We start from the raw sequence: 54,971 nt of genomic DNA, 5'->3' as shown, positions 1-54,971 counted from the left end.
TGTACGGTCCTGCAGAATCTGGTTGCCGACCAGGGGCAGGGCCAGCAGCGGCTGTTGACGGTGATGATCCAGCCGGGCGCCGACGCCCAGCCGGCGCTGCTCCTGGCGCTGCCGCACGGCCTGTTCCTGCCGGCCGGAGTTCAGTTGCAGATCGACGAGGGGGAGGCCCAGAAGCTGGTCATCCAGACCGCCGATCAGAACGGCAGCTACGCCGGCACGGCCCTCGACACGGGCCTCATCGACCGGTTGAAACGCGGCAGCGCGCTCGCCGTCACCTTCCAGTCGGCGCAGCAGCAGCCGGTCACCGTTCCGGTGACGCTGGCCGGCTTCTCGGCCGCCTTCGAGGATTACACGGCCGGCCGGGCCACCGCGACGCCGTAGGCGGCGGCGCGACAGCGGGCTCTCGTATCAGCCAGGCGAGCCGGGGCTCGCGGGGAGCCGGCGCGCCAGATCGCCCCAGCCGGGCAACGAGGCGATCTGGGCAAAGACCAGCGGCAGCGCGCCGTTGTGGCGCAGTTCCGCGAACCCGTCGTCGGAGAGCTTGTCGACCGCCGCCGTGTCGATGACCATGAAATCCTTCAGCGCCACCTTCGAGCCGCTCGGCAGCGTCAGCGTCGCCTGGTTCTCGGTCAGGAGATCGTGCTTGCGCAGCAGCTCGACGATCTTGCGCGTCGCGGCGATCTCCCGCTCGAAGGCGGCGCAGAATTCGAGCGCATTGTCGGTCACCTTGGTCGGTTTGCCGTCCTCGAACAGTCTCTCGCCGCCGTCCTCGATGATGCGCCCGGCGGCGCGGTCGACGCAGAGCGTCAGCCGCCCCTGGTCCTCGCCGGTGGCGAAGACGAACGGATAGCGCCGGACATAGGACGGGATGTAGGTGCCGGGCTCCCAGGTGCCGGCCGCGTCGACGAAGAGGTTCTCGCCATTCGATAGGCCGAGCACCGCCAGCGGCAGGAACTCCCCGGCTGTGGCGAAGACGATCGGGTAGTGCCGCGCGGCGAAGGGCGCTTCCGCGGCGCTGATCGGCACGGACACGGCCCGGGAAGCGAAGCTGAATTCAGCCTCCGTCTTCAGGCCGAGCGAGCCATGCCGCTCCGGCTGCAAGGCTTCCGGCCGCTCGTAGAACAGCGGCATGACGGGCTGGGTCTGGCTCATTCACGCGTCTCCCGATTTTCGGCCTGCCCGCCCGGTGCGACATCCCTCGATGCCACTGCCGGCCGCCGCCGCTATGTGCAGGTTGGTGGAAATTTGTCGGCGCGGCAATCGCCGGTTCCGATGCGCCCCGCATATCCGCTATTCTGGCGCGGGGCACGGCGTAGAAGGGACAGCGGATGGCCCAGCTGACGACACTGGACATGGCGCGGGCATTCGCCGGCAGCGCCTTCGAGGCGCGCAACGGCAATGGCGTGGTGCCGCTCGTGCTCAACGCGGTGACGCCGCTCGGCCAGGGGCTGCGGCCCGACGGGATGAGCTTCAGCCTGAGCTTTTCCGGCCCGGCCGCGCCGGCCCTTGCGCAGGGTACGGTCGCGCTGGTTGCCGCCGGCGAGGAGGGCGAAGGCACGCCGGTGTTTCTGGTGCCCGTCGGGCGGCAGGGGGAGCGCATGCTCTACGAGGCCATCTTCAACTGACCGACGCGCGCCCGTCGGCGGCGCCGACCTTCGCGGCACCGCCTGCCGGCCGCAGCATCAGGTCGTAGAGAACTACCCGAATCGCTGGCGAGGGGGCCTGCACAGAAGTATATTTAGGAAAGGACCGTCGGTGCGACAAAACCCTGAAATGCCGGATGATCGAATGGCGATCAGCTCTTTGAGCTGAACACCGGGTAGCTGTTAGCCGAGCTCGAACGTCGTGACCCCGTAGACCTGCCCCAAGGGCATGTCAGGAGCTGCGCCGTGCCACATCCGTGCCGTCTCGAAGACCGGGTGGAGTCCCCTATCGATCGCGAGTTGCAAGGCGCCCGCGTTCGGCTCGGGAGTATCGAGGACGATCAGGGCGTCCGGCGCGCAGGTCGCGGCGAGTGCCCCAAAGAGACGGGCGGCGATCGCCGGCGACATCGCGAAAAGCGGGCCGACCTTGAAGCCGTCGCGGCAGGTCCGGATGACGCCGTAGCCGGAAACAGTGCCGTCCGGCTCGCGAAGGAGAAGCGCGCGATGGCCGTCCGCGGCGATCCAGCGCCTGACGAAATCGCGGCGCATCGCCCCGAAATGCGCCGCGTCGAAAGCCGCCAGCGCATCGAGATCGTCCGATACGGGCGCTCGCACGCCGGGGTCGGGCCTGGCTGCGCCGCCGGCGAGGCCGGCATGGCGGATGTTGCGGTGGGACAGCGTGAAGCCGGCGCGCCGATAATTGTCCTGCTGGTCGACGACGCCGTCGAGACCCACGGTGCGACCCGCCAGACGCGCCATGCCGGCCTGCCAGAGCGTCCACCCGATGCCGTGGCCGCGGCGATCGGGCCGGACGATGTAGAAGCCGAGAAAGCCGAACTGTCCGCCATAGGCGACGACCGAGATGCAGGCGACAGGCTCGCCCGCCTCGATCGCCACGAGGAAGCCGTCCGGATCGGTCTGCCGGAACAGGGCTGCGTCCGAGAGGCCCGGGTTCCAGCCCTCGCAAGCGGCCCATTCCACCGCGAGTGCCATGTCGGCGTCGGTCATCGGGCGGATGGCGATCTCGCTCACGGGACGAACGGGCCCGCCGCGCGCAGGAAGCCGCCCGGCTTCGGGCGGGCCGGGGCGTAGCCGCCAAGCTTCGACGTCCTGAGGCCGAGCGACACCGCCGCCTCGGCGAGCTTGATTGCCGCGGCGACGCCCTCGATCACCGGCAGACCGTGCCGCTCGGCGAGCTCTGCGGCGAAATCCGCCATGCCGGCGCAGCCGAGGACGATCGCCTCGGCGCCATCCTCGTCGATCGCGCGGGTGATCTCCTCGGAGATGCGCCGGCCCGCCGCCTCGGGATCGGCTTCCAGCGCCAGCACCGGCAACTCGCTGGCCCGCACGCCGCAGCACAGCGCGGCGAGCCCGTTGCGGGCGAGGTTGTCGGCGAGGATCGGCACCGAGCAGGACAGCGTCGTGATCACCGCGAAGCGCCGTGCGACGAGGCTCGCCATGTGCGCCGCCGCCTCGCCGATGCCGATGACCGGACCGGTCGCGAGCGAACGGGCGGCGTCGAGACCGGTGTCGTCGAAACAGGCGATAATGAAAGCGTCCGCCCCGTCGTCCTCGGCCGCGGCGATGGCGCGCAGCAGGCCGGGCACGGCCAGCGCCCCGTCGACATGGCCCTCGATCGAGGCCGGGCCGTCGTCGTTCTGGCAGGCGATGATCGTCGTGCTGGGCGCGGCGGCCCGGCGGGCGGCGAGCGCGATCGTCTCGGTCATCGCGCGGGTCGAATTGGGGTTGATGACGGCTATGCGCATGCGATGTCAGGCACCCGGGAGTCCGCGCGCGGCGCGGCGCCGCTGCATCAGGATGAAAAGCCCCAGCGTGCCGAAGATGACGAGGAAGGACACCGCTGTCACCGTGGTGCCGAGCGCGTAGATCTCGGGCGTCGTCACGGTGGTGGTCAGCGCGGCGAGTTCCAGCGGCAGCGTGTTGGTCGATCCCATGGTCTGGCTCGAGCGGGCGATCTCGTCCCAGGACAGGGTGAAGCCGAACAGCGAGATGCCGATCAGGAACGGCGCGATCATCGGCAGGATGACGAAGCGAAAGCTCTGCCAGGGCGTCGCGCCGAGATCGCGGGCGGCCTCCTCGTAGCTCTTGTCGAGCCGGTTGAAGACCGCGAACATGATCAAGAGGCCGAAGGGCAGCGTCCAGCTGAGATGCGCGCCGAGGCCGGAGGTGAACAGGCCGATCGAGTTGCGCGGCGGCGTCAGGCCGAGCGCCGTCGCCGCCTGGCCGAGGAGATCGTCGAGGATGCGGAACTCCAGCGCGATGCCGAGCGAGACGACGATCGAGGGAACGATCAGGCTGGCGATCGCCACGTAGAACAGCGCCGTCGCACCGCGGAAGCGCTTGCGGAAGGCGAGCCCCGCCGAGACCGAGATGACCACCGTCAGCACCATGACGACGAGGCCGAGGGCGAAGGAGCGGCGGAAGGCGCTGCCGATGTCGACGACGCCGCCGCCGCTCCACAGCCGCTCGAACCAGTGGAGCGAGACACCGTTCATCGGGAAGGTGAGCCCGCCGGACGGGCCCTGGAAGGACAGCGCGAGGATCGTCGCCACCGGGCCGTAGAGAAACACCACGAACAGCGCGAAGATCGTCGCCAGCACGTAGAAGCTGAGTGGCCTGCCTTCCTGGCGTCTGTTCATGGTCAGAGCTCCTTGCGGATGTCGACGAGGCGCAGCATGCCCCAGATCGTCACCAGGACGACCGCGAGCAGGACGATGGCATTGGCGGCGGCGATCGGGAACTGCAGGAAGTTGATCTGGGTCTGGATGATCTTGCCGACCGAGGCGATCTGCTGGCCGCCCATGATGCCGATGGTCAGATAGTCGCCGGTGACGATGGTGACGACGAAGATCGAGCCGATCAGGATGCCGGGCTTGGCCAGCGGCACGATGACGTTGGTCAGCGTCTGCCAGCCGCTCGCCCCGGCGTCGGTCGCCGCCTCGACCAGCGAGCGGTCGATCCGCATCATCGAGTTGAAGATCGGGACCACCATGAACAGCGTGTAGAGGTGGACGAGGGCGAGGGCGACGGCGAAGTCCGAATAGAGCAGCCATTCCTGCGGCTGGCTGGTCAGGCCGATGCCCTGCAGGGTCTCGTTGACGAGGCCGTTGCGCCCGAGCAGCGGGATCCAGGAGATCGTCCGAATGACGTTCGAGGTCCAGAACGGGATGGTGCAGACCAGGAAGAGCGCGATCTGCATGGGCAAAGTGCGCACGTGGAAGGCGAGGAAATAGGCGATGGTGAAGCCGAGCGTCAGCGTGATCGCCCAGACGATCGCGACGAATTTCAGCGTCGACAGATAGGTCGCGAAGGTGGTGCAGAGGCGCGGCAGGTCGGCGACGCAGCCATAGAAGACGTCGGTGTAGTTGGTGAAGACGAAGGCCGGCTCGATCGAATACTCGGTATATTCCCAGAACGAGACGACGAAGGTGGTCACCAGCGGCAGCACGAAGAACAGCAGGAAGACCAGCGCCAGCGGCGCCGCCTGCGCGTAGGGCAGCCAACGCGGCGACCAGCTGGTGCGGCCGCCGCGGCGACGGACGATGCCGCCCGTCCGGCTGGACGCCCCGGCACCGGCCGGAGCGTCCATGGTCGGGTTGATCGCCTCAGGCGGCAATGAACTCGTTCCACTTGCGGATCATGTAGATGTTCTCGTCCATGACGGCGTTCCAGCAGGCGACGGCGCCCATGCGTTCGTCATAGGAGCCGCCGTCGCGGACCGCGCCGGCCTTCTCGAGCAGCTTGCCGTCCGGCGCGAGGATGTCCTGCTCGGCCGCGGCGCCCTCGAACCAGTAGGCCCATTCGTAGGGCTCCATCGCCTCCTTGGTCGTCTCCAGGACGGCGGTATAGTAGCCCTGCTTGGCCAGATGCGCGCCGGCCCAGCCGGACAGGAACCAGTTGATGAACTCGTAGGCCGCGTCCTTCTCGCGGTCGGCGATCGCCACCGGCAGGCCGAAGCCCGACGCCCAGGCGCGGTAGCCTTCCTTCAGCGGCTGGTACTTGCACTCGATGCCCTGGGTGCGCACGGCGGTGACCGCCGGCGACCACATCGACTGGATGACCACCTCGCCGGACGCCATCAGGTTCACCGACTCGTTGAAGTCGGTCCAGAAGGCACGGAACTGGCCGGCGCGCTTGGCCTCGATCAGCGCGGCGATCGTCTTGTCGATCTCCTCGCGGGTCATGTTGCCCTTGTCGCCATAGGTGATGTCGCCGCGCGCCTCGAGCGCCATCGCCGCATCCATGATGCCGATCGACGGGATGTTGAGCATCGCCGCCTTGCCCTTGAAGTCCGGGTCGAGCAGCGAGGCCCAGCTGTCGATCGGCTTGTCGATCAGGTCCGGCCGGATGCCCAGCGTGTCGGCGTTGTAGGTGGTCGGGATGAGCGTGATCCAGCCGGTCTCCTCGGTGGCGAAGGAGGTGGCCTTCTCGTCGGGCAGGTAGAAGACTTCGGCTGGCGCCGTGCCGTCGAGGCCGATCGCCTTGCCGGCGACCTTGCCCTCGCGGATGACGCTGGCGATCTTGCCCGCATTGGTGATCTTCGAGGCGTCGAGCCCCATGATGTTGCCCGAGGGCATGAGCTTGGGCAGGGCGAAATATTCGGTGTCGACGAGGTCGAACGAGTTCGGCTGGGTGATCACGCGCTTGGCGACGTCGTCGGTCGTCACCGCGATGTACTCGATGTTGATGCCGAGATCCTCGCTGGCCTTGGCGGCAATGCCGGGCGACTGGTTCACCGCCGTCGAGAGATAGCGCAGCGTGACCTTCTCCTGCGCGATCGCCGGAAAGCCGGTGACCTTGGTCACGACGCCGGCGCCCAGAAGCGCGGCCGATCCCTTGAGTACCGAGCGGCGATCGAAGCCGCGGCCGAGAGTTTGCTTGATCATCCGATGATCTCCCTGTTGCTGATGCTGTGGTTCAGGCGGCGAGTTCGTGACGGTCGGCCGCGTCCCAGCCGACCAGGACCTCGTCGCCGCGCACGACCGGGGTCCGGTCGAACTCCCGTTCGGGCAGGGTGGCGACGAGCTCGAGCCCGTCCGGGCGGGCGAGCGAGACGTGCACCGTCATGCCCTGGTACTCGACGCCGGTGACCGTCGCCGGCGAACGCCGGTCGGCGGCATCCGTCCCGGCGCCGCGATAGAGCCGCAGATGGTCGGCGCGGATCGCATAGGTCCGGCCCTCGTCGGGCACGACATTGTGGCCGCCCATGAACTGGGCGACGAAGCGGGTGCGCGGGGCGTTGAAGATCTCGCGCGGACTGCCGACCTGCTCGATCCGCCCGTCATTCATCACCACCACCATGTCGGCGAGCGCCATCGCCTCTTCCTGGCTGTGGGTGACGTGGACGAAGGAGATGCCGAACTCGCGCTGGTAGCGTTTCAGCTCGGCGCGCATGCGGATGCGCAGGAACGGGTCGAGTGCCGAGAGCGGCTCGTCGAGCAGCAGCACCGACGGGTTGGTCACCAGCGCCCGGGCCAGTGCCACGCGCTGCTGCTGGCCGCCGGAGAGCTGGGTCGGCAGGCGCGCGGCGTACGATCCCATGTCGACGAGGGCGAGCAACTCGTCCGCCTTGCGGCGGCGTTCCTCCTTGGCGACACCCGCCATCTTCAGCGAGAAGGCGACGTTGTCGCGCACGTCGAGATGCGGAAACAGCGCGTAGCTCTGGAACATCATCGCCGTGCCGCGCTTGGCCGGCGGCAGGTCATTGACGATGGTGTTGCCGATCATCACGTCGCCGTCGGAGACGAATTCGTGCCCGGCGATCATTCGCAGCGTCGAGGTCTTGCCGCAGCCGGAGGGCCCGAGCAGGCAGCAATAGGTCCCGCCCGGAATCCTCAGCGACACCCGGTCGACGGCAATCGTTTCGCCATAGGCCTTTGTCACGGCAGCCAGTTCCAGGTCTGTGGCGTTGGTCGGCAAGGTCGATCATATCCCGCGCGAGAGGAGCGTTCCCTCAGCGGTGCAAAAGCCGTGCCATCATGCGGCGCCGTGGCTGCACCGGCCTCGGCGTCTGCCGACCGCCACGTTGCTGCGAGAGGGTGCAGAGTGATGAAATGACAGGCAACCGGGTCGGTCGCAGGCGTCAGGGCGCCTCGATCGCGGGCACGGCGCGACCGACATCCTCCGGCGCCACCGCCACGGTCTTCAGGATTGCGTGGCAGGTCTCGCCCGGCTGCAGGTCCATCGCGCTCGCCGAGCGCTGGGTTATCCGCGCGAGCAACGTCTCGTCGCCCAGCCGCAGGGCAACCATGGCGCCGGGCCCCTGTCCGGGCCGCACATGGTCGACGTGGCCCTTCAGGATGTTGAGCGCGGACAGTCCCTCGGGCCGGGCGCGGGACAGGATGACGTCCTGCGCCGCGATCCTGACGCGCAGGCGCGTGCCGATGGAACCTGCGACGCGCGGCAGGAACAGCGCGCCGCCCGCCGTCGCCAGCTCGCTCAACCCGACGTCGTGATGGGCGACGACGCGACCGGTCAGGAGCGAGGCAGCGTCGCGTATCCCGAGCACCTGCTGCGGGTCGCCGAGCACGTCCTGAGCCGTCCCGACGGCGGTCACCCGGCCGTGGCCGAGGGCGACGACCGTGGTCGCCAGCCGGGCGACTTCCGATGCCGAGTGGCTGACATAGAGGATCGGGATCGCGACCTCGTCGCGCAGCCGCTCGAAATACGGCAGGATCTCCGCCTTGCGCTGGTCGTCGAGCGAGGCCAGCGGCTCGTCGGCGAGGATCAGCCGGGGCGCCGACAAAAGCGCCCGGCCGATCGCGACCCGCTGCTTCTCGCCACCCGACAGCATCGCGGGACGGCGATCCAGGAGATGGCCGATGCCGAGCATGTCGATTACCCGGGCGGGATCCTCGCGGGGCGCCGCCTTCGGCGCGAAGCGGCGGCCATAGGCCAGGTTCTGTCGCACCGACAGATGCGGAAACAACCGCCCCTCCTGGAAGATGTAGCCGATGCGGCGGCGATGCGGCGCCAGCCAGTGCCTGGCGGCGGTGTCGAACAACAGCCAGTCGTCCGCGCTGACCCGGCCGGCATCCGGTCGCAGAAGGCCCGCGACGGCGTTGACCAGCGTCGTCTTGCCCGAGCCCGAGCGGCCGTACAGCACGGTGACGCCTTTCGGCGCCTCGAAGGCGACGTCGAGCGAGAAGGCCCCGAACCGGTGCCGGATGGCGACCGAGAGCGTCATGTCCCGGCCACGCGACGGGCGACGCGCTGCGCCAGGAACTCCGAGACGAGAAGCGCGCCCATGGCGACGACGATCGAGACGATCACCAGCCGGCCTGCCGCCGCTTCGCCGCCCGGCACCTGCAGGAGGGCGTAGATCGCCGAGGGGATCGTCTGGGTCTGGCCGGGGATGTTCGAGACGAAGGTGATCGTCGCCCCGAACTCGCCGATCGCCTTGGCGAAGGCGAGGATCGCGCCGGCGATGACGCCGGGCAGGATCAGCGGCAGCGTGACCGTCGCGAAGACCCACGGCCGCGAGGCGCCCAGCGTCGAGGCGGCCTGCTCGAGCTTGGGGTCCACGGCCTCGATGGCGAGCCGGATGGCCCGCACCATCAGCGGAAACGCCATGATGGCGGCCGCCAGCGCCGCGCCGGTCCAGCGGAAGGCGAAGACGATGCCGAACCAGCTCTCGAGAAACCCGCCCACCGCGCCGCGCCGCCCGAAGCTGAGCAGCAGCAGGTAACCGGTGACGACCGGCGGCAGGATCAGCGGCAGATGCACGATGCCGTTCAGCACCTGCTTGCCGGGAAACGACCAGCGCGCCAGCGCGTAGGCGACGAAGACGCCGAGCGGCAGGCTGGCGAATGTCGCCCAGAGAGCGACGTGCAGCGACAGGCCGACGGCCTGCCATTCCTCGGGGCCCAGCCAGCCAGAGACGGCTTCCCAACTCACTCGATCACCGTGAAACCCTCGGCCTCCCAGATTGCCCTCGCCGCGTCGCTACCGAGATAGTCGAGGAATGCCGCGGCGACGGGGCTCTGGCTCTCCGCCGTGATGGCCGCAGGATAGACGATCGGGGCGTGGCTTTCCGTCGGAAACGTACCGATGACGCTGACATCGTCCTCTGCGGCGGCGTCGGTGGCGTAGACGATGCCGAGCGGCGCCTCGTTGCGCGCCACCAGTGCTAGGGCGGCGCGGACGTTGTCGGTCTGCGCGACGCGTGCTTCGACATCGTCCCACAGCCCGAGGCTGGTGAGCGCCGCCTTGCCGTAGATGCCGGCGGGCACCGCGTCGACCAGCGCCATCGCCAGCCGTCCGTCGCCCAGCATCCCCCCTAGATCGAGACTGTCATCGACGGTCACCGGCGCGGCATCCCCGCCGTGCGTGATCAGCACCAGCGTATTGCCGAGAAGGTCGCGCCGCGTCCCCTCGCGCAGGTCCCCGGCCACCGCATCCATCCAGTCGACGCTGGCGGAGACGAAGATGTCGGCCGGCGCCCCCTGCTGGATCTGCCGGGCCAGCGCCGACGAGCCGGCATAGGAGATCACCGCCGTGTTCCCTGTCTCGGCGCTCCAGCCAGCGGCGATCCGGTCGAGCGCATTGGTGAGGCTGGCCGCCGCGAAGACGACCACTTCGTCCGCCGCCGCCTGCATCGGCGCCAAGGCAATTCCGACCGCAAGGAAAGCGGCGACGATGCTCCCCTGAAAACGTGCCCTGCGCATGCGAAACTCCTGAGATGTCTGGTGAAACATATCGCTCCGCCGCGGCGTCGGTGGCAATCGTTATTTTCCGTCGGGAATATCGCTCAGCATCGCCTGCAGCGCCGACAGCTCGGTGGTCCCCGCCGTCGCTGCCTTTGCCGCGACGGCGCGATACAGCCTGAGCACCGACTCTCCAGTATCGGTCAGCGATGCGCCGCCGCCGCCCGTGCCGCCGCGCGTGCTGGTGACCAAGGGCTCCCGGAACATCGCGTTCAGCGTCTCCACCAGCATCCAGGCGCGCTTATAGCTCATGCCCATCTCGCGACCGGCGGCGGCGATCGAACCGGTCGCGCGGATGCGCTCCAGGAGCTCGGCCTTGCCCGGCCCCATCATCTCGCCGGGTCCGAAGACGATGCGCAGCCGCAGGCGCGGCTCATCCGGAGGCTGGTTCATGCGGTCACTTGGAAGCGATTTGCGTTGCCCCCGCAAGCCTGCGTGAAAGCGCGGCCGAGGCTCGATCGTCACGTGCTCAGGAACCCGTCAGCCCCAGGCACATTGGCTCTACGACTGGAGAGAAAGCATGCCCGAAGCCCGCACCCGCGCCCTCAGCGACGTTCTCGATCGCCTCGAAGCCGCAGCCCACGACGGCAGCATCACCGTACAGGAGGTGGTGGACGAGCTGGGAAACCGGTCCTTCGCGGCACTGATGCTGGTCTTCTCGCTGATCTCGACCTCGCCGGCGAGCGCCATTCCCGGCATCACCACGGTCGTTGCGGCGATCGTGTTCATCCTGGTCGTGCAGATGATCGTCGGGCGCAAGAGCGTTTGGCTTCCGAGCTTCGTCACCAAGCGGGAAATGTCCACCGAAAAGCTCTGCAAGGGCATCGGCTGGCTGCGCAAGCCGGTGCGCTTTGTCGAGCGGTTCCTGAAGAAGCGCATGACGTTCCTGCTGCACCGGCCCTGGCTCTGGCTGCCGCTGATCCTGATCCTCGGGCTGACGCTGTTCATGCCGCTGATGGAGGTGATCCCGACCTCGGGTTCGATCGCCTCGGCGGTGATCGCGCTGTTCGCCGCCAGCCTGCTCACCCGTGACGGGCTGCTCGCCGGTGCGTCGATGCTGCTGATGCTGGCGGTGCCGGTGACGGTCTGGCTGAACTGGACATAGACGGCCCTATGGCGCCGGGGTGATGCGCCTGCTGCGTAAAGCCGCCCGTCTCACCGGCATGGCCGGCGGCCGGCGCTCCCCTAGGGCGCCTCGGCAAGGCGCCGCTTGCGCCGCTTTCGCGCTTCGTCCTGCATGTCGACGGCGGTGTCCGTCTCGTCGACGATCTCCTCGCCCAAGAGGGTCTCGATCACGTCTTCCATGGTGACCACGCCGGCCGTGCCGCCGTAACGGTCGACGACGAGGACGATCTGCTCGCGGTCGCGAATGAAGTCGTTGAACAGCTGGAAGAGATTGTAGTCTTCCGGCACGGCGACGATCTTGCGCATGAAGTCGCTCAGCGGGCGCTCCTGTGCGTCGTCGATCAGGTGCTCCAGCACGTCGTCCTTGAGGACGTAGCCGACGATCGTTTCCGAGTTGGCCGAATCCCGGAGCGGGATGCGCGAGAAGGTCAGCTCTTCCTGGTGATCGTAGAATTCCCGTGCGGTCATGGTCTGCAGGGCCGAGACCATGACCGTGCGCGGCGTCATCACGTCCCGCGCCGCGATGTTCCGAAATTGCAGGATGTTCTCGATGAACTGCGTCTCGTTCTCGTTGAGGCGGCCCTCCTGGGAGCCGATCTGCGCCAGCGCCAGGAAGTCGGTCCGGCTGAAGATGTGCGCGTCCTCCTTGGAGGTGAAGATCTTCGTGATCAGCTGGCAGAGCCAGATGATCGGCGCGAGGACCTTCAGCACGATGTCGAGCGAGCGGACGGTAAACGGGGCGAGCGCCCGCCACTGCGTGGCGCCGATGGTCTTGGGGATGATCTCCGACAGGATCAGGATGGCCGCAGTCATGGCCACCGGCACCACGACGCCGGTGATCATCGGGTTGCTCTCGGCCCAGATCCGCGTCGCCTGCGCGCCGACGCCAATGGCGCCGACCGTGTGGGCGATCGTGTTGAGGGTCAGGATGCCCGCCAGCGGGCGGTCGATATTGCCCTTGAAGTCCTTGAGGATCAGGCCCGTCTTGCTGCCCTCGTTCAGCTTGATCTGCATGTAGGAGGGCGAGATGCTGAGCAGCACGGCTTCCCACAGCGAACAGATGAAGGAAAGCACGATCGAGAGTGCCGCAAAGACGAACAGAAGAATGAACATCGGGTCCTGGGTTTGTTGACTGGGCACGCCGCCGCCATGGGAGCGGGACCGCGGTAATCTGCCATCTCTGCAACGGCACACTACCCATACACGTTCGAACCAGTTCCGGTTCCTTGCCATTCGGCACAGGGCGCGTCGATGACGGCAGCGGCGACGGACCGGCCAGATCAAAGCCGCCGTCGCTTCGCGAAGGAGACCCTCCGCGAAAGAAACGACGAAGGCCCGCCGCGATACGTCGCGACGGGCCTTGATCGATGGTCAGACGAACGGCTCTTCGACGAGCCGATCAGATGGCAGGCTTACTGCCACCAGGCTTCGTCGACACCTTCCAGCTCTTCGAGCTGCTCTTCGGAATAGCGCGTGATCAGGCTGTAGGACTGGTCGTCCACCGGCACGAGATCGACGTCACCGACGCGCAGCAGCACGTGCTTGTCACCGATGTCGAGGAAACCGCCTACTTCGACGACCACGCCGACGAGCTGTCCGGACCGGTCGAGGACGACATCCTCGATCTCGCCGATCTGTTCCCAGCCAGCGTCGACTGCGTCATAGCCCGAACGGCCCCAGACATAGTCGTTGCTCTCGCCCCACGTGCCCGCTTCATAGGCCTCGTTGGTCGTGTAGACGGGCCCGCCGGTGATGTCGCGGGTGCGGATGAGCTGCGCCCAGTCGGTCTCGGCCACACCCGCCGTCGTGGCGGGGGCCGGCGTGCCTTCGACCGGGGTCGCGACCTGTGCGAGGGCCGGGCTGGCTGCCAGGAAGAGGGCGGCGGCGGTCGCTGTGATGTATCGCATATCGTCTCCTTTTCGGTTCACTAGACCAACGGGAGACATCCGGTCCTGTTCCGAAAATGTCGAAAAAACAGCCGAATCGGGCCCTTTTGGGGGCTAAGAGGCATCGCCTTGGAGCCCTAGCGCTTCCAAGGCGCCCGGCTGATCTCGATCGCGGCGCGGATGGCGGCGCCGAGCGCTTCGTCGGAGATGGTCTCGGGAAGCTTCGTCGGCTCGAGGTCCCTGATCTCCTCGAAGCCGCCGCGACCGGCGTATTTCAGAGGTTCGACGGCGATAATTCCATCCCTCAGCCCCAGGCTGACATTGCCAGCGCCTTTATAGAGTGCGGAATTCGTCTTGACGCCGGCAGCAGCCCTCAGTCGCTCCCGGAGCTTGTCACCATTTTCTAGGTTCCAGTAGGCGTCGACCCGATCCCAATCGGGATGGTCGGGAGCAATATACCGACTGGCAAGCAGCGCTTCGCGGGAAGCTGCGCCCAGCGCGGCATCGTCGAGGTCCGCCGGGTGAATGCGATCGTAGCCATCGGGATCGAGCAATGCGGCACGGTAAACCGCCCAGGAGTGGATCCAAGCAAACCTTCTAAATGCGAGGATGGTAGATTCCTTGCGCACAGGAGGCGGTGGCGCCATTTTGCCGGAAACACTTGTCATTCGATGATCCACACGTTGAACTCAACCCCAAGGCTCTCGGCATAAGCCCGCGCGCGGTTGATCTCACCGATCGGCTTCCGCCAATCCGTGGCTCAGCGCTTCCAAGGCGCCCGGCTGATCTCGATCGCGGCGCGGATGGCGGCACCGAGCGCTTCGTCGGAGATGGCCTCGGGAAGCTTGGTCGGCTCGAGCCCCCGGATACCGTCGAAGCCGCCACGACCGGCGTACTTCATGGGATCGACTGCGATGGTTCCCCCGCGCAGGTCCAGATGGACATTGCCAGCGCCCTTGTAGAGCGCGGAGTTTGTCTTGACGTCGGCCGCCGCACGCAACTGCTCCTCCAACTTGTCCCCCTTTTCCAGGTTCCAGTAAGCACCCACCCGGTCCCAGTCCGGATGGTCGGGTGCGATATAGCGGCTTGCAAGCAGGGCCTCTCGCGCAGCCGCACCAAGGGCAGTGTCGTCGAGGTCTGCCGGATGGATTTGATCGTAGCCATTAGGGTCCAGCGATCCTGCGCCGTAGACCGCCCAGGAATGGATCCGATAGAACTTACGATACGCGGTGACTTCCGCCTCTTTTCGTACTGGCGGTGGTGGCGGAAGCTTGCGCGGAACGCTCGTCATTCAATGATCCTCACGTCGAATTCAACCCCGACGCTTTCAGCATAGGCCCGTGCGCGGTTGATCTCACCGATCGGCTTCCGCCACTCGTGTCTCAGCGCTTCCATGGCGCCCGGCTGATCTCGATCGCGGCGCGGATGGCAGCACCGAGCGCTTCGTCGGAGATGGTCTCGGGAAGCTTGGTCGGCTCAAGGTCTCTGATCCCCTCGAAGCCGCCGCGACCGGCGTATTTCAGAGGTTCGACGGCTATAATTCCATCCCTCAGCTCCAGGCCGACATTGCCGGCGCCCTTGTAGAGCGCGGAATTCGTCTTGACGCTGGCAGCCGCTCTCAGTCGCTCACGGAGCTTGTCGCCTTCGTCATGGTTCCAAAATGTGTGAACCCGCTCCCAGTCGGCATGATCGGGAGCAATATACCGACTGGCAAGCAGCGCTTCGCGGGAAGCTGCGCCCAGCGCGGCATCGTCGAGGTCCGCCGGGTGAATGCGATCGTAGCCATCGGGATCGAGCAATGCGGCACGGTAAACCGCCCAGGAGTGGATCCAAGCAAACCTTCTAAATGCGAGGATGGTAGCTTCCTTGCGCACAGGAGGCGGTGGCGGCATTTTGCCGGAGACACTTGTCATTCGATGATCCTAACATTGAATTCGACCCCAAGGCTCTCCGCATAGGCTCGCGCCCGGTTGATCTCCGCGATCTGTTCTGATGTCGAATTTGCTGAGATCGCAAGTTCGATACGCCTTCGATCGATCATGTCTAAAGTAATATGGTATTCTCCGACATCGTATTTCCGAAACCATCGCACCTGATTGATATAATGCTTCAGTGAGTAAAAGACATTCTTTGGACTCCGCCTGTAACCCAGCGCATCCGTATCAAGCGTCTTCGCGCTTGTGGCCAAACCAGTATTCTCGTCATAAAAATCGAACGTCTTGAAGTTTCGTGCCCGATCCTCGATCCGTTCGCCGAGCTCGCCGGTTGTGGCGAGATAGCGCTCCCAGGGCTCGCCCTGCGCCCGGATGCCCTTGCCCCAGACGATGCCGGGATTGGCGACGCGTTGCCAGTCGGCGTCGGGCGACAGCGCGCGGGCCCGGCGCGCGAGAGCCGCCAGCTCGGCTGCCGATGCGTCGTCCCCCAACACACGGCCCCGCAGCAGCCGCGCGACCAGGCTGCGCGCGGCCACAACGCCCGAAGGCACCGTGGCCAGTCCGTACAGCGCCGCCAGCGTGCGCAGGCGGGCGCGCTCCTGGTAGGCCGCCTCGACATCGGCGCGGGTCGCCAGACCCTGCCGATGCGCGGCGGCCAGCGCTGCGGGGCGGGCCTCGACCGCCTCCACGGCCTCCGCCAGGGCGCGCGCCAGGTCCGGCGCGTCGGCAAGCGAGGCGGCCAATCCGTCGACCCAGTCCCGGGCCGCCCCGAGAAGCGCATCGCGGCGCGCCGTTTCGGCCGCGGTGAGGCCGAGGAGCTGCTCCTTGACGACGAGATAGGCAAGCTGCGCGGCCTCGCTGCCGGTCTCCGCGACGGTCCGGATCGCCGCCAGCAGCGCCCACAGGTCGTCGGCCGACGGGATGAAATCGGAGACGAAATCGACGACGGCGTCGAGCCCGCCCGCCAGCACCGCCAGCGTGATCGCGCGGTCGTAGTCGCGATCGATCGTCGGGCGCCATTCCGGCGCGTCGTCGACGAACGGCTCGGCGATGCAGCGGCAATTGAACGCTTCGCCGGGATGGCCGTCCTCGGGCGGCTCGTCCCAATCGAACACCTGGTCGTCGTGCCTTGCGTGCAGCGGACGGACCCGACGATCGTCGCGGCTGCGCCAGATATACTGGCCGATGCCGAGCGCCTGCTGCCGTTCGGCATTGATGCGCCCGACGAAGCGGTGGACGAGCGCGTCATCGAAGAGGCGCCGCGCCGCTGCCCGGTCAGGATCCGCCGGCGACGCGGGGCGCGCCAGCGCGTCGCCACGATCCCACGCCGCGAGGGCGTCCCGCCGGGCCGCCGTCACCTTCGGAATGTCGCGCCGGCTGAGGCGTAGCGCGCCGAGCCGGTCGAGCAGCATCGCCTCGTTCGCCAGGGCCGCTTCCGCCAGGCGCGCCGCGAAACGTCCGCGCCGCGCGGCCCGGTCCGCCACGTCGTCGGCGACCCGCCGGGTCTCGAGCCACGATTCCCTGACCAGCGCGAATTCGAGGCGGGTGAGGGCGGCGTCGGCCTTGAGAGTGGTCAGTTCCTGTCGCATCGCCCCGCCGTCGTCCCCTTCGTCGGGACGAAGCATGCGGGCGTCTCAGCGACCGGGGATAACTAATCGGCGGTCAGGCGTGCGGCGACCGGCCAGCACGGAGGACGGTCGGCAGCGACCGCGCTTCAGGCGTTCGGCAGCGTGTTTCCGCAGGGATCGGCGCGGCGATTATCCCTGCCTTCCAGGATAATCGTCGGGAAGCACGAACGGGAAAGGCCCCGGCGCCCGATCGACCGGGACGGTGTGCGACACGATGCTCCTGCCGTGGAGGCTGTGCACCATGAAGGCCGGCGGCTCGAGCACGAAGGCCGAGGGGCCGCCGTCGCGCAGGTCGAAGGCCACCTGGTGGCCGACGGACGGCGCGATCTGGCAGATCGTCCCGCCGAAGCGGCGCTGGATCGAGCGGTGGACATGGCCGCAGAGCACACGCTCGACCTGGGCATGGCGACCGACCAGCGCCTCCAGCGCCTCCCGGCCTTCGCGCAGGCCATTTTTGTCCATGTGGCCGATACCGGTGTCGAAGGGCGGGTGATGCAGCATCACGAGCGTCGGCCGATCCGGCGCGTCGGCGAGCGCGGCGGCGAGAAAGTCGAGCGTCGCCGGCGACAGGGCGCCGTGGTTTTCGCCGGGCACCAGGCTGTCCAGTGCGACGATGCGCAGTTCGCCCCGGTCGACGACGTAGTTGAGTTCGCCGGTGGCCGGCAGGTAGCCGGCGCCGGCGAAGGCGGCGCGGAACGGCTCGCGCCTGTCGTGGTTGCCGGGCACGCAGTAGACCGGCACCGGCAGCCCCGACAGGAGGCCCGCCACGATGGCGTATTCCGCGTCGAGGCCACAATCGGTGAGGTCGCCCGTGACGATCACGCAGTCCGGCTGCGGGTCGAGGCGCGAGAGCGCGTGCACGGCATGTTCGAGATAGACGTTGGTTTCGCTGACGCCATAGGCGAGTTCGCCGGCGGGACGGACATGCGGGTCGGAAATATGTGCGATGAGCATGGGACGATCAGGCCTGGTTCGGAAATTCGAGGATGTCGCTCGCGTCGAGGTCGAACGCGACCCGTTCGCCCGGCATGAAGGGGCGGTCGGCGGGCAGGTCGACCTGCAGCCGATGTCCGGGATCGAGCGCGGCGACGAGGCGCTGCGTCGCCCCGAAGAAGGTCGTGGCGACGACGCGGGCGCTGATGGCGCCGTCCCCGTGCGATAACCGGATCGCCTCGGGGCGGAACCAGACGGTCGCCGCCCGGTCCGGCCCGCCCAGCGCGAGCGACAGCCGCGTCTCGCCCGAGCCGGCGGTCATGACGCCGTTTGCGACCGGCGCCTCGATGCGGTTCATCGTCCCGATGAAATTGGCGACGAAGGCATTGGCGGGCCGGCGGTAGATCTCCTGCGGCGTGTCGATCTGGGCGATGCGGCCGGCCTGCATGACCGCGATGCGGTCGCCGATCGCCATCGCCTCGGCCTGATCGTGGGTGACGTAGACCGCGGTGATGCCGAACCGCCTGAGCAGCGCGCCGATCTCGACCCGCAGATATTCGCGCAGCACGGCGTCGAGCGCCGCCAGCGGCTCGTCGAGCAGGAGAATGCGCGGCTTGATCGCAAGCGCCCTCGCCAGCGCGACGCGCTGGCGCTGGCCGCCGGAGATTTGCGAAATGCGCCGATCCGCCAGTTCCGCGATGCCGACGAGCTGCATCAGCCGTAGCGTCTCGGCCTGCCGCGCTTGTCCCGGCATGCCGCGCACCTTCAGGCCGTAGCCGACGTTTTCCGCGACGCTCATGTTGGGAAACAGCGCGTAGGACTGGAACACCAACCCGACATTGCGGCGCTCGATCGGCACCGCCGACACGTCCTCGTCGTCGAAGCGGACCATGTCCGGGCCGTCCGGGATTTCCAGGCCGGCGATGAGGCGGAGCAGCGTGGTCTTGCCGCAGCCGGACGGGCCGAGCAGCACCAGGATCTCGCCCTTCGGGATCGACAGCTCGATCGGATGCAGGGCGATGGTGCTCTTGAAGGTCTTGGTCAGGCCGCGAATGGCGACGGCCGCGCCGTGCCGCTCGGCCGAGGCATCGGCGGGGCTCATGACTTGAAGCGCCTTTCGGTGAGGTTGGCCGCAAGCTGCAGGCCGACGAGGAGGGGAATGATCATGATCAGGAATACCAGCGTGTAGGCGGAGGCGATTTCGAGCCGCATCGAGGCGTAGGCGTCGGCAAGGCCGACGGGCAGCGTCTTGGTCAGCGGCGTGTGCAGCATCCAGGTGAGGTTGAATTCGCCGATGGAGAGGGTCACGACGGTCAGCGAGCCGGCGACGACGCCGGCCCGGATGTTCGGCAGGACGACATCGAAGAAGCGGCGCCAGGCCGGCGCGCCGAGGCTCGCCGCGCCCTCGTCGGGGTGCGCCAGTCGATCGTCTCCAGCATCGCCGTCACCGCCCGCATCATGAAGGGCAGGGTGAAGAGGACGTGGCCGACGACGATGAACGCCGTCGACTGACGGAAGAACCCGTAGCCGCCATAGGCAAAGATCAGCCCCAGCGCGAGCGCGAGGCCCGGTATGGCGACGGGCAGCGTGACGATCTCCTCGACGATGCGGGCCATCCTGCCGCCGCGCCGCACCAGCGCGTAGCTCGCCGGGGTGCCGATGAGGAGGGTGGCGACCAGCGTCGCGCCGGCCACGAAGAGGCTGCGGACCATCGTGTCGGAATAGAGCGCCCAGACCTCCCGGACCCAGTCGAGGGTCAGCCCCGCCGACAGGCCGCGCGAATAATTGACGCTGAGGCCGGCGATCACCGACAGCACCACCGGCAGCACGAGGAACACCACGAGCGCGGCGGTGACCAGAGCCCCGGCGACGGTCGTCCAGCGGGGCCTAGAACGAGGTCGCATCGCGGAGCGCCCTCGTTCGTGCGACGGCGAGCGCCGCCCAGGTGAAGAGGCCCAGCATGATCGACAGCGCGGCGGCCATCGCCGCGTTCGTCGCCAGGGTGAACTCGGTGTAGATCAGCATCGGCACGACATCGACGCGCGTTGCCAGGGTGAAGGCCGTGCCGAAGGCGCCCATGGCGGTGGCGAAGCACAGCGCCCCGCCGGCATACATCGCCGGAAACAGCGCCGGCAGGACGACGTCGCGCTGGATCGCGACCGGCCCGGCGCCCAGCGAGCGCGCCGCCTCGACGAGGGCGGGATCGAGCTTTTCGGCCGCCGCCAGGATGGTCAACAGCACCCGCGGCACCGAGAAATACAGATAGCCGAGAAACAGGCCGACGATCGAATAGGCGAAGACGAGGTTGCTGCCCGTCAGCGCCCGGCTGACGCTGCCGACGAGGCCGAGCCGACCGCCGAACAGGATGATCAGGAAGCCGACCACGACGCCCGGAAAGGCCAGCGGAAAGGTCATCATCGACAGGAAAAGCCCGCGCCCTGCAAAGCGCCGGTTGGCCAGTGTCTGCGCGGCGATCGTCGCGACGATGAGCGTCGCCGCGGTCGTCACCAGCGCCAGCAGCAGCGTCGCGACGAGGCTCTCGCGGTAGCGCGGCTCGAGGACGATCGCGAGAAAGGCGCCGAAGCCCCGCTCCCCCGACGTCGCGGCGAAGGCCAGGTGGACGATCGGCAGCGCCAGGAAGGCGAGCGCGAAGATGGCGAGCGGCAGCAGCAGGAGGATATCGAAGCGCAGGCTTCGCATGGGCGTATCCGGCGATGATCGGGAGGAGGAGGAAGGGCGGGGGATGAGCCCCGCCCTCCGGTCGGTCTAGCGGACTTCGGCGAGATAGCGCTCGGTGAAGGCGGCCTGGGCTGCCTGCGCGGCCGCCCAGTCGATGTCCTTGGCCCGCTCGTACTCGCTCGCCGGCAGGAAGCGCTCGGCCACCTCGGCCGGCATCTCGACCGGGATCGACGGGCGCAGATAGGCCTCGGTCCAGGCGATCTGCGCCTCGTCCGACAGGAGATAGTCGAGCACCTTCCTGGCGTTCTCGACATGCGGCGCGTCCGCGACGAGGGTCATCACGTAGGGAAAGCTGACCGTGCCCTCGCAGGGCAGGACGAACTCGTACTGGCCGTCCTCGGTGTACTTGGCGCGATAGGCGTTGAAGTCGTAGTCGAGCAGGATCGGGATCTCGCCCGACACCGTGCGGGCATAGGAGGTCTGCATCGCGACGATGGCGTCGTTCTCGCCGAGGCTCTTGAAGAACTCGATCGCCGGCGTGAAGTCCTTGAGCGAGCCGCCCATGGCCGAGTTGACGGCGACGGCCGAAACGTAGCCGACGGCGGCCGAGGTCGGGTCGAGATAGCCGACGAGGCCCTGGTATTCGGGCTTGGCGAGATCGGCCCAGCAGGCCGGCACCGGCGCGCCGGCGAGGGCGTCGACATTGACGAAGAAGCCGAGCGTGCCCTGGTGCACCGCCCACCAGCGGCCTTCCGGATCACGCAGACCCTCCGGGATTTCCGCGAAGCGCGCCGGCTCGTAGGGCTGGACGAGGCCCTGCTCGGCGGCGGCGATGCCGGCATTGATGCCGAGATAGGCGATGTCGGCGACCGGGCTGGCGCGCTCGGCGATCAGCTGGGCGGTCGCCTGGCCGGAATTCTTGTTGTCGCCGGGAATGCTGATGCCGAGGTCTTCGCGGATGCTGTCCAGCATCTTGCCCCAGTTGGCCCATTCGGGCGGGCAGTTGTAGCAGATGACGTCGGCATCCTGCGCCAGGGCAGGGGCCGAGACGCCGAGCGCCGCGGCGGCGAGGATCGTCGAGAGGGTGACGCGCATGGTCATTGAGCTCCGGTGGCAAAGTGGGGGATGGAAGGGACTGCTCTATCGGCGCCCGCCGGGGGCCCGATGGTCTCGCCGCGTACCAAGGTAACGTCCACCGTCAGGCTTTCCGGCCTGCGGCGTCCGGCGGCGATATCCAGCACCATGGAGGCGGCGAGCACCCCCATGGTGAGGGAAGGCTGGCCCAGTGTCGTCAGCTTCGGCGACATCAGGGCGGTGATCTCGATCCCGTCGAAGCCGGTGACGGAAACGTTTCCCGGCACGCTCAGCCCCATGCGCCGCAGCGACGCCATGACGGTGACGGCGAGGAGATCGTTGGAGGCGGCGATGGCGCTCGGGCGATGCTTCTGGATCACCGAAGCAAGGTCGATATCCTGCGCGGCGTCGATGAAATCGACCTCGAACGCCGGGAGCGGCTCCGCGCCGACGGCGGCCAGCGCATCGCAATAGCCGGCATAGCGCGCCGCCGAGCGGTCGGAGGAGGCGAAGCGGCCGCCGACGAACAGCACCCGGCGGTGGCCCAGGCCGACAAGCATCGCCACGATCCTGGCCATGGCACCCCGGTTGTCGACCGACACCGATCCGATGCCCGGCAGGCTTTCGCCATTGTAGATCGTCACCGCCGGCAGCAGCTGGCGCGCGACGTCGCCGAGGACGCGGCTGGTGGCGGGATCGCAGACGGTGAGGATCAGGCCGCGCGGCCGCTCGGCGACGAGGGTCGCGACCACCTCCTCCTCGCGGGCGGTGTCGTAATGCGACTGCGCGATGATCGTCGACACGCCGCGGGATCGGCAGCACCGCTCGATGCCGGCGAGCGCCGAGGCGAAGACGGGATTGGTCAGGCTGGGCACGAGGACGCCGATGACCGGCCGGGCGCTGGAATCGCGCCGTTCGATGGCAAAGCCCAGCTTGAGCGCCGAGGCGACGACCCGCTGACGCATCGCGTCGGCGACCAGGCCCGAGCCGGTCGCGACGCGGCTGACCGTCGCGATCGAGCAGCCCGCCGCGGCGGCGACGTCACGGATCGTGGACCGGCCCATCTCTGCTCCTGTTGCCCGTGGACGGGACCATCCGGCCCCTGGTCGCCTCTGGTTACAGGTCGAGCGTGATAGGCGGATGAAGCTGTTACAGTCGTTTTCAGCGCTGCGTTCCCTGCGGTTGGCAGGAAGCAACGCCGCAGGGCAAACCCTCCCGGTAACTCCAGCAATTCCGTCGGGCGTCGGGTCAGACGCCCGAGCAGGCTCCGCACTTCTCCAAAGCGCGATCAGGCCGCGCCAACCGGCCGTCATCCGGCCGTCGTACAACGGCGCTAGGTACGGTCCGCAGCAATGCACAGCTGTGCAACGGATCGGCAATGACTGGTAATTTTCTCGAAATACGTGGCGTTCATGTCGGCTATGGCGGCAATCCCGTCCTGACCGATATCGACCTCGCCATTGCAGAAGGCGAGTTCGTCGCGCTGCTCGGCTCGTCCGGCTGCGGCAAGTCCACGCTGCTGCGCACTATCGCCGGCTTCAACACTCCGACAAGCGGCACCATCGCCATCCGGCAGCGTGACGTCACGGAGCTGTCGCCCGATCGCCGCGGCATGGCCCTGGTGTTCCAGTCCTATGCGCTCTGGCCGCACATGACGGTTGCGCAGAATATCGGCTACGGCCTCAAGCTTCGGCACAAGTCGAAGGCGGAGATCGCCGCGCGCGTCGCCGAGATGGAGGCGCTGCTGGGCCTTTCCGGTCTCGGCCAGCGCAAGCCGGGGGCCCTCTCCGGCGGCCAGCGCCAGCGCGTCGCGCTCGGCCGTGCGCTGGCGATCGACCCGGCGATCCTTCTGCTCGACGAGCCGCTGTCCAATCTCGATGCCCGAATCCGGCTTGCCGTGCGCCACGACATCCGCACCCTGCAGCAACGGCTCGGCATCACCGCCGTCCATGTCACGCATGATCGCGAGGAGGCCATGGTGATGGCCGACCGCATTGTCATCCTCGACCAGGGCCGGATCGCGCAGCAGGGTACGCCCGAAGACGTCTATAATAAGCCGGCTTCCGCCTTCGTCGCGGCCTTCATGGGCGCGGAGAACGCGCTGCAGCTCGAGGGTACGGTCGTCGCCGACCGCTTCGTGCTGGGCGCCCGGCCGGGGCAGGCGCCTTGCCAACTGCCGATGGCCGGTCGCCCGCTCGTCGACGGTCCGGTCGAGGCAAGGTTTCGCGCCGAAGCGGCGGTGCTTCTCGCCGCCGACGACGCCGGCTCGTGCCCCGATGCGACGCTCGAACTCGCCGGGACGGTCGCCGCCGTCAGCTATCCGGGCGGGCTCTGGCGCCATGTCGTGCGAACCGCCAGCGGCGAGGTGCAGGTCGACGCGCCCCGTGCCTTGGCGGTCGGCGACGCCGTCAAGATCCGCATCGCCCACCCTTCGCTGTTCCTGTTTTCGGCTGCCGCCCATGCCGCGGCGCCATCCCGTTCCCGGATCGCGGCCTGATCATCCGCGCCCTGGAAGCCTGCCCGACCCAACCCGTCATTCGGAGCTAATTGGATGAAGATGTTTTTCGGGGCCGCGCTCACCGCCGGCCTTCTCGCCTCCACCGCCCATGCGGCGGAATTGACCGTGCTGACCGCCGGCGACCAGAACATGGTCGACTACGTCAACGAATATCTGGGCCCGCTCTTCGAGGAGCAGAATCCCGGCAACACCGTCCGCGTCGTCGGTACCGGTCCCGGCGATGCCGGCTCGCAGAAGATCGTCGAGCGCTTCGACGCCCAGTCGAAGGCCGGCGTCGACAGCTGGGACGCCGACGTCGCCGTCGTCCACGAGAAGTTCGCCGGACCGATGGTCACCGCCGGTTATCTCGAGCAGTATCGCGGCAAGATCGCCTCCGGCGAGCTGGTGACCCGCACCAACGCCGACATGGCGCTGGGCAGCGACGTCGGCGGCTATGTCATGCCGATGTTCAACTCGCAGACCGCCTTCGCCTACAATCCGGCGCTCGTCGCCACCCCGCCGAAGAGCTACGAGGAACTCGTGGCCTGGGCCGAGGAAAACCCCGGCATGTTCGGCTATAACGGCATCAAGGGCGGCGCCTCCGGCGTCAGCTTCGTGATGGGCTGGATCTACGCCTTCGGCGAGGGCGATGCCGACAAGCTGATGAACGGCCCGTTCGAGGAGGCCGAGACCCAGAAATGGGACAATGCCTTCGCCGACCTCAAGACCTTCACCGAGAACGCCGTGCTGACCCCCGGCAATGCCGGCACGCTGGACGCGCTCGCCCGCGGCGAGATCGCCATGGGCCCGGTCTGGGTCGACATGTTCTATTCCTGGAAGGCCAACGGCCAGCTGCCGCCGGAGTTCAAGCTGGTGCTGCCGGCGCCGGGCATGCCGGGCCAGCCGATGCACTACGTCATCCCGGCCAAGAGCCCGAACATCGAGCTCGCCGAGAAGTTCGTGGCGCTCGCCACCAGCCCGAAGGTCCAGGCGGAGGGCATCGTCGAGCGCTTCAACTGGTACCCGGGCATCGACGCGACCCACGTCCAGGCCGAGCTCGAGCCGGCGGTCTGGGAGAAGCTGTTCACCGACATCACCCCGCAGGACCTTGCCCAGTACGGCAAGCCGTTCCCCATCGCGCCCTACAACGACGCGATCCTGACCGCCTACGAGCGCGCCGTCAGCAACTGACCGCAGGGGCGCGCGGCACGTCCGCCGCGCGCCTTTCTCCAGCCACGAGACCCTTCATGCCAAGCCGCCTCATCGGGCTTCTTCTGGTCCTGCCGGCACTCGCCATGATCGCCCTGTTCTTCATCGTGCCGCTGGCGGCTTCGGTGATCGGCGCCTTCGAGCAGGCGGACGGTTATGGCCTCGGCAATTTCGATACCGCCTTTTCGCTCTACAGCCGCGACATGGTCTTCACCGTGGTCATCGTCAGCCTGTCGACGGCGCTGATCGGCCTGTTGTCGATCGCCATCGCCGGCTACCTGACGCTGGGCGAGAACCCCAAAGCCGTCGCCATCCTGCGCTGGCTCTATCGCTGGCCGCTGTTCATCCCGTTCATCGTCGTCGGCCAGATCCTGCGGACGTTCCTGGCCAAGAGCGGCCTGATGAACGGCACGCTGATCGGCCTCGGCGTGCTGACGCCGCTGCAGGCGGTGAGTTTCCTCGACTGGCGCGGCATCGTCATCGCCTTCGTCTGGAAGCAGACGCCGTTCGTCACCTTGCTGGTCGCCGGCGCCATGGCATCGGTCGATCGCTCGACGATCGAGGCGGCGCGCAATCTCGGCGCCTCGCGCCTGCGCATCCTCGTCGAGATCGTCGTGCCGCAGGTCGGCACGACGCTGCTCGTCTCGCTGATCCTCTCCTTCGTCACGATGATGTCGGTCCTGTCGGTGCCGCTGATGATCAACGCCCAGTCGCCGACCATGCTGACGGCCGACATCGCCTTCCGGATCAACGCCTATGGCGACTACGGCGTCGCCAATGCGCTGGGGCTGATCTCGCTCGCCATCACAGGCTTTGCCGCCTGGCTCTATCTGCGCCAGAGCATGAAGGAGCGGGCATGACCGCCGCGTTCCCAAGGCTCGACCTATGGTGGCTGCCGCGCGCCGTGCTTCTGGGGCTGATCGCTTTCATCATCTTCGGGCCGCTCGCCAATCTGGTGCTCTGGGCCTTCGCGGAGAAATGGTACTTTCCGAACGCGCTGCCGCTGGAATACGGCTTCAGCTACTGGGAGCGGGTCTTCTCGCCGCGCGGCAACGCGATGGAATCGCTGTCCAACTCGGTGCTGGTCGCGTTCCTGACGGTGGCGCTGTCGCTGGCGCTGGCCATTCCCGCCGGCTACGCGCTGGCGCGGCTCGCCTTGCCACTGCGCGGCCTGATCCTGTTGTCCTTCCTGATCCCGCAGGCGTTTCCCAACCTCACCGTCTACGTCAACATCGCCCGGCTGTTTTACGAGGTCGGGCTCAACGGCACGATCACCGGCGTGGTTATCGTCCATACGACGCACGGCCTCGTCTATGCCGTCTGGATCGCTACCGCCGCCTTCGCCGCCGTCGACCGGGAGCTCGAGGAAGCCGCAAGGGCGATCGGCGCCTCGGCCTTGCGCGCCTTTCGCGACGTCGCCCTGCCGCTCGCCGCGCCGGGGCTCATGGCCAGCGCCATCTTCGTCTTCCTGGAGTCGCTGGACGAGTTCACCGGCAGCTATTTCGTCGGCGCGCCCGACGTCAGCATGCTGCCACTGCTGCTCTATACCGCCAGCAGCGGCGGCAACTACCAGATCGCCTCGATCACCGCGCTTCTCCTGCTGGTGCCCTCGATCGGTTTCATGCTGGTCGTCGAACGCTTCCTCAGGGCCGACGTTCTCTCCCGTGTCGGCCATTAGCCCCGTCCTGGCCCATGCCCGCCGCGCTACCTTCGGGCCGGGTTGCTCGGGGCGAGTGCGCTTATCCTTCATCGAAACCGTTCCAGGCTGAACCCTTGCCGCCGTCCCGTCTCACCCCCCGAGCGCAGTTCGTCAGCGCCCATGAAGTCGCCGAGCGCGCCGGCGTGTCGCGCTCGGCCGTCTCGCGCGCCTTCACCCCCGGCGCCAGCATCGCCGCCGAAACGCGGCGCAAGATCCACGAGGCCGCCGAGGTGCTGGGCTATCAGGTCAACGACCTTGCCCGGGGGCTGCTGGCCAATCGCAGCCGGCTGGTCGGGCTGGTGGTGACGAAGCCCGAAGTCGGCTTTCGTGCGCTGCTCGTCGCTTCCCTGACCAAGGCGCTGATCGCGCGCGGCAGCGTGCCGATCATGATCAATACCGGCCAGAGCGAGGGCGAACTGCTGGCTGCACAGCGGACGCTGTTCGGCCACCGCGCCGAGGCGACGATCATCCTGTCGGGCTCGCCGCCCGCCTCCTTCGTCGAACTTGCCCGCCGCAACGGCCAGCCCGTGGTGGTGATCGGTCGCTCGGAGCCGGGTGCCGACCATGTCCAGATCGACAACCAGGCCGCCGCCTGCACCGCCGCGGCGCTGTTCGCCGCCGCCGGTATGCGCCGTCTCGGCCTCGCCGGCGCGCAGTCCGGCACGCCGAGCATCGTCGAGCGCGAGACCGCCTTCGTCGCCGAAGCCGAACGGCTCGGCGCGCGGGTGATTGCCGTGCGCGGCAGCGATTCCGACTATGCCGGCGGGCTCGATGCCGCCGAGCAGCTGCTCACGGGTCCCGAGCGGCCGGAGGGGGTGTTCTGCGTCAACGACCTCGTCGCCTTCGGCGTCATCGACCATGCTCGCAGCCGCGCCGGGCTTGCCGTGCCGCAGGACCTCGCGGTCATCGGCTTCGACGACGTGCCGGAAGCTAGCTGGCTCTGCCACCGCCTGACGACGTTCCGTCAGGACCCCGACATCATGGCCCGCACCGCGATCGAACTGCTCGACCGGCGCGAAGCCGATCCGGACCTGGCGCCGGCTGTCGCCCGCATCGCGGCGCCGCTGGTGGCGCGCGACAGTTTCGTTCCTGCCGTGCCGAAGGCTTCGCCGACCCCATGATCAAGCTCATCCAGATCACCGACCCGCATCTGACGCTGCCCGGCGAGACGCTGTTCGGGCTCGACCCGCATGCACGGCTCGATGCCTGCCTCGACCATGTCGCCAAGCACCATGGCGACGTCGACCTGGTGATCGTCACCGGCGACCTCACCCATGACGGCGAGCCGGCTGCCTATGCCGCGCTGGCCGAACGTCTCGGCGGCTTCGCCCTGCCGTTCCGGCTGATGCTCGGCAATCACGACGACCGCGGCCGTTTCGCCGCGGCGTTTCCCGCCCTAGCGCCCGACGGCGGCTTCTTTCAGGGCTTCGTCGATACCGCCGAGGGCCGGCTGATCCTGCTCGACACGCTCGAGGCCGGGCGGGTCGAAGGGCACCTGTCGCCGGAGCGGCTGCACTGGCTCGACCGGACGCTCGCCGGCACGGGCGGCCGCCCGGCCTTCGTCTTCATGCACCACCCGCCCTTTCCGATACACGTTCCGGCGCTCGACGCGGTGCGCCTCGCCGACGCCGAGCGCTTCGCGGCGGTGCTGGCGCGGCACGAGAATGTGCGGCACATCTTCGCCGGCCACGTCCACCGCCCCAGCGCCGGCACCTGGAACGGCATCGGCTTCACCACGCTCTTCGGCACCTGCCAGCAATCGGCCGCGCTGTTCTCCGAAAACCGTTTCGAGACCTCGCTGGAGCCACCCTCCTACGGCGTCGTCTTCATCGACGCCGCAACCGTCACGGTCCACTTCGTCAGTTTCATGGCCTGAAGAGGCCGCGGCGTGGGCGACGTGCGCTCCTTGTGTCGTTGAGAGCGTCCCAAGGAAAGCGGCGCCGTGTCCAGCGCCGCCCTCACAAATGGCAGGAAATTATAGATCGAGGCTTGCCTTCACGGCGGGAAGGCCAGGCTGGCCGGCGAAATCGGTCACGCCCTCCAGCCAGGTGTCGAGGAGTTCCGGGCTGGCTTTCAGCGCCTCTTCGGCCGCCGCGTCGGCCGACATGCCCTCGTTGAGGATCTGCGCCATCATGCCGTTCTCCAGCTCCACCGAGAACGTCATGTTGTCGAGGAGCTTCGCCAGGTTCGGGCATTCTTCGGCAAAGCCTGTCCGCGCGCCGGTGCGAACCTGCGCCGAGCCCATGTCCGGCCCGAAATACTCGTCTCCCCCGGTGAGGTAGGTGAGTTCATATTCGGTGTTCATCGGATGCGGCTCCCAGGCCGGGAACACGACCCAGCCCTCGGCCCCTTCGGCCCGTTCGACCTGCGTCAGCATGCCCTGTTCGCTGGATTCCACCAGTGTCCAGTCGCCGAGGCCGAAGGCGTCGTCCTCGATCATGCGCAGCATGTTCTGGTTCACCGATGCGCCGGCCTCGATGCCGTAGATCTGCGAGCCGAACTTCTCGGCATTCGGCGCAAGATCCTCGAAGGAGGTCACCCCGGCTTCGGCGACATAGGCCGGCACGGCGAGGGTGAAGCGATTGCCGGAAAGGTTGACCTTCAGGACTTCCAGCTCGCCGCTCTCGACCATCGGGTCGACGATCGCGGTCTGAGCCGGCATCCAGTTGCCAAGGAAGATGTCGAGCTGATCGGTGGCAAGGCCGCGAAAGGTGATCGGAACCGACAGGGTGGAGATTTCCGGTTCGTAGCCGAGCGGCTCCAGAACCGCCTTCAGCAGCGCGTTGGTCGATGAGATGTCCGTCCAGCCCGGATCCGAGTAGCGGACGGTCTGGCAGCTGTCGGGCTCTTGCGCAACGGCGGTTCCGAGCATCAGCAGGGATGCGGCGGCCGTGGTGGTCAGAAGCTTGATCATGGCAGAGGTTCCTTTTCGGTGGGGTGGTGGACGGTGACTGGCATGCTGCCGGGTAACGTCAGTGTCGTCGATCGCTCACCTGCTCATGTACTGGCGAATGATCGCTTTGCCGCTTCGCCGGGCTGACGGCCCGGCCGGCTCCCTCCGGCATTGTGGTGGACGGCTGCCTTTCGACTAGGCCGGCAAGTCGGGAGAGGACCGCCTCAGGGGCCGCCGCCGCTCGCCCGCTGGCCCGGTCGACATGCAGGAGCATCTGTTCGGCTGTGGCGATCGGTTCATCGATTCCCGCTCGGGTCAGCACGTGGAAGAGATGCAACCGCTTGTCGTCGAAGGAAAGGATCTGCGTGCGGCAGGCCAGGTCCTCCCCAAGCCGCGCCTCGCCCAGATGACGCAGATGCGTCTCGACCGTGTAGTAGCTTGCCCCCGCTTCGACATAGGCGGCGTCGACCCCGATCCGGCGAAGCAGGACATCCGTCGTATCGCCGAAGACCTGCAGATAGCGATGCTCGGTCATGTGGCCGTTATAGTCCACCCAGCTCGGCTCCACCCGGGCGGACAGGCGAGCGGGGACAGGGTCGTCCTCGTCGGGGCTCGCGGCCTGCGCCTTGCGCCACAGATCGCCCTCGAAGGCGGCGAGCAGCTTGCCGGCCCCCCAGCCGCGGCCTTCGTCGGCGCCTTTCAGCGCCTGCAGGATGCCGACGAGGTTCTCGTCGCGGATCTCTTCGAGCCGGCGAAGCGACAGGCCCTCGTTCTGCGCATCCGATTGCGCGGCGATCTTCTCGACCAGCGCCTCGTCGAGGTCGACGACGTCGGTGAGCTTCGTCCAGGGCCATTTCAGCGCCGGGCCGAACTGCCCCAGAAAATGCCGCATGCCGGCTTCCCCGCCGGCGATGCGATAGGTCTGGAACAGGCCCATCTGGGCCCAGCGCAAGCCGAAGGAGTAGCGGATGACGTCGTCCAGGGTTTCCACGTCGCAGATGTCGTCCTGGATCAGCCACAGCGCCTCGCGCCAGAGCGCCTCGAGCAGTCGGTCGCCGACAAAGGCATCGATCTCCTTGGCGATCGGCACGCCCTTCATGCCGGTCGGCGCGAGGAGGGCGACCGCGTCCGCCACCGTCTGCGGATCCGTTAGGGAGCCGGGAACGATCTCGACCAGCGGCAGGAGATAGACCGGGTTGTAGGGATGGGCGACGAAGAAGCGCCCGGGACGGGTCAGGCCGGCCTGGAGATCGCTCGGCAGGAGGCCGGAGGTCGACGAGCCGATCAGCGCATGCGCCGGGCAGGCGGCATCGATCGCCGCCAGGACGCCGCGCTTGAGGTCGAGCCGCTCCGGCACGCTCTCCTGGATCCAGTCCGCGCCGGCGATCGCTGCCTCGATCGTGGCATGGAAGGTGAGGGTGCCGGGGGCGGGAAGCGGCGCCTGCGTCAGCCGGGCATAGGCGCGTTGCCCATTGGCGAGGACCTCGCGGACGATCCGCTCTGCGTCCGGATGCGGGTCGTGGACCGCGACGTCGATGCCGGCGAGGAGGAAGCGGGCGACCCAGCCGCCGCCGATGACGCCGCCGCCGATGCAGGCGACGCGGCGAAGATCTTGCCGCGCAATAACGGTATCTTCCCGAGGCTCCGGCGCGCGGGTCACCATCGACGCTCCAGCTTCAGCCGTTCCCGCACGTCGGCGGGCGACAGGATGCGGCTGCCCATGGCTTCGGCAATTTTGATTGCCCGTTCGACCAGCGCGCCGTTGGTGGCCAGCACGCCCTTGTCGAGCCAGATATTGTCCTCCAGCCCGACGCGGACGTTGCCGCCGGCGAGGATCGCCATCGCCGCGTAGGGCAGCTGGTTGCGGCCGATGGAGAAGGCCGAGAAGGTCCAGTCGGGCGGCAGGTTCGCGACCATCGCCATCAGGGTCTGGATGTCGTCGGGTGCGCCCCAGGGAATGCCCATGCAGAGCTGCAGCATCACCGGATCGTCGATCAGACCCTGCGCCTTCAGCCACTTGGCGAGGACAAGGTGGCCGCTGTCGAACACCTCGATCTCCGGCCGGACACCCAGTTCGCGGATGCGCACGGCCATCGCCTTCAGCATGGCCGGCGTGTTGGTCATCACGTAGTCGCCCTCGCCGAAATTCATCGAGCCGCAATCGAGCGTGCAGATTTCCGGCCGCAGTTCGGCGATATGGAGGAGCCGCTCCTCGGCGCCGACCATGTCCGTCCCGTCGACCGACAGGGGCAGAGGCTGTTCGGCCGATCCCAGCACGAGATCGCCGCCCATGCCGGCCGTGAGGTTCAGCACCACGTCGACGCCGTAGGCCGCGACCCGTTCCACCACGTCGCGATAGAGCGCCGGATCGCGGGACGGCTTGCCGGTGTCCGGATCGCGGACATGGATATGGGCGACCGCAGCGCCGGCCCGGGCGGCCTCGACGGCACTCGCGGCGATCTCGGCGGGCGTGACCGGCACCTTGTCGGAGCGTCCCGTCGTGTCGCCGGCGCCGGTGACGGCACAGGTGATGAAGACTTCGCGGTTGGGATGGAGCGGCATCGTCTGACCTCGTCGTCTGCTCGAGGAAGATTGACGCAACCGGCCCGGCTCTGCTTGGCTCGTTGCGAAATCAATTTGATCGAGTGCGAAACCCTTGTTCCAGCCGACCGACGATGTTCTCGACGTGACGCTGCTGGTCCTGCCGGACGCGTCCCTGATGTCGCTCGCCGCGACGCTCGATCCATTGCGCGCGGCCAACCGCATTTCCGGTCGGCTCTGTTATCGGCACCGGGTCGTTTCGCTGGACGGATGCGACCCGACGACGAGTTGCGGCCTGACGATCCGGGTGGACGGCAGGCTCGAGCCGACGATGCGCTGCGACCTTTTCGTGGTGGTCGCGGCGTTCAACGTGTTCGAGCACGCCACGGCCGCCCTGATGCAGGCCGTCAACCTCGCCGCCCGACAGGCTTCCTTCGTCGGCGGCATCGAGGCGGGGCCCTGGATCCTGGCGCTCGCTGGGCTTCTCGACGGCCGCGCGGCGACGACGCACTGGGAGGATCTGGAGGAATACGCAGTAAAATTCCCCGGCGTTCAGACCAAGGCCGACCGCTGGGTCTTCGACGGGCGGTTCGTGACGACGGGAGGGGCAGCGCCGGCGCTCGACTTTCTCCTGTCGCTGATCCAGGCGCGGCAGGGCCGCAAGCTGTCGCTGGATGTGGCCAGCCTCTACGTCTACGACGGCATGCGGACCGGCTCGCAGCGTCAGCCTGCCGTCTCTTTGGGGCGCTTGGCTCGGCAGGAGCCGCGGCTCGCCGCCGCCATCAAGATGATGGAATCGCATATCGAGGCGCCGCTGACGATCGCGACGATCGCCCGGCGGATCGGGACGTCGCGGCGTACGCTGGAAACCCTGTTCGTCAAGCGCGCCGAGATTTCGCCCGCCGCTTTCTACATGTCGCTGCGGCTCGATGCCGCCCGGCGGCTCATCGTCGACTCCGACCTGTCGGTGGCCGACGCCGCGGTCCGGTCCGGCTTCTCCTCGAGCGCCGCCCTGTCGCGTTCCTTCAAGCGCCGCTTCGGCCACAGCCCGAGGCAAGCGCGGCGGGCATCGCTTTGAAGGCGGTGGCGGCGGTCGCCGAGACAGGCTCGGTGCAAGCCGTCGTTCGGTTGCCCATCGTCGACAAGTTCCCGCGACTACTAGCCGCCTGACCTCGTGTCCACAGGCCGACAGCAGGTCGGGAGGCCATTCGCTGACGCCACACCGGCCATAGCTACGCCGCCAACCCCGGATGGCGGCGGAGGCGGTTTTTACGGCTGCAGCAGACCGAGCATGATGGCCCTGGCGATCGCCTGCTCCCTAGTCCGCGCCTTAAGCTTGGTTCGGGCGTTCTTGACGTAGAGTTCGATGGCGGCGGAGCTCAGATTCAGCTGGAAGGCAATGTCCTTCACTCGCTTGCCGTGCATCAGCCATGAAAGGCATTCGATCTCGCGACGCGACAGCGACGGCGCATGTGGATCCGGCGCATGGCGCAGACGCTCATGCGCATACATCGCCACCAGTCGCAGCAATGGTTCCTTCTCGGCGCGGATGGCTTCGACCTGCCTGCGATCGAGGGACGAACCGAGGTTCCAGCCGCTGCCGCCCGCCGACCCGATCGGGCCGACGGTCGCGGAAAAACCCGCTCTCATCCGAACTCTGCCGCCTCGTGGATGAGCTGCTGCTGCCTGCCGGAGAGATAGTCGTAGTCGGGGCAATAGTCCGACCCGGTCCCGATTGGCGTCAAGGTGGCGCAGCAATAGGAGAGGAAGGGATCGATCTGCTCGTATCCGCTGTCGCGATAATGGCTTGTCCAGGCCTCCGGCAGCGTCGTCGCCATCGAGGCTGTCGACGGCGTCACGCTGAGATAGATCAGGTTATCGAAGCCGCTGTCGGCGAAAAACCGGGACGTTCTTGCCCAGATCGTTTCCGGACACGCCGCACGAGGACGCGGTGACGGTCGGCGAGGCGGTGGCGGCGCTGGCCGATGCCAGCTTCGACCCGTCGCCAGACTACAACGTGCTGGCTGACCTGGTGCTCGAGGACGGCTGCCGACTGACGGATAAGGAACGGGCGGATTGCCACGCCCGCGGGCTGGCGATCGCGAGCCGGGCGTTGAACCACACTGGCAAGATCGCCCGCACCCAGGTGCGACGCGCGCTCGCCAAGCAGACCGGGCTGAAGCGCGACGTAATCGTGCGGGCGGTGAAGGTGTCGCCCTCGAGCCCGGCGACGCTGCGCTACCGGATGGACTCCGCCGGCGACGATATCGCGCTGAAGTACTTCGCCGCTCGCGAGACCCGGCGCGGTGTCTCGGCGGCGCCGTTCGGCAAGCGTCAGGTGTTTGCCGGCACGTTCCTGAAGGGCGGGCGGTTCCCGAACCGGAAGGCGATCGGCAAGTATGGCGGCAACGTCATGAAGCGGGTCGGCTCGGGGCGGTATCCGCTCGAGGTGCAGGTTTCGGGGGTGATCATTCCTGCCGAGATGGTGAAGGGCCAGACGGCCGAGGCCTTCACCTCGACGATCGGCCAGCGTCTGCCGCCGCGCCTCGACCGCGAGGTCCAGCGGATGACCAATGGCGTTATGAGCTGAGGCCTCAGCGCCCTCGCCGCCGCAGCTGTGGCGGCGCGGAGACAGTTTCGAGGAGTGGCGACCGGGCGACACCCCCGGACCCCGCCCCCCGGTTAGGGACCGTATCCGGGCTTGGCCGCGTGGCGGTGCGCCGAGCCCCCCAAACGTCGCCAGTTATACGCGCAAAATGCAAGGTTGACCGGGTTGACCCGGTTGACCTGGGTAACCCCGCGTTGACTGCCTGCTGAGGGCTGCGTTGCGACGACAACTCTTCGCGGCGTCGTCGGGCCCTGGAGCGGGCCACTCATCGCTCGTAACGCTTTCTCCCCGGGGTAGCGCCCTTGGAAGGCGAGCATCACGATCTGCCGGGTCGCTTGGACCCGAACCGTCAGCCCCAGCTCCCGCTGAGCGGCATGGCAATAGGCAATTTACGACATCACGCGATCTCAGGTCCTCGGACACGCCGGGGCTGAGATCGCCTTCATGGGTGAGGCAACCGCCCGCACCTCGCGCTTCTGGGACACCGGAGCCGCGGGGCGCGCTGGCGTGCGCCGCACAGCTAGCATCGGTGAACGAAATGAACGCTGGACCGAACGGATTGAGCCCGGCCGCGATGAGTGCGGCTGAGCGCCTGGCAGAGGTGGCGCGGCTGCTGGCCGCCGGACTGGTGCGCCTCAATGCCAGGCAGGCCGAGCGTGACGGCTGTGCGGTCGCCACGGATGAGGATTGACGGAGACAGTTCGCCTTTCCTTGCCGAGCCTGGCCGGACCGACGTGGACATCGCTTTCGCACAGAGCGTCAGTCGAAACGTCCGAAACGGAGATTCCTCGATGACCGCTGCTGCTTCTCGACCAGCCCAGTCGCCACAGGCAAGCGTGCTGGCTCAGGTCGCCGCGCTGAAGGGCGCCTCGGCTGCCGAACTGAAGCAGCGCTGGCGAGAGGTCTTCGAGACGGAGCCGCCACCGTATAGCCGCCGCTTCCTCGAAAGCCGGCTCGCCTATCGCCTCCAGGAGCTGGCTTATGGCGGCCTCTCCCGAGAGACGCGGGAGCGGCTGAACGCCCTGGGCGAGCAACTGGATGGCGGCAAGACCGCCGTGCGAGGCCGGCGCACCGATGATCGACCGATCGCCGGCACCAGGCTGGTCCGCGAGTGGCAGGGGACCGAGCACCAGGTGACGGTGCTTGTCGACGGCTACGAGTGGCAGGGGCGACCGTACAAGAGCCTCTCCTCGGTGGCTCGCGCGATCGCCGGCACACGCTGGAACGGCTGGACCTTCTTCGGCCTGAAGAACCATGGGAAGAACGGGTAAGGCGATGGTGAAGTCGACGACCTCAAAAGCTGCATCGGCATCGCGTGCGGCGCCCGTGCTGAAGAAGCGCTGCGCGGTCTACACGCGCAAGTCGAGCGAGGAAGGTCTCGACATGGCCTTCAACAGCCTCGACGCGCAGCGCGAGGCCTGTGAAGCCTATATCGCCAGCCAGAAGGCCGAGGGCTGGGTGTTGGTCCCCGACCGCTATGATGATGGCGGCGTCTCCGGCGGTACGCTCAAGCGCCCGGCGCTGGAGCGGCTGCTCGCCGATATCGAGGCCGGGCTAGTGGATGTGGTGGTGGTCTACAAGATCGACCGCCTGTCGCGCTCGCTGATGGATTTTGCCAGGCTCGTCGAAGTGTTCGACCGCACCGGCGTCACCTTCGTTGCCGTCACCCAGTCGTTCAACACCACCACCTCGATGGGCCGGCTGACGCTGAACGTGCTTTTGTCGTTCGCCCAGTTCGAGCGCGAGGTGATTGGCGAGCGCATCCGCGACAAGGTGGCGGCGTCACGCAAGCGTGGGATGTGGATGGGCGGCCACCCGCCGCTCGGCTACGACGTGAAGGACCGCAAGCTCGTCATCAACGCCTCGGAAGCGGCGCTGGTGCGGAGGATCTTCGAACGCTTTATCGCGGTTGGATCGGCGACCACGCTGGCGAACCAGTTGCGCGGTGGGGGAGTACGCACCAAGCGCGGCCGACTGATCGACAAGGGCGACATCTACAAGCTGATCAACAATCGCGTCTATGTCGGTGAGGCGGTGCACAAGGGCACGGCCTATCCGGGCGAGCACCAGGCAATCATCAGCCGAACCCAGTTCGACAAGGTGCAGGCGATCCTTGCCGGCAACGCCGGCAGCCGTGCCACACGCACCCGTGCGCAGACGCCGGCGCTCCTCAAGGGCCTGATCTTCGGTCCCACCGGGGCGGCGATGTCGCCGACGCACACGAGACGGCGGGGCCGGCTCTACCGCTACTATGTCAGCCAGTCGGTCCTGAAGGAGGGCAGGGCGGCCGCCTGTCCGCTCCGCCGTATTCCCGCCGGCGAGATCGAGGCGGCGGTCATCGCGCAGGTGCGGGGACTGCTGGTGACCCCGGAGGTGGTGATCGGTGCGTGGCGTGCGGCGCGCAGCGAGATCGAAGACCTCACGGAGGAGGATGTCCGCCAGCCGCTGGCACGGTTGGAACCGCTTTGGGATGAGCTCTTCCCGGCCGAGCAGGCGCGGATCATCCAGCTCTTGGTCGAGCGGGTGGATGTCGGCCTTGAAGGCGCCGACATCCGTCTGCGGGTGGAAGGTCTAGCGACTATCGCGAAGGACCTTGCCGCGATCGGCGGTCCAGACAGGAGAGCTGCGGCATGAGCAGCGTCGATCCCTCGACCATCACCGTTCGCGTCCCTCTGGCGATCCGCAAGCGAGGCGGTCGCAAGCTGGTCATCGCGCCGACCGGGGAGATCGGGCTTCCCACCAGCCGCACCAGGATCGACAGCAGCATGATCAAGGCGATCGCTAGAGGTCACCGCTGGAAGGGACTTCTGGAAGCCGGCACGTTCGCCTCGATGGCCGAGCTTGCTGCGGCGGAAAAGATCAACCCATCCTACCTCAGCCGCATCCTGCGGCTGACGCTGCTGTCGCCGTCGTTGATCCAGGCCATTCTCGACGGGCGGCTGCCGGCTGCCGTGACCCTCGACCGTTTGATGCAGCCGTTTCCTCTCGAGTGGGACAGGCAGGAAAAGATCTTTCGTCAAGCCTAGAGCCCGTCGACGCCGCGGTCGATGAAGGCCTCGATGCGCCGGCGGTAGGGATCGAGGTCGATGCCGTTCTCCTTCAGCCAGTCCGGATCGTAGTAGGTCGAGGCGTAGCGGTCGCCGCTGTCGCAGATCAGCGTGACCAGCGAGCCCGTCTCGCCGGCGCGCATCATGCAGGCGGCGATCCAGCAGAGGCCGAAGAAGTTGGTGCCGGTCGAGCCGCCGACGCGGCGGAACAGGCGCTCTGAGAGTACATGCATCGCCGCGATCGAGGCGGCGTCCGGCACCTTGATCATGTGGTCGATGACGGCCGGCAGGAAGGACGGCTCGACCCGAGGCCGACCGATGCCCTCGATCCGCGATCCCGTCGCGCAGGTGACGTCGCGATTGCCGGTCCGATACGCGTCATAGAACGCCGAGTGCTCGACATCGACGACACAGAGCCGCGTGTCGAGGCCGCGGTAGCGGATGTAGCGGCCGATCGTCGCCGAGGTGCCGCCGGTGCCGGCGCTCATCACCACCCAGGCCGGCGCGGCGTGAACCTCGCCCTGCATCTGGTCGAAGATACTCTCGGCGATGTTGTTGTTGCCGCGCCAGTCGGTCGCCCGCTCGGCGAAGGTGAACTGGTCGAGATAGTAGCCGCCGGTCTCGGCGGCGATGCGGATCGCCTCGTCATAGATCTCGGCGGCGCGCTCGACGAAGGCGCAGCGCCCGCCGAAGCGCTTGATCGCGGCGATCTTCTCCGGGCTTGTCGAGCGAGGCATCACGGCGATGAACGGCAGCTTCAGGAACTGCGCGAAATAGGCCTCGCTGACCGCCGTCGAGCCCGACGACGCCTCGACCAGCGTCGTGCCCTGGCGGATGGCGCCGTTGCAGATGCCATAGAGAAACAGCGAGCGGGCGAGCCGGTGCTTCAGGCTGCCGGTCGGATGCGTCGACTCGTCCTTGAAGTAGATGTCGATGCCCGGAAGGCCGGGGAAATTCGGCTTGACCAGATGGGTGTCGGCCGAGCGTCGCCCGTCGCCGGTGAGCAGCGCGATTGCCTCCTTGGTCCAGGCCTGCTCCTTGAGATCGGCGCCCGACAGCAGCGCCGAGCAGTCGAGGCAGAGATCGGCGAAGGGGAGCGTATCGGTCGAGGCATGCGGCTGGCTCGGTCGGTGGATTGTCATGATGGGGTCTCGGCGATCCGCGATTCTGCCAGCTGCCGCAGGGCGTTGCGGTCGATCTTGTTGGTCGGCGCGAGCAAGAGTTTCTCCTCAAACCAGATCCTGCGAGGATGCTGGAAAGCCGGAGCCCTTTCGAGAAAATGAGCCTTGAGCGCCGCCTCACTGATTGCCGAACCTGGCTTGCGCACGACGAATGCCACCGGTTTCGTGCCCTTGATGGCGTCCTCGACCGGCACCACGCAGGATTGCAGCACGTCCGGTGAGGAATCGAGCACCGCCTCCACTTCGGCGGGAAATATGTTCTCGCCGCCGGAGACGAACATGTCGTCGGAGCGACCAACGAAGTAATAGAAGCCTTGGGCGTCGGCGCGAAACACGTCACCGGTGTCGTAATATCCATCTTCGGTGAAAGGCGATGGAGTGGCCGGTCGGTTATGGTAGCCGAGCATCATACCCGGACTGCGCATTTGCAGCGTGCCGAAGCCTCTTTCTGGCCCGGCAAGGCGCACCGTGACTTCCGGATGGGGGTATCCGACCGACCCCTCCGGAGCCGGTTGGCCATCTGGGTGGGCACCGAAAACAACCGGGCCTCCCTCGGTTGTTCCATAGGCGTTGATGATCCGTGCGTTCGGCAAGACGTGCTGAACCTGATCGATCAACTGACCCGTGACGGGGGCAGAGCCCATACGGATCGTTCGGACGCTGGTCAAATCGGCAGTTGAGAGCGCTTCCTTCTCGCTTAGCATCATCGCGATCATCGGCGGCACCGCAGTCAGCCAGGTGCAGCCGTAGCGTTCAATCGCCTCGATATAAAGTTGCGACTTGAACTGCGGCAGTAGCACAGCGGTCGAGCCGCTGGCGCAGACGAGCAGCGACAGGGCGAGGGCGTTCATGTGATAGAGCGGCGCCGCGATCAGGACCCGCTCCTCTTCAAGGTGGTATTCGCCGACCCGGACTTCCGCGACCCAGCGGTGCGAGGCATGCGACAGGCGCACCCCTTTCGGGCGGCCGGTCGAGCCGGACGTGTAGAGGATCAGGGCCGCCTCGTCCGGGCGCGGCTCGATGGCATCAAAGGGCTGGAAGCGTCCCCGGACAAGATCCCAATTTTCATCCTCGAAGCAGAGCAGGGGGATGTCTGCCGCTTCGGGAGGCAGCGCTGCGCGCCGCTCGCTGTCGCAGATGAGGAGCTTAACGTCGCTGTCGGCAAGAATGTGGGCGATGGTGCCGGGCGGGAAACGATAGTTGATTGGGACAGGGATAATCCCCGCGCGCATCGCTCCCAGCAGGACGACGATGTAATCTGGACGGTTTGCCGCAAGGACGCCGATCCGGGCGCCACGCGGGATGCCGCGACCGACGAGCTCGTGGGCGAACGCGTCTGCCGCCTCGTCGAGGTCCTGGCGCGTCAGGACAGTCTCGACGCGGTCGAAGTCGAGGCCGATGAAGATCGGCTTTCGCGCATCCCTGCCTGTGACGATTATTTTGCCGAGGTTGCGGGACGCTGTCATTCTGCTTTCCTGCATTCAAGCCGCAGATCAAGGGAGGGGATCTCCAGGAGCCCTGAACCGCCGCCATCCGGTCGCCAGGTCACGGCGTCGAGGCGCGATGCCCGATCGGCGAGTGCATCAAGGTCGCCGAAGCGAAGCCCGAGTTCGGCGAAGCGCGCCGTCTCGCCGGGAACGACCTCCAGATCAAGGCCTGTCATGGCGATCCGATAACCGCTTTCGATCGTCTCGGCCTCGCTGCCGCAGAGCCATGCGTAGCGCTCAGCCTCCGCATCGGGGGCGGGACTGGCGATACGAAGTCGGTCGAACCCCGCAAATGCGTTTGGATGCGTCAGCCATTCCGGGCGCCAGACATAGTCGGGCGTCAGGTGCTGGCAGAAATACACCCGCCCTGCCGCGAACGGCAGCTTCACCGTGCGAAACCGCGCCTCGACGCTCGTGTCGTTGATCGTGACGGGACGCGAGAAGTCGATCGGCGGCGATGGCGCGAGTCCTTGCGCCTGAAGGCGGGCAAACGTCGCCTCGATATCGGTGCTGCGGAGCACAAGACCGTTGAGACCACCCGGGCTCTCCAGGATATCGGCGCGCTGTTTGCCTGTCCCCGGCACCCCGACAAGCTCGAGATAGGCACCGGGGACGAGCAGCAGATGGTTGAGCGATCCGAGCGAATGCCGCCCGAGCGGTGTCAGATGGAAGCCGAGCGCGGTGAACAGTGCCGCCGCCTCGTCGATGTCGAAGACCGTGTTGATGACGATGTGATCGAGCGCTTCCATCTGCGCCCCGTTACTTCGACGCGGGTGTCATGTAGACGCCGCGGCCGCTGGCGAGCAGCTTGCCGTCGCCGTCGAAGATCTGCGCCTCGCAGACCGAGACGGTACGGCCTGCCTTGATCACCTTACCGACGCAGCGCAGGTCGCCCTGCATGGCGGCGCGATGATAGTCGACGCGCAGGTCGACCGTCGGCACGCCCTTGCCGGTCTGCGACACCAGCGCCCAGTCGGCCGTCAGGTCGACCAGGGTGGCGAGGATGCCGCCATGGGTGTAGCCGGCATCGGCGTTCACCACCCATTCCGGCCGCCACCGTGCGGTGAGTTCGATCTCGCCCTCCCCGACCGAGGCCACCTGCAGCCCCAGCCACTGGTGGAACGGCCCCTTGAGAAGCAGCTTCTCGACGTCTTCCTTGCTCAGCATCGTGTGTCTTCCTTCCGGTATTCGCCCATCACGGGGTGACGACGATCTTGCCCATGACTTCGCGGTTCTCGATCAGACGCAGCCCTTCGGCGGCTTCCTCGAGCGACAGGACCTTGTCGATGACCGGTTTGAGCTTGCCGTCCTGGATGAGGTCCATGAGGGCTGCGAGGTTGTCCGAGTAGAAGCTGTTCGAGCCGATGATCTTCAGCTCGAAGCTCCAGATGTAGCGAAGGTCCTCCTTCGGATCGAAGCCGGCGGTGGCGCCGCAGACCAGCACGCTGCCGCCGCGCTTCAGGCAGCGGAGCGATGGCACCCAGGTGTCGCCGCCGGTGAAGTTGACGACCACGTCGACGCCGCCCTCGTAGCTACGCCGCTGCGGCTTGCCGAAGGTCGAGATCGCCCATTTGGAGAAGTCGGTGTCGCGGTAGTTGACCACGTGATCGGCGCCGAGCTCCTTCAGGCGCTGCATCTTGTCGTCGCTGCCGGCGCAGGCGATGACCTCGGCGCCGAGATGCTTCGCCAGCATCAGGCAACCGGTGCCGACGCCGCCGCTGGCGCCGAGCACCAGCACGCGATCGCCGGGCTTGACCGTATCGTGGGTGACCAGCATGCGGTGCGCCGTCCCGTAGGCGACGGGCAGCGATGCCGCGTCGACGAAACTGACGTCCGGCGGCATCGCGATCAGCTGGTCGGCGCTGACGGCACAATATTCGGCCATGCCGCCGTCGAGCATCTCGCCCATCAGGCCCTTGGCCTTGTTGAGCGGGTTGACCAGGACGCGGTCGCCGACCGTCCAGCCGGTGACGTCAGGACCGATCTCGGTGACCTCGCCGGCCATGTCGAGACCGATCACCACCGGCAGCGGGACCTTGATGCCCGGCATGCCGCGAACGGTGAAGACGTCATGATAGTTGAATGAGGATGCGCGCACGCGTATCACGACATGGTCGGCCTCTGCCGTCGGGACCGGATGGTCCTCGACGACCTTGAGGTTCTCGATGCCGCCATGCTCGCTGAGCACGAGCGCTTTCATCTTGCTTGGCAAAGTATTTCCTTCCTTGCTGGTCACTTACTTCAGGGCCTTGGAGGCTTCGTAGGGCTCGGTCCGCACGGCGTCCTCGGCAAATTCCCCCTGGACCGAGCCGACACCCTTGAAGACCTCGAACTCGGTGCGGAGCGACTCGACATCGGTCGGCTCCATGCTGACCATGTAGATGTCGTCCCAGAGCGCGGCGTAGGCTTCGGCATCCTCCTGGCTGATGTTGGCCTCCGTGATCAGCGCCTGCGCGACCTCGTCCCGGTTCGCGGCGCCGTACTCGTAGGCGTTGCGCATCCCGGCGACGATCTTGGCCGCCCCATCCGGGTTCTCCTCGAGCCAGTCGTTGCGGATCAGGCCGACACCCAGCACCGGCGCGGTGGGCTGGCCGGTGATCTTGCTCCATTCCTCTCGGAACGATCCGATCTCGCGGAAGCCCGCATCCGCCACGAGGGCGAGGCTGACCGTCCGGAGGGCCGCGACGTCGATGTCCTTCTGGATCAGGAACTGCGCGAGGCGGGAGTCATTGCCCGGGACGGCTTCGTAGCTGGCGCTTTCGATGCCGTAATTGGTCTGCAGGATCGCCGCGGTAATGGCCGCCGTAGCACTGCCGGCAGGCGACATGCCGACCTTCTTTCCAGCGAGCTCTTCCATCGACTGGATGGGCGAATCGGCGGGGACGACGAATTTCAGGTCGGCGACCTGGGTCGCGAGGATGATGCTCATCGGCAGGCCGTCGGCGGTCACGCTGAGCGCCGATCCGGCGCTGGCGCCGATGGCGAAGTCGATCCCGTCGGCGGCCATGGCCTTGGTCGGGGCATTCACGTCGGGAAAGGTCAGATACTCGACATCGAGCCCCTGCTTTTCCAGGAATTCGCCGGCCTTCAGGAAGCCGCCAAAGCCGAGGCTGACACCAGAGCTCCAGTAGCCGATGCGCACCGTCTGGGCGTTGGCCGGGAGTGCCGCTCCAAGAAGAAGCGTCAGGAAGGCGGTCATGCAGATACCGTTTTTCATGGGATGCTCCGTTGTCGTTAGGGGACAGCGCGCGGCGTCAGACCGGGACGGCCTTCTTCCATGCGAAGAGGTAATTCTCGGCGGGTTTGAGGATGCCGTATTCGAGCGTCAGCATCAGAATGACGAGTGTCAGCGTCCAGGCGAAAACTTGGTCGGTCTGGACAAGATCGGCGGCTTGGCGGAGGCGGTAGCCGATGCCGCTCGAAGCCCCGAGTGTCTCGGCGATGAGCACCACCCGCGCCCCGAAGCCGAAGGCCAGCCGCGATCCGGCAAAGAACTGCGGCAGGATCGTCGGCAGGTAGATCTTGCGGAGGATCTGCAGCCTCGACATGCGGAAGGACTGCGCCAGCTCGACATAGTCGGCGCTGACAAGCCGCGTTCCCTGCCAAACACTGGTCAGGATGAGCGGCATGGCTGTCATGAAGACGACGAAGATCGTGGTCGCCTCCGACAGTCCGAACCAGATCAGCGCGAATATCGCCCAGATGGTCGAGGAGACCGTGTTGATGATGACGACGGCAGGTTCCAGGAACTCGCCAATCCGTCGGCTTACCCCCATGATGAGGCCGAGCAGTGCCCCCACGACAGCTGCAATCAGAAAGCCCATGGCGACCCGCCCGAGCGTCGTGCCGAAATCCTGCCAGAAGGTCGGCGTGCCAATCAGCCGTAGCCATGTTTCCCAGACGCGCATCGGCGAGGGAACGACAAAGGCGGGAACGTTGAGGGAAGCGATGTACCAGAGGACGATGATCGTCGCGACGAAGGCGAGCCGCATCGCAAGGTTGCTGCCGCCGATCCGGCGGGTGCGCTCGGCCCACAGGGATCTCTCCCCCAGCGCAACATCTGCCGATCTGGTATCACTCATGTTCATATCACCCGGCGCAGGTCGCGAACCATCGCGTTCATCTCGGTCGAGAGGGGATCGCGGGGATAGGGAAGCGTGATCGGCACGATCGAATGGACGCGGCCGGGCCGCGGCGACAGCACCACGACGTTCTCGGCCAGCACCACCGCCTCCTCGACATCGTGGGTGACGAAGATCACCGTCATGCCGAGTTGCTGCGACAGGCGGATCACTTCGTCATGCATCTGCGTGCGGATCGACGGGTCGAGCTTCGAGAAGGGCTCGTCCATGAGTAGGATCGACGGCTGCGAGACAAGGCTCCGCGCCAGCGCCACCCGACTCCGCATGCCGCCCGACAGTTCGTGCGGAAACGTGTCGGCGAATTCGCCGAGATTGACCATCGCTAGCGTTTCGGCGACACGGCGGTCGCGCTCCGCCTTCGAAAGCGGCAGTGACTCGAGGCCGAAATGCACGTTCCGCGCAGCGCTCCGCCACGGCAGCAGCCGGTCATCCTGGAACATGTAGGTCATCGACGGGCTGCGGGAGCGCTCGCCGACGGGCTGGCCGCAGAAGACCACACGGCCCCCGTCCGGCTCGACGAGTCCGGCGATGATGTTGAGAAGCGTGCTCTTGCCGCTGCCCGAAGCCCCGACGATCGCCAGCTTGGAATGCCGGGGCACGTCGATGCAGACATCCGCCAACACGTGCAGGTCTCCGCCACTCTGACGCTTGAACCATTTGCTGATGCCGTGCAGGCGGATGACAACGTCGCTCATGGCTGCGCGATGAGGCTGGTCACGAGACGCGCTTGGGTTTGGTCGCAAGGTTCCTGAGCGCCAGCTCGGGCGTATCGCGAAGGCTGGCAAGCACCTTTTGGATCGTCATTTCCCGGAAGACCTCGACGTGCTGCCGGGCAATGCGTTCGGCCCCGTCGGCGTCACCGGCATCGAGATACTCGATGATCTGGATATGGTCGCTCTCGATGTTCGGACGCACGCCCTGGACGCCGAAGCCCAGCGCCACCAGCCGCGTCATCTCGTCGAGCAGGTTGCCGAGCGTGCGGCAGAGCCGTTCGTTACCGGTCGCCACCGCGATGGCCATGTGGAAGCTGCGGTTCGCCTCGAGGAAGAAGTCGATCTGATTTCCCACATCGGAAGACGTCTCTATCCGGCAGGCACGCTCGAGCCGCTCCAGCTGCGACCGTTTTATCCGGCCGACTGCGGCGCGCGCGGCAAAGGGCTCAATGGCCAGGCGGAGCTGGAAGACCTCGTCGATGTCCTTGAGGGTCACCGGAGCGATCCGGTAGCCCTGCCGCGGGATCGAGGTGACGAGACCGTCGTGGATCAGACGCTGGAGCGCGATCCGGCAGGTCGCCTTGCCGATCTCGAACCGGTCCATGAAATCGGGCTCGCTCATGATCGCACCGGGAAACAACCGGCACGAGACGATCTCGCGGTGGATTGCCTCATAGGCCCTGCCGGCCTTGAGACTGCTGTCCATGACTGTGAGTGATGCCATTTCATGGCCCCCATCGGCGCAAACGCTGCTTACTGCAGGTTCGTGAGCATCCTACGGCTAGAAATTTAGAGCAGTCAACTGGGCGGAGAATCTTGATTAAAAGAAGGATGGTTGAATCTTCATCTGATGGCAAATGTATACAAATCAATCGCTTATAAGCCGGTCTGCTCGAAGGGGAGGCGAGCCAAGACCAACGCGCAGCATGATATGCATTTATAATAGGCAAAAATAAAAACGACCTCTGTGAAGCATAAAGATGTTGAACAGTTCAGATTTGCTGCCTAGGCTGCTCACAACGCCGATGCCGATAATCGCGAAGCTAAAGCGACGGATCATCGGAATGCGGGCGCAAGGAGCCATCATGAACGAACTGTTTCGCGGCTTTCTCGATCGACTGCGCAGTGCCGGCGAACTCGTCGACCTGCATCAGCCTGTCGACATTCGGCACATCGCGACGCTCGTCGATCAATCCGACAAGGCGCTCTTCTTCCACGACGTGATCGGCTACGACATGCCGGTCGTCTCGGGCATCATCCGTTCCCGGGAGCGGGCGATCATGTCGCTCGGCTGCACGAGCTATCCCGAGATCGAGGCGAAGCTCCGCCAGGGGATCGACCACCCGATACCATCCGTCGACCTGCCGACGTCCTCCAGCCATGAGGTGATCATGGAGGGAGACGCCGTCGATCTCTACAAGCTGCCGATACCGATGTCCTCGATCTACGACGGTGGGCCGATGATCACCGCCGGCGTCGTGATGGCGAAGGATCCGGAATACGGGCTGAACTCGGGCATCTACCGCTTCATGGTGAAGGACCGGAACACCACCGGGATCGACATCGTCACGCCCAACAATATGCGCCTCTTCGCCCAGCGCGCCTTCGAGGCGGGGCGGCCGCTGCCGATCTCGATCTCGATCGGCACGCATCCGTTCGAGATCATGGGAGCGGGCTACCGCGCCCCGCTCGGCATGGACGAAATGGCGATCGCGGGCGGACTTCGCGGCACTCCGGTGAACCTTGCGCCGTGCAAGACCGTCGACGTTCCCTACATCGCCGATTCCGAGATCGTCCTCGAGGCGGAAGTCCTGCCGACCGGTTGGGTCTATCCCGAGGGCCGCTTCGGGGAGTTCACCCGACTGATGGGCGGGCTGCACTGGAACCCGCTGGTGCGCGTCAAGGCCATCACCATGCGCAAGGATGCGGTCTACTACGCCCTGCACATGCCTTGGGAAAACACCTGGCTCGCCGCACCCACCCGATACGCGACGGTTCGCCAGGCGCTGAAGACCGCGGGCGTGGTGGTCAAGGACATCAACGTCACGCTGGGCGCCTGCGCCTTCTGGCACGTGATCATCTCGATCAAGAAGCAGGCGGGCGACGGCAAGAACGCGCTGCTGGCGGCGCTCTCGGTGCTCGACATGAAGCACGCCGTGGTGGTCGACGACGATATCGACGTCTTCAACCCGGGCGACGTCGAGTGGGCTATCGCCACAAGGGTACAGGGTGATCGCGACATCATGGTTGTCACGCATGCGCGGGGCAAGCCGCTCGACCCAAGTCTCCCGCCGACGCCGCCCGGTATCGTGCCGACGACCGCCAAGGTGGGCATCGACGCGACGATCTCCGAAGGCATCCCGAAAGAGCGGTTTGAGCGCATTGCCTATGCCTATGCGGACACGGCGAAGGTCGACGACTATGTCGGCGGCAAGTCCGACGAGGCCGGTGAGGCCGAAACCGACCTTCTGGCGCTGGCCGAGGAAATTGCGGCGGAGCTGGCGGAAACCCCGATCTACTACACCGCGATCGCCGAGAAATTCGGCCGTTACCACTTCCCCGTGGTCGCCCGTGCGCTCGGCATCCTGCATGAGACCGAGCGGCTTTGGCAGGACCCGACCGGCCGCCTGTGTCTGCGCGATTCGCGGTTTGCCGCCCGTCCCCCGACACGATGAAGCCGCCCTGCCGGGCGGTCCGTAAGATCCGGCAGCATCCGTCAACGTCCACCAGTGAGGTTACAGCATGCGCATGATCCTAAGCCTTTCTGCCCTGGCTCTCGGCATCGGCCTGGCGGCGCCATCGGCAGCCCAGACCGTCGTCCAGCTCGGCGCTGCACAAACGTCGGCCGGCTCGCTGCCCGTCGTCGTCGCCATGCAGCAAGGACTCTTCGAGAGGAACGGGATCACCATCGAGCGCACCGACTTCGCCGGCGGCGGACCGGCCGTGCAGGCGCTGGCTAGCGGCAGCATCGACGTCTGCATCTGCGCCGCCGACCATGCCGTCCGCCTCCAGGAACGGGGCCTCGGCGGCAAGATCATCGTCGCGCTCGGCGACCACCATCTCTACGCGATCATGGCTCCGGCGGATTCGGAGGCGACCGATCTCGCCAGCCTGCAAGGCTTGCAGGTCGGGGTCACCTCGGCCGGCGGCCTAGCCGACAACACGGTGCGCTGGGCGATCAACGAAATCGACCTCGACCCCGACACGGACTATTCCATCATCGCCATCGGCACGGGTGGCGCGATGCGCGCGGCGGTCGAGAACCGCGCCATCGCGGCCGGCACCTTCACCACCCCTGACATCCAGTCGAATCTGGCACTCGGCGACGTCTACAAGATCGTGCACGACTTCCGCAGCATTCCCCACGCGGCCCAGGGCATCGTGGTGCTGGACAGCTGGCTGGAAGGAAACGAGGAGACCGCCCGCCAGTTTGCCGCCTCGGTGCATGAAGCGCTGCAGATGGTCCAGGCCGATCAGGCGGTGCTCGAAGAGGCCATCGCCGAGATGTTCCCGCAGTTCGAGCCGGCGCTTGTCACGCAGGTCGCGAGCGATGTGCGCGATGACTTTCTGTCGAAGGACGGCATCGTCGGCCGCGAAGCCTATGAGAACATGATGGAAACCGTCGCCATCGCCGATCCAAACGTCGAGGCCGTTCCCTACGAGGACGTGGTCTCGACCGAATACCTTCCCTGAGGAGCATTCGGCATGTCGGACAACGTGGCGATCGCGCCCGAAGCAAAGGCTAGCTGGCAGGGGGCGCGGGCGGTCGGCGGCAATCTGCAGTTCCGCCGCGCCCTCCTGCTCCTGGCTCTGCTCGGGGCATGGGAATTTGCCGCCGCCTTCCTGGTGAACCCGTTCTGGAGCAGCCGTCCCACCCTCGTAATCGAGCGGCTCGCCGCCATGACGATGGACGGCAGCCTCTGGCGGCATACCTCGATCACCCTTCTCGAGGCGGGGGCCGGGCTCATGCTCGGCGCCCTCGTCGGGATCCCCCTCGGCGTCCTTCTGGCGCGGGCGCCGCGGACGTCGGACACGGTCGAGCCGCTCATCATGGGCATTTACGGCCTGCCGCGGGTGGCGCTGGCGCCGCTCTTCATCCTGTGGTTCGGGATCGGCCTATTCTCGAAGATCATGATGTCGTTCACGATGGTGGTCTTCGTCTTCCTGCTGAACGTCCGCGAGGGCGTGCGTTCCGCCGATCCCGACCTGCTCGACTTGATGCGCTCGATGCGGGCGTCGCCGCTCTACACCGCGCGCACCGTGCTGCTGCCGGGCATCGTTCCGTGGATTCTCGCGGCTTTCCGCCTTGGTATCGGCCTCTCGCTAATCGGGGCCGTTGTCGGCGAACTCGTCGGGTCGAGCCGGGGGCTTGGCTGGTACATCCAGAGCTCCGGCGGCCAACTCGACACCACCGGCGTGTTTACCGGCCTCACCGTCCTGATGATCATCGCTATGCTCGCGAACCAGCTCATCGCGTTGTTCGAGAAGGGAGTCATCCTGTGGAGATGACCACGATCCATGCCGTGGAAAAGCCTCGCATCCGCCTCGAGGACATCCGCATCACCTTCCCGCGGACAGATGGCACCGAACTGCTCGTCCTGAACGGGGTCTCTCTCGATGTCGGGATTGGCGAGTTCGTAGCCGTCGTGGGGCCGAGCGGCTGCGGCAAGTCGACGATCCTGCGCGCGATCTCCGGCCTGCTCACGCCGAGCTCGGGACGTGTGTTCATCGACGAGCAGGAGGTCGCCGGCACGCCCGACCATGTCGGGTTCATGTTCCAGAAGGATGCCCTGCTGCCCTGGCTGACCGTGACCGGCAACATCAACGTCGGCTGGAACTCGGAGGCGTGCCGGCCGGCGAGCGCAGGGAGCGATGCCGGGAGCTGATTTCCCTGCTTCAGCTCGAGGGCTTCGAGAACACCTATCCGAAGAACCTGTCCGGCGGGATGCGCCAGCGCGTCTCGCTCGGCCGGCTTCTGGCCTACCGGCCGGCCCTGATGCTGATGGACGAGCCCTTCGGCGCGCTCGACTACCTGACCAAGATCACCATGGGACGGGAGCTTCTGCGCATCTGGGAGGCCGAGCGGCGCAGTATCATCTTTGTCACGCACGACATCGAGGAGGCAATCCGCCTCGCCGACCGGGTCATCGTATTCGGTCCGCGACCCGCGAAGATCGTCGGCGCATATCCCGTCGACCTGCCACGCCCCCGCGACCTGCGCAGCCTGCGGTCCGACCCGGAGTTCATCCGGCTGACCGAGGCGATATGGTCCGACCTCGAATTGCCGAACTAGATCGGATCGATGCAATGACCAGATCCAACGTGGCGGGGCCGGAAGGTCGGGAGCGACTTCGTGACTTCGCGCTACGGCTATATGCGGCCGAAGGCACGGCGGGGGCATGTCTTGGGCTGCAGCAGCGCCAAGGCGCCAACGTCAACGTCATCCTCTATGCGGCATGGTGCGGAGTGGTCCGAGGCACCCTGCTGGCCCCCAAGGCTGCTGCCGATGCCGCAGCGGCCGTGCGCGACTGGCACGAGAGCGCCGTCATCCCGCTGCGCAACGTGCGCACCGACATGAAAGCGCGGGTTTCAGGTCCTCTCGCGGCGGAGATCCATGCGGTGCGGGAAAAGGTGAAACAGGTGGAAATCGAAGCGGAACTGATCGAGCTCGACCAGCTCGAGGCGATGCCGCTCGCGGCAGAGCATGATCCGGACCCGGATAGCTTGGCGCTACGCTCCGTACGGAACGCTATGATAGTCTTCGCTGAAGAACCGCTCGCCGAAGATGACCATGCTGCGATGTCGCTGCTGGCAATGCATGCGCAGACGATCGCCCACGGAGCGGATGCGTGAGCGTCGAAGACGAGCGCGAGCCGCTGGCCGCCATTCCGCGCCGAAAGCGCCTTATCGTCGCGATCACCGGTGCTTCGGGTGCAATCTACGGTGTGCGGGCGCTCCAGTTGCTCCGCGCAGTCGATGCGGTGGAGACCCATGTCATCGTCACCCCGTCGGCTCGCCGCACTCTTCGGGACGAGACCGACTATAATGAAGACGATATCCGCGCGCTTGCCGATGCGTACTACTCGGCCAAGGACATTGGTGCCGCGGTGTCGTCCGGGTCCTTCAAGACGATGGGCATGCTGGTTGCACCCTGTTCGATCAAGACCTTGAGCGGGATCGCGAACTCCTACGACGACGAACTGACCGTGCGGGCCGCGGATGTGTGTCTGAAGGAGCGGCGTCGCGTCGTCCTGCTTGTGCGGGAAACCCCGCTGCACGCAGGACATCTTGAGATCATGACACGCGCCGCACACGCCGGTGCGATCATCATGCCGCCGGTACCGGCCTTCTACCATCGCCCCGAGACCATTGGCGATCTCGTCGACCAGACTGTCGGCCGCGCGCTCGATCTTTTCGACATCGAATTGCCGACGACAAAGCGATGGCACGGGAGCGAGCGTAGTTCCGGAGGCAAGTGACACGCCTGGCAAAGCGTCTAGCGCTCTCGCGGAGCATCCTCTCCGGCCGAATCCCCGATCCTGACACCTTTTTGGAATGACCAGCATGCTGTCACCCGCTCACACCGCCTTTACGACCCGTCCCGAAATTCTCGGCACGTTCGGCACCGTCACGTCGACACACTGGATCGCCTCGGCGGTCGGGATGAGCATCCTGGAGAGGGGTGGCAATGCATTCGACGCGGCGGTCGCGGCCGGCTTCGTGCTGCAGATCGTCGAGCCGCACCTGAATGGTCCCGGCGGCGATATGCCGGCGCTAGTGTATTCGGCAGAAAAGCAGGTGGTGGAGGTCATCTGCGGGCAGGGCACTGCGCCAGCGGGCGCTACGATTGAGAATTATGCACGCGAGGGGTTGGAGAGCATTCCCGGCGACGGGCTGCTTGCCACCGTCATTCCGGGCGCCTTCGACGGCTGGATGTTGATGCTGCGCGACTACGGGACGATGAGCGTCCGCGAGGTACTGGAGCCGGCTATCTTCTACGCCAATAGCGGGCATCCGATGCTCCCACGCGTCTCCGCAACGATCGCGGGGCTTGCTGACTTTTTCGAAAAGGAATGGCCGACATCGTTCGCGACCTGGGCACCGGGAGGCGCCGTGCCGGAACCGCATTCGCCTTTCCGCAATCCCGTACTTGCAGAAACTTACCGGCGGGTTGTCGCCGAGAGTGAAAGCCGTCAGGGCCGGGAAGCCGGTATCGAGGCGGCGCGCGACGCCTTCTATCGCGGCTTCGTCGCCGAGGCGGTCGATACATACCTGCAATCCGCGGAAGTGATGGATGTGAGCGGGCAGCGCCATAAGGGCGTCCTGTCTCGAAACGACATGGCCAACTGGCGTGCGAATGTCGAAGTGCCGCAGAACTACGACTATCATGGCTGGCGCGTGGCGAAGACCGCGGCGTGGGGGCAGGGGCCGGTGCTGCTGCAGGGCCTCGCCTTGCTCAAGGGGTTCGATTTGACGAGCCTCGACACGAACGGCGCCGACTTCGTGCATCTCGTGGCCGAAGCGATGAAGCTCGCCTATGCTGACCGCGACGTATATTACGGCGATCCGGCCGAAGGCGCGGTGCCGCTCGATATGCTCCTCTCGGACGCCTATAACGACGAGCGGCGCCAGTTGATCGACGCAAATTCAGCGTCGCTCGACCTGCGACCGGGCAAACTTCCAGGCTTTGAAGATCTCCATGATCGAACCATGGCGATGCTCAACGCCGAGGGCATGACCGCCGGCGCCGTCTACGAGCCAACGATGGCGCACCTTTCCGAGAAGCGCGGTGATACCGTCCACATCGATGCGATCGACCGCTGGGGGAACATGGTTTCTGTCACCCCGTCGGGGGGCTGGCTGCAATCTTCTCCGGTCGTGCCGGGTCTCGGCTTCTGCCTGAACTCGCGCGCCCAGATGTTCTGGATGACGCCGGGACTGCCCACCTCGCTCGCTCCCGGGCGGCGCCCCCGGACAACTCTATCGCCATCTCTCGCCGTGCACGAGGATGGTCGCCGCCTTGCCTTCGGCACCCCCGGCGGCGATCAGCAGGACCAGTGGCAGCTCGCCTTCTTCCTGCGTTACGCCCATCATGGCGCCAATCTGCAGGCAACGATCGACGCGCCGCTCTTTCACACGACGCATTTTCCCGCTTCGTTCCATCCGCGCACGCGCGAGCCCGGCAACCTCACCATCGAGGAAAGTTTTGGCGGGCCAACTCTTGCGGAGCTGACGAAGCGCGGTCATCGCCTGACGGTGAGCGAACCCTGGAGCATCGGCCGGCTGACGGCAGCCCAGCGCGACGCGGACGGCCTCCTGCGTTCCGCTGCCACGCCCCGGTTGATGCAGGCGTACGCGGCTGGTCGTTGATAAAGAGATAAATCGCGATGCGTGGACGTCCGAAGGCCCCCCGCTCGTCATCAGCGTCATCCGCTCGATTCGGCTGTTGAGGAACAGCGCCGGCGCGAGCTGCATCGGCGATTCGAATTGTCTTTGCTGGGCCGAAAGGAGCGGTCCGCTCCACAGCCGCAGCCGGAGGAAAGCTGCCAATCGGCTCACGACCCATTCAGTCATTTCCCTTCCAACCACATATTGTTGAGCGCGGTCATGTTCGCGGCTCGCGCATTCGGAGACGGTCTATGGACCGTCCTGCTAAAGGAGCTTCGACCCGGCCGCCCGATGTTGGGATGGCTGGAGCCGATGCGGCAGCCTGAGACGTCTTGACGTAGCCTCATGTCATGGTGACAACCGCATATCGATGCCGATGCCTACAGGTGTTGGTGCTCTCAATACATCCTCCTGAGGACAAGGCGGTCGACTATGGGAATTGTCGCGAAGGCGACTGAAGTCGTGGGTGGCGCTGTCGCGCGCGTTAGGCGCTTTGGTTCTCCGTCGCATCAAGCCGTCGGGCTGACACCCCAGATTCCGGCGGCGCGAAAACAGGGAATCATGACCTTGAAACTTCCCGCCGCAGAGGGCTGGAAGGAGGGGCGCCTGCCCACCTGCGCGCCGGGGCTTCAGGTCAATGCCTTTGCGTCGAACCTCGATCATCCTCGCTGGATCGAGGTCCTGCCGAACGGCGACGTCCTCGTGGCGGAGTCGAAGGAGCAGCCGGAGAGGCCGCGCACCCTCATGGACCACGCTCAGCAGGCCACTATGCGCCGCGTCAAGGCGATCGGCCCCAGCGCCAATCGTGTCACCCTTCGGCATGGCGCTGGTCGGCGACCGGTTCTACCTCGGGAACACGGACGGCATTCGGTGTTTCGACTACCGGCCAGGCGATACGAGCCTCAGAGGCGGTGGTGAAAAGCTCGTCGACTTCAAGC

Annotated in this window: 57 protein-coding genes and 2 pseudogenes (1 of these 59 running past the window's edge); 22 read left to right on the top strand and 37 right to left on the bottom strand. The window is 66.6% G+C overall.

The features are described 5' to 3' along the window. Positions 1-381: the 3' portion of an invasion associated locus B family protein gene (locus GTW51_RS16320; RefSeq protein ID WP_163045097.1), read on the top strand. It extends 240 nt beyond the left edge of the window; only the last 381 of its 621 coding nucleotides appear in the window; the start codon falls outside the window, past its left edge; its stop codon occupies positions 379-381. Positions 382-408: 27 nt separating this feature from the next. Here GTW51_RS16320 and GTW51_RS16315 read toward each other — a convergent pair whose 3' ends face one another. Further along, positions 409-1,152, bottom strand: coding sequence for a SapC family protein (locus GTW51_RS16315; RefSeq protein WP_163045096.1), 744 nt, complete (start codon positions 1,150-1,152; stop codon positions 409-411). 176 nt (positions 1,153-1,328) lie between these two features. On the opposite strand from GTW51_RS16315, the gene GTW51_RS16310 reads away from it, so the two are divergent. Beyond that, positions 1,329-1,625 (top strand): DUF6916 family protein, encoded by a 297-nt coding sequence (locus tag GTW51_RS16310; protein WP_163045095.1) that lies wholly within the window; start codon positions 1,329-1,331, stop codon positions 1,623-1,625. Positions 1,626-1,826: 201 nt separating this feature from the next. Here GTW51_RS16310 and GTW51_RS16305 read toward each other — a convergent pair whose 3' ends face one another. The 10 genes from GTW51_RS16305 to GTW51_RS16260 all read right to left on the bottom strand — a co-directional run bounded on the left by GTW51_RS16305 (position 1,827) and on the right by GTW51_RS16260 (position 10,762). After that, the gene (locus GTW51_RS16305; protein ID WP_343034038.1) at positions 1,827-2,675 is read right to left on the bottom strand and encodes a GNAT family N-acetyltransferase; all 849 of its coding nucleotides are present in this window, start codon (positions 2,673-2,675) and stop codon (positions 1,827-1,829) included. Beyond that, positions 2,672-3,409: an aspartate/glutamate racemase family protein gene (locus GTW51_RS16300; protein ID WP_163045094.1), complete on the bottom strand. Its 738-nt coding sequence runs from the start codon at positions 3,407-3,409 to the stop codon at positions 2,672-2,674. Before GTW51_RS16300 ends, GTW51_RS16305 begins: the two co-directional genes overlap by 4 nt. A 6-nt stretch (positions 3,410-3,415) precedes the next feature. Next, the gene (locus GTW51_RS16295; RefSeq protein WP_163045093.1) at positions 3,416-4,303 is read right to left on the bottom strand and encodes an ABC transporter permease; all 888 of its coding nucleotides are present in this window, start codon (positions 4,301-4,303) and stop codon (positions 3,416-3,418) included. 2 nt (positions 4,304-4,305) lie between these two features. Continuing rightward, complete coding sequence (locus GTW51_RS16290) at positions 4,306-5,253, bottom strand: ABC transporter permease (RefSeq protein WP_203566129.1); 948 nt, start codon at positions 5,251-5,253, stop codon at positions 4,306-4,308. A 16-nt stretch (positions 5,254-5,269) separates the two neighbouring features. Continuing rightward, complete coding sequence (locus GTW51_RS16285; RefSeq protein WP_163045092.1) at positions 5,270-6,550, bottom strand: ABC transporter substrate-binding protein; 1,281 nt, start codon at positions 6,548-6,550, stop codon at positions 5,270-5,272. Between the two features lie 31 nt (positions 6,551-6,581). Beyond that, entirely contained in the window at positions 6,582-7,583 is a 1,002-nt protein-coding gene (locus GTW51_RS16280; protein ID WP_163045091.1) for an ABC transporter ATP-binding protein, read from the bottom strand. Positions 7,584-7,746: 163 nt separating this feature from the next. Further along, positions 7,747-8,850, bottom strand: coding sequence for a molybdenum ABC transporter ATP-binding protein (gene modC, locus GTW51_RS16275; RefSeq protein ID WP_163045090.1), 1,104 nt, complete (start codon positions 8,848-8,850; stop codon positions 7,747-7,749). Then, positions 8,847-9,560: a molybdate ABC transporter permease subunit gene (gene modB / locus GTW51_RS16270; protein WP_163045089.1), complete on the bottom strand. Its 714-nt coding sequence runs from the start codon at positions 9,558-9,560 to the stop codon at positions 8,847-8,849. Before modB ends, modC begins: the two co-directional genes overlap by 4 nt. Next, positions 9,557-10,330, bottom strand: a complete 774-nt coding sequence (gene modA, locus GTW51_RS16265; protein ID WP_163045088.1) for a molybdate ABC transporter substrate-binding protein — start codon at positions 10,328-10,330, stop codon at positions 9,557-9,559. Before modA ends, modB begins: the two co-directional genes overlap by 4 nt. A gap of 60 nt (positions 10,331-10,390) precedes the next feature. Further along, positions 10,391-10,762, bottom strand: coding sequence for a winged helix-turn-helix domain-containing protein (locus GTW51_RS16260; RefSeq protein ID WP_163045087.1), 372 nt, complete (start codon positions 10,760-10,762; stop codon positions 10,391-10,393). Between the two features lie 127 nt (positions 10,763-10,889). On the opposite strand from GTW51_RS16260, the gene GTW51_RS16255 reads away from it, so the two are divergent. Further along, positions 10,890-11,474 carry an exopolysaccharide biosynthesis protein gene (locus tag GTW51_RS16255; RefSeq protein WP_163045086.1) on the top strand — a complete coding sequence of 195 codons (585 nt, stop codon included), beginning with the start codon at positions 10,890-10,892 and terminating at the stop codon, positions 11,472-11,474. Positions 11,475-11,554: 80 nt separating this feature from the next. Here the strand turns inward: GTW51_RS16255 and GTW51_RS16250 are convergent, their stop codons facing one another. The 12 genes and pseudogenes from GTW51_RS16250 to GTW51_RS16195 form a co-directional block, all read right to left on the bottom strand. Continuing rightward, positions 11,555-12,607 (bottom strand): CNNM domain-containing protein, encoded by a 1,053-nt coding sequence (locus GTW51_RS16250; RefSeq protein ID WP_163045085.1) that lies wholly within the window; start codon positions 12,605-12,607, stop codon positions 11,555-11,557. A 299-nt stretch (positions 12,608-12,906) separates the two neighbouring features. Beyond that, complete coding sequence (locus GTW51_RS16245; RefSeq protein WP_163045084.1) at positions 12,907-13,401, bottom strand: PRC-barrel domain-containing protein; 495 nt, start codon at positions 13,399-13,401, stop codon at positions 12,907-12,909. A gap of 116 nt (positions 13,402-13,517) precedes the next feature. After that, positions 13,518-14,048 (bottom strand): contact-dependent growth inhibition system immunity protein, encoded by a 531-nt coding sequence (locus GTW51_RS16240; protein ID WP_163045083.1) that lies wholly within the window; start codon positions 14,046-14,048, stop codon positions 13,518-13,520. 92 nt (positions 14,049-14,140) lie between these two features. Further along, positions 14,141-14,671, bottom strand: a complete 531-nt coding sequence (locus GTW51_RS16235) for a contact-dependent growth inhibition system immunity protein (RefSeq protein WP_163045082.1) — start codon at positions 14,669-14,671, stop codon at positions 14,141-14,143. Positions 14,672-14,762: 91 nt separating this feature from the next. Further along, complete coding sequence (locus GTW51_RS16230; protein ID WP_163045081.1) at positions 14,763-15,293, bottom strand: contact-dependent growth inhibition system immunity protein; 531 nt, start codon at positions 15,291-15,293, stop codon at positions 14,763-14,765. Further along, positions 15,290-16,726, bottom strand: a complete 1,437-nt coding sequence (locus tag GTW51_RS16225) for an endonuclease toxin domain-containing protein (protein WP_163045080.1) — start codon at positions 16,724-16,726, stop codon at positions 15,290-15,292. Before GTW51_RS16225 ends, GTW51_RS16230 begins: the two co-directional genes overlap by 4 nt. Positions 16,727-17,071: 345 nt before the next feature. Continuing rightward, positions 17,072-17,896: a phosphodiesterase gene (locus GTW51_RS16220; RefSeq protein WP_163045079.1), complete on the bottom strand. Its 825-nt coding sequence runs from the start codon at positions 17,894-17,896 to the stop codon at positions 17,072-17,074. A gap of 7 nt (positions 17,897-17,903) precedes the next feature. Then, on the bottom strand, positions 17,904-18,977 hold the full coding sequence (locus tag GTW51_RS16215) for an ABC transporter ATP-binding protein (protein ID WP_163045078.1): 1,074 nt from the start codon (positions 18,975-18,977) through the stop codon (positions 17,904-17,906). Further along, positions 18,974-19,779, bottom strand: a pseudogene (locus GTW51_RS16210) (ABC transporter permease). The gene GTW51_RS16215 and the pseudogene GTW51_RS16210 overlap by 4 nt, the downstream one beginning before the upstream one ends. After that, positions 19,763-20,575, bottom strand: a complete 813-nt coding sequence (locus tag GTW51_RS16205) for an ABC transporter permease (protein ID WP_163045077.1) — start codon at positions 20,573-20,575, stop codon at positions 19,763-19,765. The pseudogene GTW51_RS16210 and the gene GTW51_RS16205 overlap by 17 nt, the downstream one beginning before the upstream one ends. 66 nt (positions 20,576-20,641) lie before the next feature. Then, complete coding sequence (locus tag GTW51_RS16200; RefSeq protein ID WP_163045076.1) at positions 20,642-21,649, bottom strand: extracellular solute-binding protein; 1,008 nt, start codon at positions 21,647-21,649, stop codon at positions 20,642-20,644. Between the two features lie 2 nt (positions 21,650-21,651). Further along, positions 21,652-22,692: a substrate-binding domain-containing protein gene (locus GTW51_RS16195; RefSeq protein ID WP_163045075.1), complete on the bottom strand. Its 1,041-nt coding sequence runs from the start codon at positions 22,690-22,692 to the stop codon at positions 21,652-21,654. Positions 22,693-23,006: 314 nt separating this feature from the next. On the opposite strand from GTW51_RS16195, the gene GTW51_RS16190 reads away from it, so the two are divergent. From GTW51_RS16190 to GTW51_RS16165, 6 genes are all read left to right on the top strand, one after another. Further along, entirely contained in the window at positions 23,007-24,125 is a 1,119-nt protein-coding gene (locus tag GTW51_RS16190) for an ABC transporter ATP-binding protein (protein WP_163045074.1), read from the top strand. A 54-nt stretch (positions 24,126-24,179) separates the two neighbouring features. Continuing rightward, positions 24,180-25,316: an ABC transporter substrate-binding protein gene (locus GTW51_RS16185; protein WP_163045073.1), complete on the top strand. Its 1,137-nt coding sequence runs from the start codon at positions 24,180-24,182 to the stop codon at positions 25,314-25,316. Positions 25,317-25,372: 56 nt separating this feature from the next. Next, a complete protein-coding gene (locus GTW51_RS16180; RefSeq protein WP_163045072.1) occupies positions 25,373-26,194 on the top strand; it encodes an ABC transporter permease in 822 nt (273 codons plus the stop codon). Next, positions 26,191-27,012, top strand: a complete 822-nt coding sequence (locus GTW51_RS16175) for an ABC transporter permease (RefSeq protein WP_163045071.1) — start codon at positions 26,191-26,193, stop codon at positions 27,010-27,012. Before GTW51_RS16180 ends, GTW51_RS16175 begins: the two co-directional genes overlap by 4 nt. Positions 27,013-27,107: 95 nt before the next feature. After that, positions 27,108-28,154, top strand: a complete 1,047-nt coding sequence (locus tag GTW51_RS16170) for a LacI family DNA-binding transcriptional regulator (protein ID WP_246233214.1) — start codon at positions 27,108-27,110, stop codon at positions 28,152-28,154. Continuing rightward, the gene (locus GTW51_RS16165; protein WP_203566128.1) at positions 28,151-28,909 is read left to right on the top strand and encodes a phosphodiesterase; all 759 of its coding nucleotides are present in this window, start codon (positions 28,151-28,153) and stop codon (positions 28,907-28,909) included. The genes GTW51_RS16170 and GTW51_RS16165 overlap by 4 nt, the downstream gene beginning before the upstream one ends. Positions 28,910-29,008: 99 nt before the next feature. Here the strand turns inward: GTW51_RS16165 and choX are convergent, their stop codons facing one another. From choX to GTW51_RS16150, 3 genes are read right to left on the bottom strand one after another with little or no spacing between them, the layout of a single operon-like run. Continuing rightward, complete coding sequence (gene choX, locus GTW51_RS16160; protein ID WP_163045069.1) at positions 29,009-29,947, bottom strand: choline ABC transporter substrate-binding protein; 939 nt, start codon at positions 29,945-29,947, stop codon at positions 29,009-29,011. Between the two features lie 58 nt (positions 29,948-30,005). Continuing rightward, on the bottom strand, positions 30,006-31,589 hold the full coding sequence (locus tag GTW51_RS16155; protein WP_163045068.1) for a carnitine 3-dehydrogenase: 1,584 nt from the start codon (positions 31,587-31,589) through the stop codon (positions 30,006-30,008). Next, a complete protein-coding gene (locus GTW51_RS16150) occupies positions 31,583-32,488 on the bottom strand; it encodes a beta-keto acid cleavage family enzyme (RefSeq protein ID WP_163045067.1) in 906 nt (301 codons plus the stop codon). The genes GTW51_RS16155 and GTW51_RS16150 overlap by 7 nt, the downstream gene beginning before the upstream one ends. A gap of 94 nt (positions 32,489-32,582) precedes the next feature. On the opposite strand from GTW51_RS16150, the gene GTW51_RS16145 reads away from it, so the two are divergent. After that, entirely contained in the window at positions 32,583-33,545 is a 963-nt protein-coding gene (locus GTW51_RS16145; RefSeq protein WP_246233212.1) for a GlxA family transcriptional regulator, read from the top strand. Between the two features lie 191 nt (positions 33,546-33,736). Here GTW51_RS16145 and GTW51_RS16140 read toward each other — a convergent pair whose 3' ends face one another. After that, positions 33,737-33,997, bottom strand: coding sequence for a helix-turn-helix domain-containing protein (locus GTW51_RS16140; RefSeq protein WP_163045066.1), 261 nt, complete (start codon positions 33,995-33,997; stop codon positions 33,737-33,739). A 116-nt stretch (positions 33,998-34,113) separates the two neighbouring features. Beyond that, positions 34,114-34,338: an autoinducer binding domain-containing protein gene (locus tag GTW51_RS24005; protein ID WP_343034040.1), complete on the bottom strand. Its 225-nt coding sequence runs from the start codon at positions 34,336-34,338 to the stop codon at positions 34,114-34,116. 41 nt (positions 34,339-34,379) lie between these two features. On the opposite strand from GTW51_RS24005, the gene GTW51_RS16130 reads away from it, so the two are divergent. From GTW51_RS16130 to GTW51_RS16110, 5 genes are all read left to right on the top strand, one after another. Further along, on the top strand, positions 34,380-35,057 hold the full coding sequence (locus GTW51_RS16130) for a phage tail protein (RefSeq protein ID WP_163045065.1): 678 nt from the start codon (positions 34,380-34,382) through the stop codon (positions 35,055-35,057). Positions 35,058-35,613: 556 nt separating this feature from the next. Further along, entirely contained in the window at positions 35,614-35,766 is a 153-nt protein-coding gene (locus GTW51_RS16125) for a hypothetical protein (RefSeq protein ID WP_203566127.1), read from the top strand. A gap of 100 nt (positions 35,767-35,866) precedes the next feature. Further along, positions 35,867-36,346: a DUF2924 domain-containing protein gene (locus tag GTW51_RS16120; protein ID WP_163045063.1), complete on the top strand. Its 480-nt coding sequence runs from the start codon at positions 35,867-35,869 to the stop codon at positions 36,344-36,346. Next, the gene (locus GTW51_RS16115; RefSeq protein ID WP_246233210.1) at positions 36,330-37,709 is read left to right on the top strand and encodes a recombinase family protein; all 1,380 of its coding nucleotides are present in this window, start codon (positions 36,330-36,332) and stop codon (positions 37,707-37,709) included. The genes GTW51_RS16120 and GTW51_RS16115 overlap by 17 nt, the downstream gene beginning before the upstream one ends. After that, positions 37,706-38,101 (top strand): hypothetical protein, encoded by a 396-nt coding sequence (locus GTW51_RS16110; RefSeq protein ID WP_163045062.1) that lies wholly within the window; start codon positions 37,706-37,708, stop codon positions 38,099-38,101. The genes GTW51_RS16115 and GTW51_RS16110 overlap by 4 nt, the downstream gene beginning before the upstream one ends. On the opposite strand, the gene GTW51_RS16105 is transcribed toward GTW51_RS16110, so the two are convergent. Genes GTW51_RS16105 through GTW51_RS16065 form a run of 9 tightly spaced genes read right to left on the bottom strand, consistent with a single transcriptional unit; the run spans position 38,098 to position 46,369 of the window. After that, a complete protein-coding gene (locus tag GTW51_RS16105; protein ID WP_163045061.1) occupies positions 38,098-39,264 on the bottom strand; it encodes a PLP-dependent cysteine synthase family protein in 1,167 nt (388 codons plus the stop codon). The two genes, GTW51_RS16110 and GTW51_RS16105, sit on opposite strands and share 4 nt — an antisense overlap. Beyond that, a complete protein-coding gene (locus GTW51_RS16100; RefSeq protein ID WP_163045060.1) occupies positions 39,261-40,769 on the bottom strand; it encodes a class I adenylate-forming enzyme family protein in 1,509 nt (502 codons plus the stop codon). Before GTW51_RS16100 ends, GTW51_RS16105 begins: the two co-directional genes overlap by 4 nt. Further along, complete coding sequence (locus GTW51_RS16095; protein ID WP_163045059.1) at positions 40,766-41,539, bottom strand: VOC family protein; 774 nt, start codon at positions 41,537-41,539, stop codon at positions 40,766-40,768. Before GTW51_RS16095 ends, GTW51_RS16100 begins: the two co-directional genes overlap by 4 nt. A 10-nt stretch (positions 41,540-41,549) precedes the next feature. Continuing rightward, positions 41,550-41,957 (bottom strand): PaaI family thioesterase, encoded by a 408-nt coding sequence (locus GTW51_RS16090; RefSeq protein ID WP_163045058.1) that lies wholly within the window; start codon positions 41,955-41,957, stop codon positions 41,550-41,552. A 28-nt stretch (positions 41,958-41,985) separates the two neighbouring features. Continuing rightward, positions 41,986-42,990 (bottom strand): zinc-binding dehydrogenase, encoded by a 1,005-nt coding sequence (locus tag GTW51_RS16085; protein ID WP_203566134.1) that lies wholly within the window; start codon positions 42,988-42,990, stop codon positions 41,986-41,988. Positions 42,991-43,026: 36 nt separating this feature from the next. Continuing rightward, a complete protein-coding gene (locus GTW51_RS16080; RefSeq protein ID WP_163045056.1) occupies positions 43,027-44,007 on the bottom strand; it encodes an ABC transporter substrate-binding protein in 981 nt (326 codons plus the stop codon). Between the two features lie 37 nt (positions 44,008-44,044). Further along, on the bottom strand, positions 44,045-44,872 hold the full coding sequence (locus tag GTW51_RS16075) for an ABC transporter permease (protein WP_246233207.1): 828 nt from the start codon (positions 44,870-44,872) through the stop codon (positions 44,045-44,047). A 2-nt stretch (positions 44,873-44,874) separates the two neighbouring features. Continuing rightward, a complete protein-coding gene (locus GTW51_RS16070) occupies positions 44,875-45,627 on the bottom strand; it encodes an ABC transporter ATP-binding protein (RefSeq protein WP_163045054.1) in 753 nt (250 codons plus the stop codon). 19 nt (positions 45,628-45,646) lie between these two features. Further along, entirely contained in the window at positions 45,647-46,369 is a 723-nt protein-coding gene (locus GTW51_RS16065; protein ID WP_163045053.1) for a GntR family transcriptional regulator, read from the bottom strand. Between the two features lie 361 nt (positions 46,370-46,730). Between GTW51_RS16065 and GTW51_RS16060 the strand changes: the two genes are divergently transcribed. The 7 genes and pseudogenes from GTW51_RS16060 to GTW51_RS16030 all read left to right on the top strand — a co-directional run bounded on the left by GTW51_RS16060 (position 46,731) and on the right by GTW51_RS16030 (position 54,015). Then, positions 46,731-48,320 carry a UbiD family decarboxylase gene (locus GTW51_RS16060; protein WP_163045052.1) on the top strand — a complete coding sequence of 530 codons (1,590 nt, stop codon included), beginning with the start codon at positions 46,731-46,733 and terminating at the stop codon, positions 48,318-48,320. 67 nt (positions 48,321-48,387) lie between these two features. Further along, positions 48,388-49,338, top strand: coding sequence for an ABC transporter substrate-binding protein (locus GTW51_RS16055; RefSeq protein ID WP_163045051.1), 951 nt, complete (start codon positions 48,388-48,390; stop codon positions 49,336-49,338). A 12-nt stretch (positions 49,339-49,350) separates the two neighbouring features. Further along, positions 49,351-50,154, top strand: coding sequence for an ABC transporter permease (locus GTW51_RS16050; RefSeq protein ID WP_163045050.1), 804 nt, complete (start codon positions 49,351-49,353; stop codon positions 50,152-50,154). Further along, positions 50,151-50,938: pseudogene (locus tag GTW51_RS24630) on the top strand (ABC transporter ATP-binding protein). The gene GTW51_RS16050 and the pseudogene GTW51_RS24630 overlap by 4 nt, the downstream one beginning before the upstream one ends. Before the next feature lie 14 nt (positions 50,939-50,952). Then, on the top strand, positions 50,953-51,498 hold the full coding sequence (locus GTW51_RS16040; protein WP_163045049.1) for a TIGR02444 family protein: 546 nt from the start codon (positions 50,953-50,955) through the stop codon (positions 51,496-51,498). Next, positions 51,495-52,124: a UbiX family flavin prenyltransferase gene (locus GTW51_RS16035; protein WP_343034036.1), complete on the top strand. Its 630-nt coding sequence runs from the start codon at positions 51,495-51,497 to the stop codon at positions 52,122-52,124. Before GTW51_RS16040 ends, GTW51_RS16035 begins: the two co-directional genes overlap by 4 nt. Positions 52,125-52,209: 85 nt before the next feature. Continuing rightward, positions 52,210-54,015 carry a gamma-glutamyltransferase family protein gene (locus GTW51_RS16030; protein ID WP_163045048.1) on the top strand — a complete coding sequence of 602 codons (1,806 nt, stop codon included), beginning with the start codon at positions 52,210-52,212 and terminating at the stop codon, positions 54,013-54,015. Positions 54,016-54,971: the final 956 nt, after the last annotated feature.

Origin of the sequence: Aurantimonas aggregata (genome assembly GCF_010500835.1) — a bacterium.
In the GTDB taxonomy this organism is placed as follows: Bacteria; Pseudomonadota; Alphaproteobacteria; order Rhizobiales; family Rhizobiaceae; genus Aurantimonas; species Aurantimonas aggregata.
Note: the sequence above shows the minus strand (reverse complement) of the source record. Positions and strands in the feature narration are given on the sequence as shown.

Excerpts from the sequence above, each read along its gene's own strand:
- GTW51_RS16080 (WP_163045056.1), bottom strand. The coding sequence starts at position 44,007 with ATGAAAAACGGTATCTGCATGACCGCCTTCCTGACGCTTCTTCTTGGA.
- GTW51_RS16310 (WP_163045095.1), top strand. The coding sequence starts at position 1,329 with ATGGCCCAGCTGACGACACTGGACATGGCGCGGGCATTCGCCGGCAGC.
- GTW51_RS16125 (WP_203566127.1), top strand. The coding sequence starts at position 35,614 with ATGAACGCTGGACCGAACGGATTGAGCCCGGCCGCGATGAGTGCGGCT.
- GTW51_RS16100 (WP_163045060.1), bottom strand. The coding sequence starts at position 40,769 with ATGACAGCGTCCCGCAACCTCGGCAAAATAATCGTCACAGGCAGGGAT.
- GTW51_RS16070 (WP_163045054.1), bottom strand. The coding sequence starts at position 45,627 with ATGAGCGACGTTGTCATCCGCCTGCACGGCATCAGCAAATGGTTCAAG.
- GTW51_RS16190 (WP_163045074.1), top strand. The coding sequence starts at position 23,007 with ATGACTGGTAATTTTCTCGAAATACGTGGCGTTCATGTCGGCTATGGC.
- GTW51_RS16295 (WP_163045093.1), bottom strand. The coding sequence starts at position 4,303 with ATGAACAGACGCCAGGAAGGCAGGCCACTCAGCTTCTACGTGCTGGCG.
- GTW51_RS16225 (WP_163045080.1), bottom strand. The coding sequence starts at position 16,726 with ATGCTGCTCGACCGGCTCGGCGCGCTACGCCTCAGCCGGCGCGACATT.
- GTW51_RS16185 (WP_163045073.1), top strand. The coding sequence starts at position 24,180 with ATGAAGATGTTTTTCGGGGCCGCGCTCACCGCCGGCCTTCTCGCCTCC.
- GTW51_RS16180 (WP_163045072.1), top strand. The coding sequence starts at position 25,373 with ATGCCAAGCCGCCTCATCGGGCTTCTTCTGGTCCTGCCGGCACTCGCC.
- GTW51_RS16030 (WP_163045048.1), top strand. The coding sequence starts at position 52,210 with ATGCTGTCACCCGCTCACACCGCCTTTACGACCCGTCCCGAAATTCTC.
- GTW51_RS16040 (WP_163045049.1), top strand. The coding sequence starts at position 50,953 with ATGACCAGATCCAACGTGGCGGGGCCGGAAGGTCGGGAGCGACTTCGT.
- GTW51_RS16260 (WP_163045087.1), bottom strand. The coding sequence starts at position 10,762 with ATGAACCAGCCTCCGGATGAGCCGCGCCTGCGGCTGCGCATCGTCTTC.
- GTW51_RS16065 (WP_163045053.1), bottom strand. The coding sequence starts at position 46,369 with ATGGCATCACTCACAGTCATGGACAGCAGTCTCAAGGCCGGCAGGGCC.
- GTW51_RS16220 (WP_163045079.1), bottom strand. The coding sequence starts at position 17,896 with ATGCTCATCGCACATATTTCCGACCCGCATGTCCGTCCCGCCGGCGAA.
- GTW51_RS16150 (WP_163045067.1), bottom strand. The coding sequence starts at position 32,488 with ATGCCGCTCCATCCCAACCGCGAAGTCTTCATCACCTGTGCCGTCACC.
- GTW51_RS16240 (WP_163045083.1), bottom strand. The coding sequence starts at position 14,048 with ATGACAAGTGTTTCCGGCAAAATGGCGCCACCGCCTCCTGTGCGCAAG.
- GTW51_RS16290 (WP_203566129.1), bottom strand. The coding sequence starts at position 5,253 with ATGGACGCTCCGGCCGGTGCCGGGGCGTCCAGCCGGACGGGCGGCATC.
- GTW51_RS16075 (WP_246233207.1), bottom strand. The coding sequence starts at position 44,872 with ATGAGTGATACCAGATCGGCAGATGTTGCGCTGGGGGAGAGATCCCTG.
- GTW51_RS16245 (WP_163045084.1), bottom strand. The coding sequence starts at position 13,401 with ATGCGATACATCACAGCGACCGCCGCCGCCCTCTTCCTGGCAGCCAGC.
- GTW51_RS16195 (WP_163045075.1), bottom strand. The coding sequence starts at position 22,692 with ATGGGCCGGTCCACGATCCGTGACGTCGCCGCCGCGGCGGGCTGCTCG.
- GTW51_RS16120 (WP_163045063.1), top strand. The coding sequence starts at position 35,867 with ATGACCGCTGCTGCTTCTCGACCAGCCCAGTCGCCACAGGCAAGCGTG.
- GTW51_RS16200 (WP_163045076.1), bottom strand. The coding sequence starts at position 21,649 with ATGCGCGTCACCCTCTCGACGATCCTCGCCGCCGCGGCGCTCGGCGTC.
- choX (WP_163045069.1), bottom strand. The coding sequence starts at position 29,947 with ATGATCAAGCTTCTGACCACCACGGCCGCCGCATCCCTGCTGATGCTC.
- GTW51_RS16230 (WP_163045081.1), bottom strand. The coding sequence starts at position 15,293 with ATGACAAGTGTCTCCGGCAAAATGCCGCCACCGCCTCCTGTGCGCAAG.
- GTW51_RS16155 (WP_163045068.1), bottom strand. The coding sequence starts at position 31,589 with ATGGTGACCCGCGCGCCGGAGCCTCGGGAAGATACCGTTATTGCGCGG.
- GTW51_RS16105 (WP_163045061.1), bottom strand. The coding sequence starts at position 39,264 with ATGACAATCCACCGACCGAGCCAGCCGCATGCCTCGACCGATACGCTC.
- GTW51_RS16300 (WP_163045094.1), bottom strand. The coding sequence starts at position 3,409 with ATGCGCATAGCCGTCATCAACCCCAATTCGACCCGCGCGATGACCGAG.
- GTW51_RS16050 (WP_163045050.1), top strand. The coding sequence starts at position 49,351 with ATGTCGGACAACGTGGCGATCGCGCCCGAAGCAAAGGCTAGCTGGCAG.
- GTW51_RS16175 (WP_163045071.1), top strand. The coding sequence starts at position 26,191 with ATGACCGCCGCGTTCCCAAGGCTCGACCTATGGTGGCTGCCGCGCGCC.
- GTW51_RS16285 (WP_163045092.1), bottom strand. The coding sequence starts at position 6,550 with ATGATCAAGCAAACTCTCGGCCGCGGCTTCGATCGCCGCTCGGTACTC.
- GTW51_RS16110 (WP_163045062.1), top strand. The coding sequence starts at position 37,706 with ATGAGCAGCGTCGATCCCTCGACCATCACCGTTCGCGTCCCTCTGGCG.
- GTW51_RS16095 (WP_163045059.1), bottom strand. The coding sequence starts at position 41,539 with ATGGAAGCGCTCGATCACATCGTCATCAACACGGTCTTCGACATCGAC.
- GTW51_RS16255 (WP_163045086.1), top strand. The coding sequence starts at position 10,890 with ATGCCCGAAGCCCGCACCCGCGCCCTCAGCGACGTTCTCGATCGCCTC.
- GTW51_RS16235 (WP_163045082.1), bottom strand. The coding sequence starts at position 14,671 with ATGACGAGCGTTCCGCGCAAGCTTCCGCCACCACCGCCAGTACGAAAA.
- GTW51_RS16115 (WP_246233210.1), top strand. The coding sequence starts at position 36,330 with ATGGGAAGAACGGGTAAGGCGATGGTGAAGTCGACGACCTCAAAAGCT.
- GTW51_RS16250 (WP_163045085.1), bottom strand. The coding sequence starts at position 12,607 with ATGTTCATTCTTCTGTTCGTCTTTGCGGCACTCTCGATCGTGCTTTCC.
- GTW51_RS16215 (WP_163045078.1), bottom strand. The coding sequence starts at position 18,977 with ATGAGCCCCGCCGATGCCTCGGCCGAGCGGCACGGCGCGGCCGTCGCC.
- GTW51_RS16315 (WP_163045096.1), bottom strand. The coding sequence starts at position 1,152 with ATGAGCCAGACCCAGCCCGTCATGCCGCTGTTCTACGAGCGGCCGGAA.
- modA (WP_163045088.1), bottom strand. The coding sequence starts at position 10,330 with ATGCGCAGGGCACGTTTTCAGGGGAGCATCGTCGCCGCTTTCCTTGCG.
- GTW51_RS16165 (WP_203566128.1), top strand. The coding sequence starts at position 28,151 with ATGATCAAGCTCATCCAGATCACCGACCCGCATCTGACGCTGCCCGGC.
- GTW51_RS16060 (WP_163045052.1), top strand. The coding sequence starts at position 46,731 with ATGAACGAACTGTTTCGCGGCTTTCTCGATCGACTGCGCAGTGCCGGC.
- GTW51_RS16085 (WP_203566134.1), bottom strand. The coding sequence starts at position 42,990 with ATGAAAGCGCTCGTGCTCAGCGAGCATGGCGGCATCGAGAACCTCAAG.
- GTW51_RS16055 (WP_163045051.1), top strand. The coding sequence starts at position 48,388 with ATGCGCATGATCCTAAGCCTTTCTGCCCTGGCTCTCGGCATCGGCCTG.
- GTW51_RS16205 (WP_163045077.1), bottom strand. The coding sequence starts at position 20,575 with ATGCGAAGCCTGCGCTTCGATATCCTCCTGCTGCTGCCGCTCGCCATC.
- modC (WP_163045090.1), bottom strand. The coding sequence starts at position 8,850 with ATGACGCTCTCGGTCGCCATCCGGCACCGGTTCGGGGCCTTCTCGCTC.
- GTW51_RS16090 (WP_163045058.1), bottom strand. The coding sequence starts at position 41,957 with ATGCTGAGCAAGGAAGACGTCGAGAAGCTGCTTCTCAAGGGGCCGTTC.